The 54,178-nt window shown below is 61.2% G+C and carries 58 protein-coding genes and 2 tRNA genes; 37 read left to right on the forward strand and 23 right to left on the reverse strand.

Going from position 1 to position 54,178, the window contains the following annotated elements; translation table 11 throughout:
- The 9 genes from DUPY_RS26395 to DUPY_RS26435 form a co-directional block, all read left to right on the forward strand.
- On the forward strand, positions 1-1,850 hold a 1,850-nt coding region (locus tag DUPY_RS26395; protein ID WP_070252175.1), incomplete at its 5' end, for a pseudouridine synthase.
- A gap of 282 nt (positions 1,851-2,132) precedes the next feature.
- Positions 2,133-2,621 (forward strand): ribosome maturation factor RimP, encoded by a 489-nt coding sequence (rimP, locus tag DUPY_RS26400; RefSeq protein ID WP_019921609.1) that lies wholly within the window; start codon positions 2,133-2,135, stop codon positions 2,619-2,621.
- Positions 2,618-4,183, forward strand: a complete 1,566-nt coding sequence (gene nusA, locus DUPY_RS26405; protein WP_070252177.1) for a transcription termination factor NusA — start codon at positions 2,618-2,620, stop codon at positions 4,181-4,183. Before rimP ends, nusA begins: the two co-directional genes overlap by 4 nt.
- Positions 4,184-4,229: 46 nt before the next feature.
- A complete protein-coding gene (infB, locus tag DUPY_RS26410; protein ID WP_070252179.1) occupies positions 4,230-7,142 on the forward strand; it encodes a translation initiation factor IF-2 in 2,913 nt (970 codons plus the stop codon).
- Positions 7,143-7,225: 83 nt separating this feature from the next.
- Positions 7,226-7,630 (forward strand): 30S ribosome-binding factor RbfA, encoded by a 405-nt coding sequence (gene rbfA, locus DUPY_RS26415; RefSeq protein ID WP_070252181.1) that lies wholly within the window; start codon positions 7,226-7,228, stop codon positions 7,628-7,630.
- Positions 7,627-8,550 carry a tRNA pseudouridine(55) synthase TruB gene (gene truB, locus DUPY_RS26420; protein ID WP_070252183.1) on the forward strand — a complete coding sequence of 308 codons (924 nt, stop codon included), beginning with the start codon at positions 7,627-7,629 and terminating at the stop codon, positions 8,548-8,550. The genes rbfA and truB overlap by 4 nt, the downstream gene beginning before the upstream one ends.
- A gap of 131 nt (positions 8,551-8,681) precedes the next feature.
- Positions 8,682-10,514, forward strand: coding sequence for a translational GTPase TypA (typA, locus tag DUPY_RS26425; RefSeq protein WP_070252185.1), 1,833 nt, complete (start codon positions 8,682-8,684; stop codon positions 10,512-10,514).
- A 214-nt stretch (positions 10,515-10,728) separates the two neighbouring features.
- Positions 10,729-12,942, forward strand: a complete 2,214-nt coding sequence (locus tag DUPY_RS26430; RefSeq protein WP_084640909.1) for a DUF3141 domain-containing protein — start codon at positions 10,729-10,731, stop codon at positions 12,940-12,942.
- Between the two features lie 436 nt (positions 12,943-13,378).
- Positions 13,379-13,627, forward strand: a complete 249-nt coding sequence (locus DUPY_RS26435; RefSeq protein WP_141749693.1) for a hypothetical protein — start codon at positions 13,379-13,381, stop codon at positions 13,625-13,627.
- A gap of 21 nt (positions 13,628-13,648) precedes the next feature.
- On the opposite strand, the gene DUPY_RS26440 is transcribed toward DUPY_RS26435, so the two are convergent.
- Entirely contained in the window at positions 13,649-14,383 is a 735-nt protein-coding gene (locus DUPY_RS26440; RefSeq protein WP_070252191.1) for a hypothetical protein, read from the reverse strand.
- A gap of 13 nt (positions 14,384-14,396) precedes the next feature.
- Positions 14,397-15,341 (reverse strand): helix-turn-helix domain-containing protein, encoded by a 945-nt coding sequence (locus tag DUPY_RS26445; RefSeq protein WP_229255518.1) that lies wholly within the window; start codon positions 15,339-15,341, stop codon positions 14,397-14,399.
- On the opposite strand from DUPY_RS26445, the gene dusA reads away from it, so the two are divergent.
- The 5 genes from dusA to DUPY_RS26470 all read left to right on the forward strand — a co-directional run bounded on the left by dusA (position 15,340) and on the right by DUPY_RS26470 (position 19,949).
- Positions 15,340-16,371, forward strand: a complete 1,032-nt coding sequence (gene dusA / locus DUPY_RS26450) for a tRNA dihydrouridine(20/20a) synthase DusA (RefSeq protein WP_070252196.1) — start codon at positions 15,340-15,342, stop codon at positions 16,369-16,371. The two genes, DUPY_RS26445 and dusA, sit on opposite strands and share 2 nt — an antisense overlap.
- A gap of 407 nt (positions 16,372-16,778) precedes the next feature.
- Complete coding sequence (locus tag DUPY_RS26455; protein WP_208600108.1) at positions 16,779-18,539, forward strand: methyl-accepting chemotaxis protein; 1,761 nt, start codon at positions 16,779-16,781, stop codon at positions 18,537-18,539.
- A gap of 113 nt (positions 18,540-18,652) precedes the next feature.
- Positions 18,653-18,991: an energy transducer TonB gene (locus DUPY_RS26460; protein WP_070252201.1), complete on the forward strand. Its 339-nt coding sequence runs from the start codon at positions 18,653-18,655 to the stop codon at positions 18,989-18,991.
- Between the two features lie 39 nt (positions 18,992-19,030).
- Entirely contained in the window at positions 19,031-19,378 is a 348-nt protein-coding gene (locus DUPY_RS26465) for an energy transducer TonB (RefSeq protein ID WP_229255519.1), read from the forward strand.
- 157 nt (positions 19,379-19,535) lie between these two features.
- Positions 19,536-19,949, forward strand: coding sequence for a hypothetical protein (locus DUPY_RS26470; RefSeq protein ID WP_070252202.1), 414 nt, complete (start codon positions 19,536-19,538; stop codon positions 19,947-19,949).
- A gap of 95 nt (positions 19,950-20,044) precedes the next feature.
- On the opposite strand, the gene DUPY_RS29085 is transcribed toward DUPY_RS26470, so the two are convergent.
- Both DUPY_RS29085 and DUPY_RS26475 read right to left on the reverse strand, forming a co-directional pair.
- The gene (locus tag DUPY_RS29085) at positions 20,045-20,170 is read right to left on the reverse strand and encodes a hypothetical protein (protein WP_267875849.1); all 126 of its coding nucleotides are present in this window, start codon (positions 20,168-20,170) and stop codon (positions 20,045-20,047) included.
- A gap of 137 nt (positions 20,171-20,307) precedes the next feature.
- Positions 20,308-20,796, reverse strand: coding sequence for a hypothetical protein (locus DUPY_RS26475; protein ID WP_229255520.1), 489 nt, complete (start codon positions 20,794-20,796; stop codon positions 20,308-20,310).
- A gap of 197 nt (positions 20,797-20,993) precedes the next feature.
- Between DUPY_RS26475 and DUPY_RS26480 the strand changes: the two genes are divergently transcribed.
- On the forward strand, positions 20,994-22,721 hold the full coding sequence (locus DUPY_RS26480; RefSeq protein WP_070252204.1) for a methyl-accepting chemotaxis protein: 1,728 nt from the start codon (positions 20,994-20,996) through the stop codon (positions 22,719-22,721).
- 22 nt (positions 22,722-22,743) lie between these two features.
- On the opposite strand, the gene DUPY_RS26485 is transcribed toward DUPY_RS26480, so the two are convergent.
- Positions 22,744-23,322, reverse strand: a complete 579-nt coding sequence (locus tag DUPY_RS26485; protein WP_070252205.1) for a hypothetical protein — start codon at positions 23,320-23,322, stop codon at positions 22,744-22,746.
- A gap of 261 nt (positions 23,323-23,583) precedes the next feature.
- Between DUPY_RS26485 and DUPY_RS28160 the strand changes: the two genes are divergently transcribed.
- Together DUPY_RS28160 and DUPY_RS28705 are read left to right on the forward strand one after the other, a co-directional pair.
- Entirely contained in the window at positions 23,584-23,790 is a 207-nt protein-coding gene (locus tag DUPY_RS28160; protein ID WP_141749694.1) for a hypothetical protein, read from the forward strand.
- A gap of 72 nt (positions 23,791-23,862) precedes the next feature.
- The gene (locus DUPY_RS28705) at positions 23,863-24,897 is read left to right on the forward strand and encodes a hypothetical protein (protein WP_208600109.1); all 1,035 of its coding nucleotides are present in this window, start codon (positions 23,863-23,865) and stop codon (positions 24,895-24,897) included.
- Between the two features lie 141 nt (positions 24,898-25,038).
- Here the strand turns inward: DUPY_RS28705 and DUPY_RS26495 are convergent.
- The 4 genes from DUPY_RS26495 to DUPY_RS26510 all read right to left on the reverse strand — a co-directional run bounded on the left by DUPY_RS26495 (position 25,039) and on the right by DUPY_RS26510 (position 28,232).
- Positions 25,039-25,114: transfer RNA gene (locus DUPY_RS26495), tRNA-His, on the reverse strand.
- Between the two features lie 117 nt (positions 25,115-25,231).
- Positions 25,232-26,071, reverse strand: a complete 840-nt coding sequence (murI, locus tag DUPY_RS26500; RefSeq protein WP_070252207.1) for a glutamate racemase — start codon at positions 26,069-26,071, stop codon at positions 25,232-25,234.
- Positions 26,071-27,600, reverse strand: coding sequence for a fumarate hydratase (locus DUPY_RS26505; RefSeq protein ID WP_070252209.1), 1,530 nt, complete (start codon positions 27,598-27,600; stop codon positions 26,071-26,073). The genes murI and DUPY_RS26505 overlap by 1 nt, the downstream gene beginning before the upstream one ends.
- 35 nt (positions 27,601-27,635) lie before the next feature.
- Positions 27,636-28,232 carry a TIGR00645 family protein gene (locus DUPY_RS26510; RefSeq protein ID WP_070252211.1) on the reverse strand — a complete coding sequence of 199 codons (597 nt, stop codon included), beginning with the start codon at positions 28,230-28,232 and terminating at the stop codon, positions 27,636-27,638.
- A 206-nt stretch (positions 28,233-28,438) separates the two neighbouring features.
- Between DUPY_RS26510 and acs the strand changes: the two genes are divergently transcribed.
- Positions 28,439-30,427, forward strand: coding sequence for an acetate--CoA ligase (gene acs, locus DUPY_RS26515; RefSeq protein ID WP_070252213.1), 1,989 nt, complete (start codon positions 28,439-28,441; stop codon positions 30,425-30,427).
- A gap of 6 nt (positions 30,428-30,433) precedes the next feature.
- Here acs and DUPY_RS26520 read toward each other — a convergent pair whose 3' ends face one another.
- Positions 30,434-32,506: a hybrid sensor histidine kinase/response regulator gene (locus tag DUPY_RS26520; protein ID WP_070252215.1), complete on the reverse strand. Its 2,073-nt coding sequence runs from the start codon at positions 32,504-32,506 to the stop codon at positions 30,434-30,436.
- 304 nt (positions 32,507-32,810) lie between these two features.
- Here DUPY_RS26520 and DUPY_RS26525 point away from each other — a divergent pair.
- Positions 32,811-32,900 (forward strand) — tRNA-Ser (locus DUPY_RS26525).
- Positions 32,901-32,976: 76 nt separating this feature from the next.
- On the opposite strand, the gene DUPY_RS26530 is transcribed toward DUPY_RS26525, so the two are convergent.
- The 9 genes from DUPY_RS26530 to DUPY_RS26570 all read right to left on the reverse strand — a co-directional run bounded on the left by DUPY_RS26530 (position 32,977) and on the right by DUPY_RS26570 (position 37,424).
- Positions 32,977-33,201 carry a helix-turn-helix transcriptional regulator gene (locus DUPY_RS26530; RefSeq protein ID WP_070252217.1) on the reverse strand — a complete coding sequence of 75 codons (225 nt, stop codon included), beginning with the start codon at positions 33,199-33,201 and terminating at the stop codon, positions 32,977-32,979.
- 2 nt (positions 33,202-33,203) lie between these two features.
- Positions 33,204-33,527 (reverse strand): hypothetical protein, encoded by a 324-nt coding sequence (locus tag DUPY_RS26535; RefSeq protein ID WP_141749696.1) that lies wholly within the window; start codon positions 33,525-33,527, stop codon positions 33,204-33,206.
- Positions 33,524-33,841: a hypothetical protein gene (locus DUPY_RS26540; protein ID WP_070252220.1), complete on the reverse strand. Its 318-nt coding sequence runs from the start codon at positions 33,839-33,841 to the stop codon at positions 33,524-33,526. Before DUPY_RS26540 ends, DUPY_RS26535 begins: the two co-directional genes overlap by 4 nt.
- Positions 33,838-34,233: a hypothetical protein gene (locus DUPY_RS26545; protein WP_141749697.1), complete on the reverse strand. Its 396-nt coding sequence runs from the start codon at positions 34,231-34,233 to the stop codon at positions 33,838-33,840. The genes DUPY_RS26540 and DUPY_RS26545 overlap by 4 nt, the downstream gene beginning before the upstream one ends.
- On the reverse strand, positions 34,230-34,715 hold the full coding sequence (locus DUPY_RS26550) for a hypothetical protein (protein ID WP_141749698.1): 486 nt from the start codon (positions 34,713-34,715) through the stop codon (positions 34,230-34,232). The genes DUPY_RS26545 and DUPY_RS26550 overlap by 4 nt, the downstream gene beginning before the upstream one ends.
- The gene (locus DUPY_RS26555) at positions 34,712-35,050 is read right to left on the reverse strand and encodes a hypothetical protein (protein WP_141749699.1); all 339 of its coding nucleotides are present in this window, start codon (positions 35,048-35,050) and stop codon (positions 34,712-34,714) included. The genes DUPY_RS26550 and DUPY_RS26555 overlap by 4 nt, the downstream gene beginning before the upstream one ends.
- 132 nt (positions 35,051-35,182) lie before the next feature.
- The gene (locus DUPY_RS26560) at positions 35,183-36,067 is read right to left on the reverse strand and encodes an antA/AntB antirepressor family protein (RefSeq protein ID WP_208600110.1); all 885 of its coding nucleotides are present in this window, start codon (positions 36,065-36,067) and stop codon (positions 35,183-35,185) included.
- Positions 36,068-36,123: 56 nt separating this feature from the next.
- The gene (locus DUPY_RS26565; protein ID WP_070252229.1) at positions 36,124-36,585 is read right to left on the reverse strand and encodes a helix-turn-helix domain-containing protein; all 462 of its coding nucleotides are present in this window, start codon (positions 36,583-36,585) and stop codon (positions 36,124-36,126) included.
- 77 nt (positions 36,586-36,662) lie between these two features.
- Positions 36,663-37,424, reverse strand: a complete 762-nt coding sequence (locus DUPY_RS26570; protein ID WP_070252230.1) for a LexA family transcriptional regulator — start codon at positions 37,422-37,424, stop codon at positions 36,663-36,665.
- 83 nt (positions 37,425-37,507) lie between these two features.
- Here DUPY_RS26570 and DUPY_RS27430 point away from each other — a divergent pair, with 83 nt between their 5' ends.
- Both DUPY_RS27430 and DUPY_RS26575 read left to right on the forward strand, forming a co-directional pair.
- On the forward strand, positions 37,508-37,738 hold the full coding sequence (locus DUPY_RS27430) for a transcriptional regulator (protein WP_071651710.1): 231 nt from the start codon (positions 37,508-37,510) through the stop codon (positions 37,736-37,738).
- The gene (locus DUPY_RS26575) at positions 37,735-38,766 is read left to right on the forward strand and encodes a transcriptional regulator (protein ID WP_070252232.1); all 1,032 of its coding nucleotides are present in this window, start codon (positions 37,735-37,737) and stop codon (positions 38,764-38,766) included. The genes DUPY_RS27430 and DUPY_RS26575 overlap by 4 nt, the downstream gene beginning before the upstream one ends.
- On the opposite strand, the gene DUPY_RS26580 is transcribed toward DUPY_RS26575, so the two are convergent.
- Complete coding sequence (locus tag DUPY_RS26580) at positions 38,747-38,989, reverse strand: hypothetical protein (RefSeq protein ID WP_070252233.1); 243 nt, start codon at positions 38,987-38,989, stop codon at positions 38,747-38,749. The two genes, DUPY_RS26575 and DUPY_RS26580, sit on opposite strands and share 20 nt — an antisense overlap.
- A gap of 242 nt (positions 38,990-39,231) precedes the next feature.
- Between DUPY_RS26580 and DUPY_RS28170 the strand changes: the two genes are divergently transcribed.
- From DUPY_RS28170 to DUPY_RS28175, 5 genes are all read left to right on the forward strand, one after another.
- Positions 39,232-40,059, forward strand: a complete 828-nt coding sequence (locus DUPY_RS28170; RefSeq protein WP_141749700.1) for a phage replication initiator YdaU family protein — start codon at positions 39,232-39,234, stop codon at positions 40,057-40,059.
- Positions 40,043-40,840 carry an ATP-binding protein gene (locus DUPY_RS26595; RefSeq protein ID WP_070252238.1) on the forward strand — a complete coding sequence of 266 codons (798 nt, stop codon included), beginning with the start codon at positions 40,043-40,045 and terminating at the stop codon, positions 40,838-40,840. The genes DUPY_RS28170 and DUPY_RS26595 overlap by 17 nt, the downstream gene beginning before the upstream one ends.
- Positions 40,837-41,307, forward strand: a complete 471-nt coding sequence (locus DUPY_RS26600; protein ID WP_070252240.1) for a hypothetical protein — start codon at positions 40,837-40,839, stop codon at positions 41,305-41,307. Before DUPY_RS26595 ends, DUPY_RS26600 begins: the two co-directional genes overlap by 4 nt.
- Positions 41,308-41,346: 39 nt before the next feature.
- A complete protein-coding gene (locus DUPY_RS26605; protein WP_070252242.1) occupies positions 41,347-41,904 on the forward strand; it encodes a sigma-70 region 4 domain-containing protein in 558 nt (185 codons plus the stop codon).
- 62 nt (positions 41,905-41,966) lie between these two features.
- Complete coding sequence (locus tag DUPY_RS28175; protein ID WP_141749701.1) at positions 41,967-43,142, forward strand: HEPN domain-containing protein; 1,176 nt, start codon at positions 41,967-41,969, stop codon at positions 43,140-43,142.
- A 142-nt stretch (positions 43,143-43,284) separates the two neighbouring features.
- Here DUPY_RS28175 and DUPY_RS26610 read toward each other — a convergent pair whose 3' ends face one another.
- A complete protein-coding gene (locus DUPY_RS26610; RefSeq protein ID WP_070252244.1) occupies positions 43,285-43,704 on the reverse strand; it encodes a type II toxin-antitoxin system HicB family antitoxin in 420 nt (139 codons plus the stop codon).
- Between the two features lie 136 nt (positions 43,705-43,840).
- The gene (locus DUPY_RS27435; RefSeq protein ID WP_307188210.1) at positions 43,841-44,092 is read right to left on the reverse strand and encodes a type II toxin-antitoxin system HicA family toxin; all 252 of its coding nucleotides are present in this window, start codon (positions 44,090-44,092) and stop codon (positions 43,841-43,843) included.
- A 24-nt stretch (positions 44,093-44,116) separates the two neighbouring features.
- Between DUPY_RS27435 and DUPY_RS28555 the strand changes: the two genes are divergently transcribed.
- On the forward strand, positions 44,117-44,287 hold the full coding sequence (locus DUPY_RS28555; RefSeq protein WP_167359123.1) for a hypothetical protein: 171 nt from the start codon (positions 44,117-44,119) through the stop codon (positions 44,285-44,287).
- Here DUPY_RS28555 and DUPY_RS26615 read toward each other — a convergent pair.
- Positions 44,284-44,616 (reverse strand): hypothetical protein, encoded by a 333-nt coding sequence (locus DUPY_RS26615; RefSeq protein ID WP_070252246.1) that lies wholly within the window; start codon positions 44,614-44,616, stop codon positions 44,284-44,286. The genes DUPY_RS28555 and DUPY_RS26615 overlap by 4 nt on opposite strands.
- A 146-nt stretch (positions 44,617-44,762) precedes the next feature.
- On the opposite strand from DUPY_RS26615, the gene DUPY_RS26620 reads away from it, so the two are divergent.
- The 10 genes from DUPY_RS26620 to DUPY_RS26665 all read left to right on the forward strand — a co-directional run bounded on the left by DUPY_RS26620 (position 44,763) and on the right by DUPY_RS26665 (position 54,135).
- Positions 44,763-44,960: a hypothetical protein gene (locus DUPY_RS26620; RefSeq protein WP_070252248.1), complete on the forward strand. Its 198-nt coding sequence runs from the start codon at positions 44,763-44,765 to the stop codon at positions 44,958-44,960.
- Positions 44,961-45,013: 53 nt separating this feature from the next.
- On the forward strand, positions 45,014-45,235 hold the full coding sequence (locus tag DUPY_RS26625; protein ID WP_070252250.1) for a hypothetical protein: 222 nt from the start codon (positions 45,014-45,016) through the stop codon (positions 45,233-45,235).
- A 63-nt stretch (positions 45,236-45,298) separates the two neighbouring features.
- On the forward strand, positions 45,299-46,780 hold the full coding sequence (locus tag DUPY_RS26630) for a hypothetical protein (protein ID WP_070252252.1): 1,482 nt from the start codon (positions 45,299-45,301) through the stop codon (positions 46,778-46,780).
- Positions 46,780-48,024 carry a hypothetical protein gene (locus DUPY_RS26635; RefSeq protein ID WP_141749702.1) on the forward strand — a complete coding sequence of 415 codons (1,245 nt, stop codon included), beginning with the start codon at positions 46,780-46,782 and terminating at the stop codon, positions 48,022-48,024. Before DUPY_RS26630 ends, DUPY_RS26635 begins: the two co-directional genes overlap by 1 nt.
- A gap of 8 nt (positions 48,025-48,032) precedes the next feature.
- Positions 48,033-48,422, forward strand: coding sequence for an HNH endonuclease signature motif containing protein (locus tag DUPY_RS26640; protein WP_070252256.1), 390 nt, complete (start codon positions 48,033-48,035; stop codon positions 48,420-48,422).
- 122 nt (positions 48,423-48,544) lie between these two features.
- Positions 48,545-49,018: a terminase small subunit gene (locus DUPY_RS26645; protein WP_070252258.1), complete on the forward strand. Its 474-nt coding sequence runs from the start codon at positions 48,545-48,547 to the stop codon at positions 49,016-49,018.
- Entirely contained in the window at positions 49,015-50,703 is a 1,689-nt protein-coding gene (locus DUPY_RS26650) for a terminase large subunit (RefSeq protein WP_229255521.1), read from the forward strand. Before DUPY_RS26645 ends, DUPY_RS26650 begins: the two co-directional genes overlap by 4 nt.
- Positions 50,704-50,706: 3 nt before the next feature.
- Complete coding sequence (locus tag DUPY_RS26655; protein WP_070252260.1) at positions 50,707-52,020, forward strand: phage portal protein; 1,314 nt, start codon at positions 50,707-50,709, stop codon at positions 52,018-52,020.
- Positions 51,998-52,846 carry a head maturation protease, ClpP-related gene (locus tag DUPY_RS26660; protein WP_070252262.1) on the forward strand — a complete coding sequence of 283 codons (849 nt, stop codon included), beginning with the start codon at positions 51,998-52,000 and terminating at the stop codon, positions 52,844-52,846. The genes DUPY_RS26655 and DUPY_RS26660 overlap by 23 nt, the downstream gene beginning before the upstream one ends.
- Positions 52,846-54,135, forward strand: a complete 1,290-nt coding sequence (locus DUPY_RS26665) for a phage major capsid protein (RefSeq protein ID WP_070252264.1) — start codon at positions 52,846-52,848, stop codon at positions 54,133-54,135. The genes DUPY_RS26660 and DUPY_RS26665 overlap by 1 nt, the downstream gene beginning before the upstream one ends.
- Positions 54,136-54,178 lie beyond the last annotated feature (43 nt).

A 54,178-nucleotide genomic window follows, 5' to 3' on the forward strand; every position in this document is an offset into this window, starting at 1 on the left:
CGGTAGTTGCTGCCGCCGGCGATGCCGCGCCAGCCGAGGGCGTTCCGCGCATCGATCGTGGCCAGCGTCCGCGCGGCCCGCGCCAGATGCGCGAACAGCGCGCCGTGCGCGAAGCGCTGATGCCGAAGGTCGAGCCAGCGGTGGAAGCTGCCGCACCGGTCGAAGGCGCCGAGGGCGTTGCAGCCGTCGAAGGCGACGCACGCCAGCCGAACGAGCGTGGCCAGCGCAACGGCCGCCAGGCCGGCCAGCCACAAAATGGCCGTAACGGCAAGAACGCCAAAGGCAAGAACGGCAAAGGCCGTGGCCAGCCCGGCGACAAGCCGAGCGACGCCGACGCCGTGTTCTCGTTCGTTACGTCCGACGCTTTCGACAGCGAAGAAGGTGGCCGTGGCCGCCAGCCGCAAAAAGCTGCGCGCCGCGACCTGACCGCCGACGACGACGCACCGAAGCTGCACAAGGTGCTGGCCGAAGCCGGTCTCGGTTCGCGCCGCGACATGGAAGACCTGATCGTCGCCGGCCGCGTGTCGGTCAACGGCGAGCCAGCCCACATCGGCCAGCGTATCCTGCCGACCGACGCGGTCCGCATCAACGGCAAGCTGATCCAGCGCCGCGTGAGCAAGAAGCCGCCACGCGTGCTGGTGTACCACAAGCCGGCCGGCGAAATTGTCTCGACCGACGATCCGGAAGGCCGTCCATCGGTGTTCTCGCGCCTGCCGACCATGAAAGCCGGCAAGTGGCTGGCCGTCGGCCGCCTCGACTTCAACACCGAAGGCCTGCTGCTGTTCACCACCTCCGGTGACCTGGCCAACCGCCTGATGCACCCGCGCTACGGCATCGATCGTGAATACGCGGTGCGCACCCTGGGCGTGCTGGGAGAAGGCATGCGTCAAAAGCTGCTGGCTGGCGTCGAGCTCGAAGACGGCCTGGCGCAGTTCTCGAAAATTGCCGACGGCGGCGGCGAGGGCATCAACAAGTGGTACCGCGTGATCATTGGCGAAGGCCGTAACCGCGAAGTGCGCCGCATGTTCGAAGCGATCGGCCTGACCGTCTCGCGCCTGATCCGTACCCGCTACGGCGCGATGACCCTGCCGAGCAGCCTGAAACGTGGCCGCTGGGAAGAGCTGGAAGAAAACCAGGTGCGCGACATGCTGGCCGTGTACGGCGTCGAGAAAAAGGGCGGCGCCGATGGTGTTGCCGCTGCTTCCGCACCAGCGCGTACCAGCAAGGGTCCGCAGGCGGCCAAGCCGGCCCAGAACAAGGGTCCGGAAAAACGTCCGCAGCGTGGCCGTGCAGAATACGACGACCGCGATGACGACGACGAGGACGATATCGACGAACCGAACTTCAACCGTGCCGACGTCAGCAATGACAACGCGCTGCCATTCGCCAAGCCGCCACGCGGCCAGGGCCGTGGTCAGGGCGGCTTCGGTGGCGGCCAGGGTCGTCCAAACGGTGGCGGGCAAGGTCGGGCCGCAGGCGGCCAGGGCAGTGGTCAGGGTGGCCAGGGTGGACGTTCGGGTGGCGGCAATGGCCGTGCCGGTGGCGCCCAGGGTTCGAGCCGCCCGGGTGGTCGTCCGCAGGGTATTGGTGCGTATGCCGGCGGTCGTCCGCTCGGCGATGCCGCGCCGGCCCGCGCCGGTGGTCCGCGTCCGCAAGGGCAAGGCGGCCAGGGTGGTCAAGGCCAGGGTCGTGGTCAGCAGGCCAAGCCGGCCGGCAAGGGTCCGCGCCAGCCCGATCCGCTGCAAACCACGTTCGGTTTCGGTAACAGCAGCGGTGCGCCGCGTCGTGGCCAGCAGCAGCCGCGTGGCGGCGCCAGCGATCACGGCATGCCGCGTCGTCGCAAGGGTTAAACCCGCGTTCGCTGCGGGGTTGTTTTTACCCGCAAAAGCCCTATTTTGGCTGTTGTAGTGCCGCAGTAGGGCGGTTTTCCCGCGTGCGCTGATTGCAGCGCCGACCGAATAAGGTTATAATAACCAGCCTGGTAAAAGTTCTTGTCCGGATAAAACCGCAGGAAACCTTTGCTCTGGTTGGTATTACTGGAAGATGGGCACTTGCCCATTTTTTTTTTGTTGAACGGGTTTGTCACCACGCTTTCTGAAAGCGAGGAAACAGGCCTTAATCTGGAGAATTTCTTGCAGCTGCCGCAGTTAATTGAAACGACCGTCACCGGTCTGGGCTATGAGCTGGTTGATGTCGAACGGGCCGAGCGCGGAGTGCTGCGCGTGTTTATCGATTTCACCGCGGCCGACGCTGAAGAAAAAGGTCCGATTACCGTGGAAGATTGCGCCACGGTCAGTCACCAGCTGTCGCACGTGCTGACGGTCGAGAACGTGAGTTACGAACGTCTCGAGATTTCGTCGCCAGGGCTCGATCGCCCGGTGCGCAAGCTGGAAGACTTCGTGCGTTTTGCCGGTTGCGAAGCAATCGTCAAACTGCGCACCGCAATGCCGGGTACGAACAACCGTAAATCGTTCCAGGGTATCTTGCAAGAACCCCAGGGCGAGAATTTGTCGTTGGAATTTGAAAGCAATGATGGTCCGGCGCTGTTGGAGTTTACGCTCGCCGATATGGATAAGGCACGCTTGGTGCCGCAGGTGGTTTTTAAGGGACGCAAAGCATGAGTCGCGAAGTTTTGTTATTGGTAGACGCGCTGGCGCGTGAAAAGAACGTCGATAAGGATGTCGTTTTCGGCGCCCTCGAATTCGCATTGGCGCAAGCCACGAAGAAACGGTATGAGGGTGAAGTAGACATCCGCGTTTCGATCGACCGCGAGTCGGGCGAATTCGAATCGTTCCGCCGCTGGCACGTGGTACCCGATGAAGCCGGCCTGCAACTGCCGGACCAGGAAATCCTGCACTTCGAAGCCAAGGAACAAATCGCCGACATCGAAGTGGACGACCACATCGAAGAGCCGATCGAATCCGTGGAATTCGGCCGCCGCTTTGCGCAAGACACCAAGCAAGTCGTCTTGCAGCGCGTGCGTGACGCCGAGCGCGAACAGATCCTGGCCGACTTCCTCGAGCGTGGCGACTCGCTCGTGACCGGCACCATCAAGCGCATGGAACGCGGCGATGCAATCGTCGAGTCCGGCAAGATCGAAGCCCGCCTGCCGCGCGACCAGATGATCCCGAAGGAAAATCTGCGTATCGGCGACCGCGTACGTGCTTTCATCCTGCGCGTGGACCGCAATATGCGCGGCCCGCAAGTGATCCTGTCGCGTACCGCGCCTGACTTTATCGCCAAGCTGTTCGAGCTGGAAGTGCCGGAAATCGAACAAGGCATGCTGGAAATTAAATCGGCTGCCCGCGACGCCGGCGTACGCGCCAAGATCGCCGTGTACACCGCTGACAAGCGCATCGATCCGATCGGTACTTGCGTCGGCATGCGCGGTTCGCGCGTGCAGGCTGTTACCGGCGAGCTCGGCGGCGAGCGCGTGGACATCGTGCTGTGGTCCGAAGATCCGGCCCAGTTCGTCATCGGCGCACTGGCTCCTGCCAACGTCTCGTCGATCATGGTCGATGAAGAAAAACACGCCATGGACGTGGTCGTGGACGAGGAAAACCTCGCCATCGCCATCGGCCGCTCGGGCCAGAACGTACGCCTGGCGTCCGATCTGACCGGCTGGAAGATCAACATCATGACGGCCGAGGAATCGGCCGACAAGGCAGCCCAGGAAACCGCGGCAGTGCGTGCACTGTTCATGGAAAAACTGGACGTTGACCAGGAAGTCGCCGACATCCTGGTAGAAGAGGGCTTTGCCAGCCTGGAAGAAATCGCTTACGTGCCGATCTCCGAAATGCTGGAAATCGAATCGTTTGACGAAGATACCGTCAACGAACTGCGTACCCGTGCCCGTGACGCCCTGGTGACCGAAGCGATTGCTTCGGAAGAAGGCCTGGAAGGCATGGAAGAGGCACTGGTCGGTCTGGAAGGCATGGACCGCATCACCGCCGGTAAGCTGGGCCTGGCAGGTATCAAGACTGTTGAAGCATTTGCAGGCCTGGCCTACGACGAATTTGGCGCCATTCTGGCCTTCTCGTCTGACCGCGCCCGCGCGCTGATTTCGAATGAATTTGAAGATGTGACCGACGATGAGATGAAACTGGTCGATTCGAAGTACGACGACCGAGCGAAGGGCCTGCAAGCGAAGGCCTGGACCCTGGCAGAATCGGCAAAGGCTTAATTTGAGTATCTTTATCATCTCCGCGACACATAGAAAAGAGGACTGAATGGCGAGTAACAACGTAGCCCAATTTGCCACCGAACTGAAGATGCCTGCAGACTTGCTGCTGACGCAGCTGCGTTCTGCCGGCGTCGAAAAAAGTTCGACGTCAGATCCATTGTCGAAAGATGATAAGGATAAGCTGCTCGATCACCTGCGTCGCACCCACGGCGCTGCAGCCGACGTGGAAAAGAAGAAAATCACGCTGACGCGCAAGGAAACGACTGAAATCAAGCAGGCCGACGCCAATGGCAAGGCCCGCACGATCCAGGTCGCCGTCAAGAAAACGCGTACCTTCGTCCAGCGCGACGAACCGGTCACGACCGCTCCTGCCGCCCCCGTGGCGCCAGTGATCGATCCGGCTGAAGTCGCTCGTCGCGAAGAAGAAGTGCGCAAGCAAGCCGAACTGATTGCACGTCAGGAAGCCGACCTGCGCGAGAAGCAGGAGCATCTGGCCAAGCTCGACGCCGAGAAGGAAGCGCAAGCGAAAGCAACCGCCGACGCCGAAGCCCGCGCCAAGAAGGAAGCCGACGCCGAAGCCAGGCGCGATGCCGAGCAAGCTGCCGCCAAGGCTGCCGCTTCGGCCCTGAACGCCGCCAACAGCAACGCCAATGCCAGCGCTAGCGCAACCGATGCTGCTGCCAGCGCCGCTGCGGCCGCTGCCGCTGCTGCTGCCGACGCGCAAAAGAAAGCTGCTGCCGAAGAAGCCAAGAAGAAACTTGACGCTGCCGCCAAGGAAGCTGCTGAAAAAGCTGCTGCCACCGACCGCGCACGCAAGGCCGTGGCCGATGAAGTAGCACAGATCAAGGCCATGATGAACGCGCCGCGTCGCGCCATCAAGGCACCGGAACCAGTACCGGTCCCGGTCAAGCCAAAAGTTGCCGAAGGCACGCTGCACAAGCCAGCGACCACGGCCACGACCGCCAAGCCGGGCGACAAGCCAGGCGACAAGAAGCCAGCGGACAAGAAATCGATCAAGTCTGCCAACGTGGCCTCGACCTGGTCCGACGACAAGAAGCGCGGCGCTCCAGGCGGCGGCAAAGGCCGTGGCGCCCCATCGGGCCCATCGACCGGCCGCGACAGCTGGCGCGGTGGCAAGGGTGGCCGTCGTCATTCGCAATCGGATGACCGCGAAACCAACTTCCAGGCCCCGACCGAAGCCGTGGTCAAAGACGTGCACGTACCGGAAACCATCACCGTGGCCGAACTGGCCCACAAGATGTCGGTCAAGGCGTCCGAGGTCATCAAGCAACTGATGAAGCTGGGCCAAATGTGCACCATTAACCAGGTGCTGGACCAGGAAACCGCGATGATCGTCGTCGAAGAAATGGGCCACAAAGCCCACGCCGCCGAGGAAGACGATCCGGAAGCAATCCTGGCCGACCAGGGTGAGCACGCTCACTTCGAGTCCAAGCCACGCGCACCGGTGGTCACCGTCATGGGTCACGTCGACCACGGTAAAACCTCGCTGCTGGACTACATCCGTCGCGCCAAGGTGGCCTCGGGCGAAGCCGGCGGGATTACCCAGCACATCGGCGCTTACCACGTCGATACGCCACGCGGCATGATCACCTTCCTCGATACCCCGGGTCACGAAGCCTTTACGGCCATGCGTGCCCGCGGTGCGAAAGCCACCGACATCGTCATCCTGGTGGTGGCCGCGGACGACGGCGTGATGCCGCAAACCAAGGAAGCGATCGCTCACGCGAAAGCGGCTGGCGTACCACTGGTAGTGGCGATCAACAAGATCGACAAACCAGGTGGCAACGTTGACCGTGTGACGCAAGAGTTGGTTGCCGAGAGCGTGGTGCCGGAAGAATACGGTGGCGATTCGCCATTCGTGCCGGTATCGGCCAAGACGGGTGAAGGTATCGATGCGCTGCTCGAGCAAGTGCTGCTGCAGGCCGAGGTACTGGAACTGAAAGCACCGATCGATGCGCCGGCCCGTGGCCTGGTGGTCGAAGGCCGCCTCGACAAGGGCAAGGGCCCGGTTGCCACCATCCTGGTGCAGTCCGGTACCCTGCGTCGCGGCGATGTGATTTTGGCTGGTTCGTCGTTCGGCCGCGTGCGCGCCATGCTGGACGAAAACGGCAAGCCGATCACCGAAGCTGGTCCATCGATCCCGGTCGAAATCCAGGGCCTGACCGAAGTGCCGCAAGCCGGTGAAGAAGTCATGGTCATGGCCGACGAGCGCAAGGCGCGTGAAATTGGTCTGTTCCGTCAAGGTAAGTTCCGCGACGTGAAACTGGCCAAGCAGCAAGCCGCGAAGCTGGAAAACATGTTCGACCAGATGGCCGAAGGCGAAGTCAAAAACCTGCCGTTGATCATCAAGACCGACGTGCAAGGTTCGCAAGAAGCGCTGGTGTCGTCGTTGCAGAAACTGTCCACCTCCGAAGTGCGCGTACAAGTGGTCCACGCAGCCGTCGGCGGCATCACGGAATCGGACGTCAACCTGGCAGTGGCCTCGAAGGCCGTCATCATCGGCTTCAACGCCCGTGCCGACGCCCAGGCCCGCAAGCTGGCCGAGTCCAATGGTGTGGACATTCGCTACTACAACATCATTTACGACGCGATCGACGAGATCAAATCGGCGTTGTCGGGCATGCTGGCACCGGAAAAACGCGAAACCGTTACCGGCCAGGTCGAGATTCGCCAGGTTATCCTGGTCTCGAAAGTCGGCGCCGTTGCCGGTTGCCTGGTCACCGATGGTGTGGTCAAGCGTTCGTCGTCGGTGCGCCTGCTGCGCAACAACATCGTGGTGTGGACTGGCGAAATCGACTCGCTCAAGCGCTTCAAGGACGATGCGAAAGAAGTACGCGCCGGCCTGGAATGCGGCCTGTCGCTGAAGAACTACAACGACATCCAGGTGGGCGACTCCCTGGAAGTGTTCGAAGTGCAGGAAATCGCCCGTACCCTGTAATTCACAGGCGATCAATGTAGTAACAGGTGAAGTGGACGGGTGCTTTTGGGGCCCGTCCACTTTGCCGTTTATGGAATATCATCATGGCAAAACACAGTAAAACCATCCCGCAGCGCGGCTTGCGCGTGGCCGATCAAATCCAGAAAGACCTGTCGGAACTGATCGCATTCGAATTGAAAGATCCCCGCGTAGGCATGATCACGCTGGCCGAAGTGCAGATCACCCCCGATTACGCCCACGCCAAGATCTACTTCACCATGCTCAAGGACGATCCCGAGACCGTGAAGAACACCCTGGCCGGCCTGCAGGCGGCGTCTGGCTATCTGCGCAATATGCTGGGCAAGCGCCTGCACATCCACACCCTGCCGGCGCTGCACTTCGTGCACGACACGTCGGTGGCGCGCGGCATGGCCATGTCGGCACTGATCGACCAGGCCAACGCTACCCGCTCGCTCGATGACGGCGTGGAAGACGGCAAGGACGAATGAATCAGAACAAAGTCAAACGCGTACGCGACCTGGTCGACGGCGTGCTCTTGCTCGACAAGCCGGTCGGCTTTTCCAGCAACGATGCGCTGATCAAGGCCAAGCGCGTATTGAACGCCAAGAAGGCCGGCCACACCGGCACGCTCGATCCGTTCGCCACCGGCCTGCTGCCGCTGTGCTTCGGGGAAGCGACCAAGTTCTCCCAGGATTTACTGGAAGCCGATAAAACCTACGACACCGTGGTGCACCTGGGCCAGACCACCGACACCGGCGACACCGAAGGCGAAGTCATCGACACTCGCGACGTCAACGTCACGCTCGAACAGATCCACGCCGTATTGGAACAGTTCCGTGGGCCGATTGCGCAAGTGCCGCCGATGTACTCGGCCTTGAAGCGCGATGGCAAGCCGTTGTACGAATACGCCCGCGCCGGCATCACGCTCGAGCGCGAAGCACGCAACGTCACCATCCACAAGCTGGAACTGATCGCGTACGAGGCGCCGATGCTCAAGCTGTCGGTCACGTGCAGCAAGGGCACCTACATCCGCGTGCTGGGCCAGGATATCGGCGCAGCACTGGGCTGCGGCGCGCATTTAAATGCACTGCGCCGCACCCAGGTGGGGCCGTTGACCATGGAGAACATGATCACGCTCGACGCGCTGATCGCGCACCCCGAGCCGTTGAGCCTGCTGGCGCCGGTCGATGCGCTGCTGGCCAGCTTTCCGGCCATACAGCTGAACGCCGAACTGGCGAAACGGTTCCTCAACGGCCAGCGCCTGGCGCTGGGCAAGGAACCGGTCACGGTGCCCGCCGAAGAGGGCAGGGTCCGCGTGTACCTGGGCGACAAGTTGCTGGGCACGGCCATGCTTGGCGAATACAGCATCCTGGCGCCCGAGCGGTTGATTGCCTTCACACCTCAATGAGATACGTATAAGCAACTCATTGAAAATAAACAGATCCCGGCGATAGAGTTGCAACGCAACATGCTATACTAGCCGGCTTTCCGTACAGCTTTTTGTACGTACCCCGCAGTTTCTCCGCAAAATATACGACTATGTCCACTACTAAACGCGCAATTCGCAACATTGCAATCATCGCCCACGTTGACCACGGTAAAACCACCCTGGTTGACCAACTGCTCCGCCAGTCCGGCACCTTCCGCGAGAACCAAGCGGTCGATAACCGTGTCATGGACTCGAACGATCTCGAAAAAGAGCGCGGCATCACGATTCTGTCCAAGAATTGCGCAGTCGAGTACGAAGGCACCCACATCAACATCGTTGACACCCCAGGCCACGCCGACTTCGGCGGCGAAGTGGAACGTGTACTGTCGATGGTTGACTCGGTCCTGCTGCTGATCGATGCCCAGGAAGGCCCGATGCCACAGACCCGCTTCGTGACCCGCAAGGCACTGGCGCTGGGCCTGAAGCCTATCGTCGTCGTCAACAAGGTCGACCGTCCAGGTGCACGTCCTGAATGGGCGATCAACCAGACCTTCGAACTGTTCGACAAGCTCGGCGCAACCGACGAACAACTGGACTTCCCGATCGTTTACGCTTCCGGTCTGAACGGCTATGCCGGCCTGACCGAAGACGTACGCGACGGCGACATGAAGCCGCTGTTCGACGCCATCCTGCAACACGTACCAGTACGTGACGACAACCCGGACGGTCCGCTGCAGATGCAGATCACCTCGCTCGACTACTCGTCGTACGTGGGTAAAATCGGTATCGGCCGTATCAACCGTGGCCGCGTCAAGACCGGCCAGGACGTCATCGTCCTGAATGGCCCAGGCGCCACTCCGATCAAGGGTCGCATCAACCAGGTGCTGAACTTCAAGGGCCTCGAGCGCGTGCTGGTTGACGACGCTGTCGCCGGCGACATCGTGCTGATCAACGGTATCGAAGACATCGGCATCGGTTCGACCGTGTGCGCACCGGACACCCCGGAAGCGCTGCCGATGCTGACCGTCGACGAGCCTACCCTGACCATGAACTTCATGGTCAACAACTCGCCGCTGGCTGGCCGCGAAGGCAAGTTCGTGACCTCGCGTCAACTGCGCGACCGCCTGGACAAGGAACTGAAAGCCAACGTTGCACTGCGCGTGGCGCCAACCGACGACGACACCACGTTCGAAGTATCGGGCCGTGGCGAACTGCACCTGACCATCCTGATCGAAAACATGCGTCGCGAAGGTTTCGAGATGGCTGTATCGCGTCCACGCGTCGTGTTCAAAATGGTCGATGGCGTGCGCCACGAGCCGTTCGAACAACTGTCGGTTGACGTTGAAGAAGCCAACCAGGGCGGCGTGATGGAAGAACTGGGCCGTCGTCGTGGCGACCTGCAGAACATGGAATCGGACGGCAAAGGCCGAGTGCGCCTGGAATACCGTATTCCAGCACGTGGCCTGATCGGCTTCCAGGGCGAATTCATGACCCTGACCCGTGGTACCGGCCTGATGAGCCACGTGTTCGACGCTTACGCTCCGGTAGACAACACCAAGGGCGAGCTGGGCGGCCGTCGCAACGGCGTGCTGATTTCGCAGGATGACGGCGCTGCCGTTGCCTACGCCATCTGGAAACTGCAAGATCGCGGCCGCATGTTCGTGGTCCACAACGACCCGGTGTACGAAGGCATGATCATCGGTATCCACTCGCGCGACAACGACCTGGTGGTTAACCCGATCAAGGGCAAGCAGCTGACCAACGTGCGTTCGTCGGGTACCGACGAAGCCGTGCGCCTGGTGCCGCCGATCCAGATGTCGCTGGAATACGCAGTCGAATTCATCGACGACGACGAACTGGTGGAAATCACCCCGAAATCGATCCGCCTGCGCAAGCGCTTCCTGAAAGAGCACGAGCGTAAAAAGGCATCGCGCGAAGCGTAATCACGCGTCTGCCGGTAAAAAAGCCGCCTTCGGGCGGCTTTTTCTTTGACCGAAATCATCGTTTGATGAATCAAGGCTGGCTTTGGCGGCTTTTCCATGATCCGGATTCGTTTGCGTTTTTGACGGCACTGGAGTACTTTGGTGCATGGCAGCATGACCCAAAGCATGGAGGAATTCTGTGAGTGAAGAAAAGCATAACCCCTGGGCTGGTTTGATGAATTGGCCCGGCAGTCCGTTCAATGTCGCCCAACAAGGGCTCGATTACTGGGTGGACGCATGCCAGCGTTCGATCCTGTTCCTCGACGTGCTGCGCCAGCGCGGCACCGATACCAACGCCCGCGCTGCCAAGACGGCGCCGCACGTGTTGAGTTTCCCGTTCGAGATCATCATGGACGGCCGCACGCTCGAGCGCCCCGTCAACTACGGCCTGTGCTACATCGCACCGCCCGACGGCATCGAGCCCGACCCTACCAAGCGCCCGTTCATCGTGTTCGACCCGCGCGCCGGTCACGGTCCCGGCATCGGCGGCATGAAGCACGACAGCGAAATCGGCGTGGTGCTCAAAGCCGGCCACCCGTGCTATTTCGTTGGCTTTACGCCGGTGCCGGTGCCCGGCCAGACCATCGAAGACGTGTGCCGCGCCGAAGCGGCCTTCATCGCCCACGTGGCCGAGCGCCACCCGCAAGCGGACGGCAAGCCGGCCCTGATCGGCAACTGCCAGGCCGGCTGGCAAATCATGATGACCGCCGCCCTGAAGCCCGACCTGGTCGGCCCGCTGGTGCTGGCCGGGGCGCCGCTGTCGTACTGGGCAGGCGTGCGCGGCAAGAACCCGCTGCGCTACCTCGGCGGCGCGCTGGGCGGCACCTGGATGACCGCGCTCGCTGGCGACCTCGGCAACGGCATCTTCGATGGCGCCCAGCTGGTCGCCAACTTCGAGAAGATGAATCCGTCGAATACCTTGTGGAGCAAGAACTACAACGTCTATTCCAAGATCGACACCGAGGCGCCGCGCTTCCTGGAATTTGAAAAGTGGTGGGGCAACCCGGTGCTGCTCAACGCCGGCGAGATGCAGTACATCGCCGACTCGCTATTCGTCGGCAACCGCCTGAGCGAAGCGGCGCTGCTCGACAGCGACGGCCACCGCATCGACCTGCGCAACATCAAGTCGCCGATCGTGGTGTTCTGCTCGTGGGGCGACGACATCACGCCGCCGCAGCAGGCGCTGGGCTGGGTGCTCGACCTGTACGAGAATGACGAAGCGCTGGTCGCCGGCGGCCAGACCATCATTTATTCGATGCACCAGAGTATCGGCCACCTCGGCATCTTTGTTTCTGCTTCGGTAGCCAACAAGGAACACGAGGAATTCACGGCCGCGATGGACATGATCGACATCATGCCGCCGGGCCTGTACGAAGCGGTGTTCCTGGAAAAAGACGAGGAAATGCTGCAAGAGGAACTTGCAGCCGGCGACATGATGGGCGGCGACTTCGTGATGCGCTTCGAGCGCCGCACGCTCGACTCGCTGCGCGCCTTGGGCGGCAACGACGAAGAGGACGAGCGCCGCTTTGCCACCGTGGCGCGCGTGTCGGAAATCAACCAGGGCCTGTACCGCACCTTTGTCAGCCCGGTGGTCAAGAGCATGGTGACCGAGCAGAGCGCCAAACAGCTGCGCGAGTCGCATCCGATGCGCCTGCGCTACACGGCGTTCTCGAACAAGAACAAGCTGCTCGACGGCATCCCGGCCCTGGCCGAGAAGGTGAGGGCGCAACGCCGTCCGGTCGCCAAGGACAACATCTTCCTGCAGATGCAGGAAGCGATGTCCAAGCAGATCGTCGCGGGACTCGATATGTATCGCGACGCGCGCGACCAGGCCACCGAGAAATTCTTCCTCGACGTGTACGGCTCGCCCGTGCTGCAGGCGATGGTGGGCTTGCGTGCCGAGAACGGTGCCCTCCGCCGCATCGGCCGCGACCTGTCGCGCGAAGCAGCGCTCGACGCTTACCGTACTGCTGCCGCCGGCAAAACTGCCGAGGGCGGCACCACGGAGGCAATCATCCGTGGCCTGCTGTACATCTACCGCAGCCCGGAGATGAGCGCGGCCGACGAGCGCGCCTTCGCCACCATCCGCCAGTTGCGCTTGCGCACGTCCACCGATGAAGAGCTGAGCGTCACGCACTTCAAGACCATCGTGCGCGAGCAGTATCTGATGTTGCAGGTGGCTGAAGAAGCGGCGATGCGCGACTTGCCGCTGCTGCTGCCGGACGACCCGGAAGCGCGCGCGACCGCGCTGGGCATCGTGCGCCAGGTGGTGGGCGCCACCGGCACCGTCACCGGCGACGCCGCCCAGCGCCTCGAGCGCGTGGCGGCGATGTTCGGACCCAAGCTGGCGGTGGTGCGCAAGAAGAAGCAGGCCAGCGGCGCGGCATAACGCCGCCAGCCACCAGGCCAGCGGCGCCGCGTAGCGCCGCCAGCCACCAGGCCAGCGATGCCGCGTAGCGCCGCCAGCCACCGGGCCGGCGGCGCGGCATCGTACCGCCAGCCTACCAGGGCAGCGATACGGCATCGTGCCGTCAGCCCGCTGCCTGAAATCCGTCATCCCCGCGCAGGCGGGGATCCAATTTCGTAGCGCAGCCCGCGCACCCATCGCCAAGCCCCAGCAATTCGGCAACACCCGATCGCCGCCCCTGCGCGAGAGCCCACCAACGCCAGGCCGGCGATTGCCTGGCGATCCGAGAAGACCATCCCATCAGTGATGCCTATCCTGGTCCGCAGCCAGCGCGCTACCTGGTGGGGCTGGTGGGGCTTGTGACGCTGCCGTTCGTAGCCCATGGACCGGGCTAGCGGGACGCGCTATCATTGCAAATATGACTACACAACAGACTTCACCTAGCGCGCTGCAGACCGTGCTCGCATTGCTGGCCATGCTGATCGGGTCGGCGGTGCTGGCCATCGCCGTCGCCTACGTCGCACTCGAGAACATGCCGTGCCGCTGGTTCGGCTCCGCTTTCGAGGGCGGCTGCGGCTTTGGCGCCCTGGGCGCCAGCGCTGGCGTGGCGCTGATCGTCTTCGTCATCGCGTTTGGTTGTGCCGCCCGGCTGTATTTCAGGCGCTAGCCACCCGGACCTGCTGCGGATTCATCCGGCTGACGCCGGCGTGATCGACTTGGTGACCTTGCCGGCCTCGTCGAGCATCTGGATCTCGGCCTTGCCGTCCCCACCTACCTGCAACAACATGCGCACGCGGCCCTTGGCATCCTTGAGCTGCAGCGATGAGCCCTTCTCGGTCGTATTGCCGAGCCAGATGCGGTTGACGCTCAGCCTGCCTTCCTCGGCCAGCTTGTCCCAGTAGGCTTTGCGCCCGGCTTTGTCCAGCTTGCTTGATTCTTCGCGAAAGCGCGCATGGTCTTCCATCGGCGTCACCTTGAAGCTCGGCACGTCGTTGATGATGAGGGCGGTCCTGTGATTCTTCTCGCTGTCGGTGTTGATCAGTTGCAGCGCCTGGTCCTGGCGGAAGCGGTCGAACGTCAGCGACAGTCCCGAATCGATCTTGCCATTGGCATCGATACTGCCCCGTTGCAGGAAACCGCCGTTTTCCGTGCCTTCCTGGTCGACAAACAGCATGCCGGCAAACGTGCGGCGATCGGGGCGCTCGATTTCCTTGCCGTTCTGGAAGGTGCCGGGGAACTGGGCACGGTTGGAAATGATCAGGCGCTTCGTCCCATCGGGCTCGACGATATTGATGCGGCCGACCGTGATCTCGTCAAAATTCGCCTTCCTGTCGGGATCGTTCGCGCCAGTGAGGACGAAGACGGCGGCCAGCGCGCTGGCCATGGTGGTGGCGCCGGCAAAAAAAGTTTTGAGTTGCGACATGGTGTCTCCTGGTTTATTTATAGGAAGTACGAGTAATGCGACGGGCCGCTGCCCGTAGCCGCCATTCCACGACCAGCACCAGCGGTGCGCAGAAAGCGAGCAGGGCGCCCATGTATTGCAAGATCCGGTTTTGCTCCGACTGCACGTAGCGCTTGTCGGCCAGCTCGAACATGCGGCGCCCGCCGGGCACCTGTTCGAAATACACGCTGCCACGGTCGCGCCAGGACTCGACCGTCAGGCGCCGCTTTCGGGTGGATTCGAACTCGGCGGTCAAGCGCATCATCTCTTCCATGGTGATCAGCTTGGCCCCCATGCGATTGACCTGAATCTGGCTGTACTGGTCGAAAATATTCTCGCCCTCACCCGGGGCGATGACGCCCTTCGACACGTATTTGTACTGATTGTTGGGGAAAAAGATGCCATTGTTCGCCCCCAGCATCATTGCAAAACCGAGTGCTGCCGCTGCCGCCGCGCCAAAGATATAGCGCCGCGCATGGTGCACGCGCCGGGTTTTCACGCCTTCACGAAACTGACTCACTTCCGGAATATGGCGCAGCGTAACCTGGGTATGCTGGTCGAGGTCGGCCAGGAAGATGTCGGGCGCCATCCCCAGCGCCTTGATGATGTTTCCGAACATCTCAGCCGACGGCTGCGACTTGTCGTTTTCCAGCTTGGACAGGTAAGACTGCTCGATGCCGATCAACTCGGCAAACTGCGGTTGCGTAAGGTTCTTCTCTGTCCTGATCTGCTTGAGCCTGGTGCCGAAGTTCATGGTTGTCCCTGGTTGTTGTATGGAACGTATTCTTCGGGATTCATGCTGGAATGAGAAGGTGAATATGCGCGAATAGCGATGAATTTTGCTTTTTTTGGCAACTTTCGAGCAAGTGGCGCCGGGGCGGGCGCTTGGCTTTTGACGGTATAATGACGACCCCCACACCCCACCAGCAGTTGCCGCCATGACCATCTCCGCCCCACATACAGCCGACACCGCCGCCGACAGCGCACCTGTGCCGGGCCGCCGCCTGTCGGTGGCGCCGATGATGGACTGGACCGACCGCCATTGCCGCGTGTTCCATCGCCACATCAGCCAACACACCTGGCTGTACACCGAGATGGTTACCACCGGCGCGCTGGTCTATGGCGACGTTGAGCGCCACCTGCGCTTCAACGACGAGGAACACCCGGTTGCGCTGCAACTGGGCGGCAGCGATCCGGCCGACTTGGCCACCAGCGCCAGGCTGGGTGAAAAGTGGGGCTACGATGAAATCAACCTCAATTGCGGCTGCCCGTCCGAGCGGGTGCAGAAGGGCGCTTTCGGCGCCTGCCTGATGGCCGAGCCGCAACTGGTGGCCGATTGCGTGAAAGCCATGCGCGACGCGGTGGACATTGACGTCACCGTCAAGCACCGGATCGGCATCGACAAGACAGAAAGCTACGACTTCGTGCGTGATTTCGTCGGCACCGTGGCCGAAGCCGGTTGCACCACCTTCATCGTGCACGCGCGCAATGCCATATTAAAAGGGTTGTCGCCGAAGGAAAACCGCGAAATCCCGCCGCTCAAGTACGACTTCGCCTACCGCCTCAAGCGTGACTTTCCGCAGTTTGAAATCATCATCAACGGCGGCATCAAGACTGAGGCCGAGATCGACGAGCACTTGCGCCATGTCGATGGCGTGATGCTGGGCCGCGAGGCGTACCACAACCCGTTCCTGATGGCCACGTTCGACCAGCGCTATTACGGCGCTACCACCGAGCCGAAGTCCCGCGCCGAGGTGCTCGAAGCAATGATCCCCTACATCCAGGCGCAGCTGGCGCAGTACGGTCCGCTCGGCCTGAAGATGAATTCGATTACACGACACATGCTGGGCCTGATGCAAGGTCTGCCTGGCGCCAAATCGTTCCGCCAGACCTTGTCGGACTCGAAACAGCTGGCCGCTGGCGACGCCACCCTGGTGCGCCAGGCCGCAGCCCGCCTCGCTTACGCGTAAATCTCCCGCGCTTTTCCGCACCACCTCCGGCGCCTGCGGGCGCCGCGTTCCCCGCGATACTTTCATCCAACTATTGAAGTAACTAGCAAGCACAATTTTCAAGTGTTGGAATTTCCACTCAGAAATTATGTTTCCACGCGATCTAGATGTTTTTTCCTTGCCCTACGGAAAAATTTGCATCTATAATTTGCATTCTTACACACCTGTCCACCGTCTTTCGTGTGTGTAATGCGAGGCAGAAACGAGAACGCGACGCCGGTGGGGCGCCAAATTTTGCATTCGCAGTCATTGTTTGCTAATGTCATGTTTACTTGCTCAGTAGAAATTTTTGGGTGGTCGGTGTCCCTACCCTCGACAGGCCATCCAAGGCAAATTCTTATCAACAGTGTCACTTACGAAGAGACGAAATGAATTTAGCAAAAATGAAAGTTGGCATGCGCTTGGGCCTCGGATTTGCCCTGGTCCTGGTGTTCCTGATCGCGGTCACCACGGTCGGCATCTTCCGCATGGCACAGATCCAGGATCGCCTCGATCACGTCATCAGCGTCAACAACGTGGTCACCCGCCTGGTGACCGACATGCGCACCAACGTTGCCACCCGCGTCAGCACGCTGCGCATCCTGACCCTGTTGAGCGACCCGGACGACATGGCCAAGGATCTGAACAACGTCAAAGTCCTGGCTGGCGCCTACGCCGATGCACAAAACAAGCTGAGCGCCAAGTTCGCCGCCGAAGCACTGCCTGAAGAGAAGGCCCTGCTGGCCACCATCAAGGAACAGGAAGCGGTCGCCATGCCGGCCATCGCCAAGGCGACCGACCTGTGGGTCAGTGGTCAGGCTGAAGCCGCAACCCGCGTGCTGATCAAGGAAATCCGTCCGGCACAAGTCAAGTGGATGGCCGCGCTGGACCAGCTGGGCACCCTGGAAGACAAGCTCAACGCCGAGATGCAAGTGGAAGCCGCCAAGGGCTTCGCCAGCGGCCGTACCTTCATGATCATCATGGGCCTGCTGGCTGTGGTGATCTCGGTAGCCGCCGCCGTGGTGATTACCCGTGGCCTGCTGAAACAGCTGGGCGCCGAACCGGCGTACACCTCGGCCATTGCCAGCAGCATCGCCAACGGCGACCTGGCGGTGTCGATCAACACCAGCAGCACCGACAAGGACAGCCTGCTGTACGAAATGCGTGAAATGCGCGACAGCCTGGTCGATATCGTGGGCCAGGTTCGCTCCGGCACCGAAACCATCGGCACCGCCACCCGCGAAATCGCCGCCGGCAACACCGACCTGTCGGCCCGTACCGAAATGCAGGCGAGCTCGCTGGAAAAAACCGCGACCGCCATGGAAGAGCTGACCTCGACCGTGAAACAGAACGCCGACAACGCCCGTGAAGCCAACCAGCTGGCCTCGGCCGCTTCGGATGTGGCGATCAAGGGTGGCAAGGTAGTCTCGGAAGTGGTCAACACCATGAGCTCGATCGACGCATCGGCCAAGAAGATCGTCGACATTATCGGCGTGATCGATGGCATTGCTTTCCAGACCAACATCCTGGCGCTGAACGCTGCCGTGGAAGCAGCCCGTGCCGGCGAACAAGGCCGTGGCTTCGCGGTGGTGGCGTCCGAAGTGCGCAACCTGGCCCAGCGTTCCGCTGGCGCCGCCAAAGAAATCAAGATGCTCATCGATGACTCGGTGGAAAAAGTTGGCGCCGGCACCAAGCTGGTCGGCCAGGCCGGTGTGACCATGGACGAAGTGGTGTCCTCGGTGCGCCGCGTGACCGACATCATGAGCGAGATCGCCAACGCCAGCCAGGAGCAGAGCGCCGGCATCGAACAAGTCAACCTGTCGATCATCGAGATGGACAGCATGACCCAGCAAAACGCCGCGCTGGTGGAAGAATCCGCCGCCGCAGCAAAGAGCTTGCAAGACCAGGCCGACGAGTTGTCCCGCGTCGTCAGCATCTTCAAGCTGGTGGAAGGCGAGGAGCGCGCAACTGCTCCAGTGTATGTGCCAGCCCCGAAAGCTGTAGCGAAGGCAGCAGTCAAGCCGATCGCTGCGGCACCTCGCGCTCCGGTAAAGAAACTGGCCTCCAGGCCAGCGCCCGCACCGGCAGCCAAGCCGAAGAAAGTCGTCGCGACCAGTACCGCCAGCGCTGACGAGTGGGAAGAGTTTTAACGACTTCAAGTATTGCCCGGGCTGCTGTCACGTTGTTGCGTGATGGTGGAAACGCCAAGGCGGACCGGGAATCCGAACCTTTAACGATGTTAAGAATAATTGAGAGAAATTAAATGACCAAGTTTTCGACCGTAATCGCCGCCTTCCTGCTGTCCGCCACCTCCGCTGCCGCCTTCGCTGCAGAAGTACCGGCTTCCATCGACGCCAAGAACTGCAAGGCTGAATATCCAAAAGCGTCGCTGATCAACGAAGAGCAGGGCGATGTCAAGATGGCCTTCCTGGTCGGCACGGACGGTAACGTTGTTGATTCCAAACTGGAAAAATCGAGCGGCTTCAAGAACCTCGACAAGGCCGCCATGAAAGCACTGTCGGCCTGCAAGTTCAAGCCGGGCACGAAGGACGGCGCCGTGGCGCAGACCTGGGCCAAAGTGGACTATAGCTGGAAGCTGTAACACCTGAACCGCCACAATTTTATCCATAGGGGGAAAATCATGATGACGAACAAGCGTATGTTGGGTCTGGTTGCAGCGGTTCTCGTAGCGAGCGCACCAGCCGTGTTTGCCGCCGAAGTGCCAGCCAGCTTCGACTCCAAGAACTGCAAGGCCGAATATCCTAAAGCGTCGCTGATGAACGAAGAGCAGGGCACGACCTCGATGTCGTTCCTGGTCAAACCGGACGGTTCGGTGGCCGACTCCAAGGTCGACAAGACCAGCGGCTTCAAGAACCTGGACAAGGCCGCCATCAAGGCCCTGTCCGCCTGCAAGTTCAAACCAGGCACCAAGGACGGCGCGCCAGCCGAAACCTGGACCAAGGTCGATTACGCCTGGAAGCTCGATTGATTCTACCCACTCGATGGATAGTTGTTGCGTAGAAGAGGGAGCCGTTCGCGGCTCCCTTTTTCGTTGCAGGGCGCAGCTCCGTGTAACAAGCTGTAATGACACTGCTTTCGCGCTACACTTGCTTTTATAGTGTGATTCTGAACAAGGAGAATTGGCGATGAAATCGATCTTTGCAGTGGTCGGCGTGATGGCGGCGCTGACGGGATGCGCTACCCAGCAACCTTATTACACCAGCACCCGCGTGGTGCAAGACCCCTACCAGTGGCGCACGGTGTCGGTCACGCCGTCGGACCGCGCGCCGGGGCAGGCTTCCGGGCCGGTGTACACCACCGAAGAGCTGCCGCCGCAGTCGAGCTCGCGCGTGGTCTATACCGAGCAGCCGGTCACCACCACCACGTACATCACCCAGCCGTCCACGGTGATTTATCAGCCGGCGCCCGTGTATTACCAGCCGGCGCCGTCGTATTACTATCCACCGGTATCGATCGGCCTGAACTTCGGCTTCAACCGGTACTGGGGCGGCGGCGGCCGTGGTTACTACGGCGGCGGCCGCGGCGGCTGGCGCCGTTAGACGTTTCTCAGTCCCGTACTAAAAAATCCCGCAGTGCCATAACGGCGCTGCGGGATTTTTTTCTACGCGTGGGCAACGCGGTCACCCGGCAGCATTCAGCGCAGGTGGTAGACCGAAGCCGACTGGTTCATCAGCGTGTTTTCCGATACCAGCACAAACGTCGAGGCAACTGCCAGCGTGATAAGCAAGGTACCGACTGCGTGGGGGAAAAAGCGTGCCATGACCGGCTCCTGTTGAAAGTAGTTTCCGACAGGGTTGCCGGATGACTAAAGGATAAGCCAGACTCAGCGTAGGAGGGATCAGCCAAATGTCCGACGTTCTGTAGGACAACAGCTTGACCCTATCCGTCAGTCAACTTTTATCTGGTCTTCCAGATCGTGACGGGTGCGGCGGGCGCGGTGTCGAGCTTGTCGCACAGGGCAAGCCACTGGGTCAGCCGGTCCGGCTGCTTGAGCGTGATGCCCATGCCGTCGATGATGCCGACCTGTTCCATGTAGCGCGCATCGATCTTGGCCTTGGAGACGGTAGGCGCGGCCATGACCAGGCGCTCGTAGGCCTTGCGCGCCTTGTTCTCCCACTTGTGCAGGCCGGATTCGTCGAAGCGGTTGGCTTCGAAATACACGGTCAGCGAGCCGTCCGGGTTGCCGAAGCCGACAATGCCGGAACCGCTGCGGATGGCCGCGTTGGCCGACGGATCGAACAGTTCGGAGGGCACGAACACGCCGGCGCGACCGTCCGTATCGGGACGTCCTACAGGCGTATCTTTGCTGTAGGTGGAAACTTCAGTGATGGATTTTTCTTCGGACATGATGGGGGAGAGTGTGACGTCGCGTTCGTTGGGCGACACAGCTTCATTGTAGCGCTATTCTCGTTCCCCATGGAAATAGACTTGCAAGAAATATTGTAACGCTAACGATGCGGCGTGATTGCCACACTTGCGTGTCAATTTGCCATATATTTCCCTAAGGCTAGTAAAATCAGCAATGCAACCGATTGTCAGTGGCGATCCTCGCTCAGGATGCACTCATAGATTGAGGGAAAAACATGTCTTTTCACGAACTCAAGGTCAGCACGCGTCTGGCGACAGGTTTCGGCCTCTTATTGGTGGTCTCCATCATCATTGCGGCGCTGGGCATTACCAAGCTGGCCGCGCTGAACGAGTCGCTGGTCGTCACCGTTGACTTCAACGCGCAAGAATCGAATATGATCGCCATCGCCTCCGGCGAGGCGCAAAAAGCCTCTGCTGCGATGCGCAACCTGATCGTGCTCAGTGACGTGCCCAGGATGACGGCGCAGAAGCAGGCGCTCGATACCAGCCTGCGCAACTACGACAAGGTGATCGCCGACCTGGAAAAATTATTTGCCAGCGATCCCAATGCCAGCGCTGAAGAAAAAGCCTACCTGGTAAAAATAGAGGAAGTCAAAAAGTCCGCGCTGCCGGCGATTAACAAGGCTGCCGAGCTGGGGCTCAAGAACGATCCCGGCGCGCCCGACGTGCTGATGGGCGAGGCCGGGCCGGCGCTCGATAAATGGACCAATACACTGATCGAATTCCGCGATTACGAGATCAAAACCAGCAACGACACCGCGGCCCAGGCCCACGCCGATTACGAAAAGAGCCGGGCACTGATCCTCGCCGTGTCGCTGGTTGGCGTGTTACTGTCGATCGGCGCCAGTGTGATCATTACGCGCAGCATCCTGAAACAGCTCGGTGGCGAGCCAGCCTATGCCATGCAGGTCGCCGAGCAGATCGCCGGCGGCAAGCTCGATACCGATATCGTGCTGCAGCAGGGCGACAGCCGCAGCCTGATGTACTCGATGCGGCAGATGCGCGACCAGTTGGCCGATATCGTCGGCCGCGTGCGCGTAGGGACCGACACCATTGCCACCGCCTCGGCGCAAATCGCCGCAGGCAATCTCGACCTGTCTTCGCGCACGGAAGAGCAGGCCAGCTCACTGGAAGAAACCGCCGCGTCGATGGAAGAACTGACCGGCACCGTCAAGCAGAATGCCGACAATGCGCGCCAGGCCAACCAGTTGGCCGTGTCTGCCTCGGAAGTGGCGGTGCGCGGTGGCGCCGTGGTGTCGCAGGTGGTGGAGACCATGGCCTCGATTAACCAGTCGTCCAAAAAAATCGTGGACATCATCGGCGTCATCGACGGCATCGCGTTCCAGACCAATATCCTGGCCCTGAATGCCGCCGTCGAAGCGGCCAGGGCCGGCGAGCAGGGCCGTGGTTTTGCCGTCGTCGCCACCGAAGTGCGCAACCTGGCGCACCGATCCGCCGCCGCCGCCAAGGAAATCAAGATCCTGATCGACGACTCCGTCACCAAGGTCGATACCGGCGGCAAACTGGTGGACGACGCCGGCGTGACCATGGCCGACATCGTGCAATCGATTACCCGCGTGACCGACATCATGAGCGAAATCGCCTCGGCCAGCCTGGAGCAGACCACGGGCATCGAGCAAGTCAATTCGGCGATTGCGCAAATGGACGAGGTGACCCAGCAAAATGCTGCGCTGGTGGAACAGGCTGCGGCTGCCGCCAACTCGATGCAGGAGCAGGCCAGTATCCTGTCGCAGGTAGTCAGCGTGTTCAAGGTGGGGCAGCAGCAGGCCAGCCAGGCTGCACCGCGTCCCGCACAACACCCCGCAGCACGTCCGGCCACCCCGCCGCCTGCCACACGGCGCATTGCCATCGCCAAGCCGGCGCCTGCGCGCCCGGCGAAAGACGTCTCGAAAGCTGAAGCGGGGGAGTGGGAGCAGTTCTAGTCAGCGTGAGCCCCGGCGCTGTTTAGCGCGGGGCCATACGCCAGCCCTGGCTGCCCAGTACGAACCGCATATCGGCCTTGACGTCGCCCTGGCCTGGAACAGTGACCTTGGCGGCGCACAGCAGATTGCCGGTTTTGCGTTCGACCTTGCATTGATCGACACTCTTGACCACCATGCCGGGCAGCGCCTTCACTTGCGGATCGTTGGCCGCCGCAGGATCGGCAGCCACCTTCTCGGCCGCCAGGGCGGTCATGGCCGCCTTGACCTCATCGGTCGTGGGGCCGGGGAACTCGGCGTTCTTGCGCTCCACGCCTACCCACGTTGCGCCATCCTGGCGCAGCGGCAGGACCGTAAAGCCGTCGCGCATGCCGGCGCTCATCCCCACCAGGCATACGGTCTCTTCTTTCACTTCCGGTGATGGCCGGCAGCCGACCAGGCTGGTGATCCGGAACGCCATCGGCACCGGCGAAGCCGATTTGGCCACGCCGGCATCGACGGCAGACTGGATTTGCTCGATGGTGGGCGTGGTGGCCGCGTGGGCCGAGGACAAGGTCAGCAGTGTGGTAGTGACGAGGGCGAGGGTAGAGGTAATAATGCGCATGAAAATGTTGATTATTAATAAAGGACTGCCAGTCTAACACTTACCGCGCAGCAATGAGGCAATGTTGCTGTAGCGTGCGGGCCATGGATCGCTGACATGCTCGCCTCATGACGATCCAGTCCTCGACTGCGAGAACCCCACCTGGAACCGGAAAAAAAGCGTTGTCGTGCGTCACCAGCATCGCTTTGGCCACCACCGCGTGCGCGGCAATCCATACATATAGTTTCATGCAGCCCCAACAAAGGTTATAGAGGCCGCGCCGTGATTAACTTCAGCGAAAGGTTTGGGAGAATGCGCGTGCTCGGCGGAAATAATTTCCTGACCATTGATAACGACTGCCCGGACAAGTGGCGCGCAGACTGGCTGGGCGGCACCAGCTGGCGCTGCACCTACGTGGGCGGCGCATATACGGTCGATGGTTATCTTCCCGAGTGGCGCGGCAGCAGTTGCGACTATCAGCGGATTTAAGGCGCACGTCATCTGGGCGGCTGCCGGGCCGGCGGATTGCCCAGTTCAAAGTCACCATTTCACGGGAATGCCATGTCCACCAAACTATCTTTTTGCTTGACCCGCTGGTCCGCAGCAGCCGTCATCGGCGCTGCCGTTCTGATCGCGACCGGGTTCTTTGTTATGTCGGGCGGCGAGCAGCGGACCGACAAGGTCGATGCGCCCCATTTCGCCGGTTCCGGCGTACAGCCAGCGCCAGCGCAGGCTGCGCGCGGTGCGCAAGCGGCCGCAGGCGGTGCCGCGCACGGCGTCGCGGCCGTGGCGGCGGACGAGTCGGCCAGCGCTGCGGTCAAGCCGTTGACGGCCCGGCAGGCTGGCGACGGTCTTCGCGCCCTCGTCGACAAGATTCTCAAGCGCGAGGACCTGTCGGCGAAGGAAATCGAGGAATTCCAGACGAGTCTGCTGGAATCGATCGAGAACGACATCGGCGTTGTCAAAACCGTGCAGCAGTTCTATCACGACATGCCGGCCGAGCAGGGTATGGAGCGTGACATGTTGCGGTCGTTGCTGGTCGTAACGCCGGCCGGTCGCAGTATTGTCTTGCACGAGGCGAATGCGATCTGGCAAGGGCAGAGCGAGAACAAGTTTGCCGAGATGTACGAGACGTACTTCAACTTGCCCGGCCAGGCACCGCAGGACGTCATCGTCCGGGCGCTGGCCGATGTCAAGGCAGGGACCAAAATCGATGAGCGCACCGCTGTGGCGCGGCTCAATTTCATCGGCACACTGGCGGAACAGAAAAGTGGCGATGTCGCCAATCTGCGCAGCGATGCCGTCCAACTGTTGAACCAGACTGCGCAGAGCCAGGGCAGTGATCTGGTGCGCGCGCTGGCCGTCCAGAAGCTCTATCGCCTCAATTCTCCCGCCGAGGCTTCGAACATCGCCATTACGCAGTTGTCAAAAGGGGCATACGGTGACCTGGTTCGGGAAACCCTGAGCTCGGTAAATAGCGGCGACGTGGAACTCACGCCCAACTTGCGTGCGGCGTTGACCACTGCCGTCAAGCGCCCCGGCGCCTCGGCCGAAGAGAAGCAGCAGTTCAGCGAGGTCCTGGGACCGCATAGTTGATAGCGGTGATCGCAGCAGCGGATTTTGGCGGCTATCATTCGGGCTGGAGAGGGAGACGTGCGTCTTCGAGGAAAAACGTGATGACGAAAAAAAATGCCTGATTCCCTGGGGAATCAAGCATTTTTTCAATAACGAATTCTTTGGGGTGGCTGATGGGGCTCGAACCCACGACAACAGGAATCACAATCCTGGACTCTACCAACTGAGCTACAGCCACCACTGTCTTACTAACTACGCCTGCTTTGCGGTTTGCTGGGCAGGTGCCGCATTATACAAGCCACTTTGGAAACCTGCAAATCTAAATGCGAGGTTTTTTGGAAGATGACCGTTGTTTCTAGATGTCGGCCGCTGCAACTACCGGATCGAGGTCGAGCAGGGCGAGGAAGGCTGCCGACAAGGCGGCCGGCCTGGCGGTCGTGAAGCCGCGCAAGGTGGCGGGGGCATCCGGCGCTGCCGCCCGCAGCAGCGCGCCCGTATCCAGCAAGCGCCCCAGCTGGCGCGCCACGGCGTCGCCGGTGTCGATCAGCACCACGTCGGCGCGGTCGTGTGCGGCCAGCACCTGTTCGATACCGTCGCGCACGAACGGGTAGTGGGTGCAGCCGAGTACCAGCGTGTCGGCGCCCTGGGCCAGAAGCGGCGCCACGTACTGTTCCAGCATGGCGCCGATCTTCGGTGCTTGCAGGTCGCCCAGTTCGATCTGGTCGACCAGGCCCACGGCCGCCTGCAGCAGGAATTCGGCGTGGGTGGTGGCGCTGATCTGTTCGCGCAGTTGCAGGAATTTGTCGCCCTTGAGCGTGCGCGCCGTGGCCAGCACGCCCACTTTGCCGTTGCGGGTGGCGGCCGCTGCGGGTTTCAGGCCCGGCTCCACGCCCACCACGGGTAATTCCGGGTAGCGTGCGCGTACCGCCTTGATGGCGGCCACGGTGGCCGTGTTGCAGGCGACGACCAGCGCCTTGGCGCCGTGGTCCAGCAGGAAGGCTGTCACCGCCAATGCACGCTCGACCACGAACTCTTCGGTTTTTTCGCCGTACGGTGCGTGGCCGGAATCGGCAAAGTACAGCAGGTGTTCGTGCGGCAGCTGCGCGCGGATATGGCGCAGCACCGACAGGCCGCCCACACCCGAGTCGAACACGCCGATCGGGCACTCGGCTGGCTGTGGGCGCGGGACGTTCATCAGGCAGTGACGATGGCCACGTTCAGTTGCTCGATCTTGGCTTTCCATTCGGCCGGACCGGTGTTGTGCACCGAGGTGCCGGCCGAGTCGACTGCCACCGTGACCGGCATGTCTTCCACGTCGAACTCGTAGATCGCTTCCATGCCCATGTCGGCAAAGCCCAGCACCTTGGCGCCCTTGATCGCCTTGGAGACCAGGTAGGCCGACCCGCCAACCGCCATCAGGTACGCCGACTGGTGCTTCTTGATCGACTCGATCGCGATCGGGCCGCGCTCGGCCTTGCCGATCATGGCGATCAGGCCGGTTTTCTCGAGCATCATGTCGGTGAACTTGTCCATGCGGGTGGCAGTCGTTGGGCCGGCTGGGCCGACCACTTCGTCACGCACCGGATCGACCGGACCGACGTAGTAGATCACGCGGTTCTTGAAGTCCACCGGCAGTTCTTCGCCCTTGGCCAGCATGTCCTGGATGCGCTTGTGGGCAGCATCGCGGCCGGTCAGCATTTTGCCGTTGAGCAGCAGGGTCTGGCCCGGCTTCCACGAGGCGACTTCTTCTTTCGTCAGCGTGTTGAGGTCGACGCGTTTCGATTTTTCGGTGTCCGGCGCCCACGACACATCAGGCCAGGTGGACAGCGGTGGCGGCGTCATGTAGGCAGGGCCGGAGCCGTCGAGCACGAAGTGGCCGTGGCGGGTGGCCGCGCAGTTCGGGATCATGGCCACCGGTTTCGACGCCGCGTGGGTCGGGTGCATCATGATTTTGACGTCGAGCACGGTGGTCAGGCCGCCCAGGCCCTGGGCGCCGATGCCCAGCGCGTTGACCTTGTCGCACAGTTCGATACGCAGTTCTTCCAGCTTGTTCTGCGGGCCGCGCTGCTTCAGCTCGAACATGTCGATGTCTTCCATCAGCACTTCCTTGGCCATCAGCATGGCTTTCTCGGCGGTGCCGCCGATGCCGATGCCCAGCATGCCTGGCGGGCACCAGCCGGCGCCCATGGTCGGCACGGTTTTCAGTACCCAGTCCACCAGCGAATCGGACGGGTTCATCATGATCATCTTGGACTTGTTTTCCGAGCCGCCGCCCTTGGCTGCGACCTTGACGTCCACGGTGTTGCCTTCGACCAGTTCCATGTGGACCACGGCTGGCGTGTTGTCCTTGGTGTTCTTGCGGTCGAAGTGCGGGTCGGCCACGATCGATGCGCGCAGCTTGTTGTCGTCGAAGTTGTACGCGCGGCGCACGCCCTCGTTGACGGCGTCGGTGACGGTGCCGCTAAAGCCTTCGAAGCGCACACCCATGCCAATCTTCAGGAAGACGTTGACGATGCCGGTGTCCTGGCAGATCGGGCGCTTGCCTTCCGCGCACATGCGCGAGTTGGTCAGGATCTGCGCGATGGCGTCCTTGGCGGCCGGGCTCTGCTCGGAGTCATACGCGCGCGCCAGGTGCTCGATGTAATCGGCTGGATGGTAATAGCTGATGTACTGGAGGGCGGCGGCAACCGATTCGATCAGGTCTTCTTGCTTTATGATGGTCATGATGTTCTCGCGTGGTGGATGGGATGTTTTTTCAATCAGTGCGACTTGGAGTCGTGGTGCGTCATCGTGGTCAGGCGGTCGGTGTAGGCAATTGCCAGGGCCGAGAGCAGGAAAGCGATGTGGATCGTCGTTTGCGCGATGAGCACCTTGGCATCGTACGCATTGGCGTTGATAAAGGTTTTCAGCAGGTGGATCGACGAGATGCCGATAATCGCCATGGCCAGCTTGGTTTTCAGCACGGACGCATTCACGTGCGACAGCCACTCGGGCTGGTCCGGGTGGCCTTCGAGGTTCATGCGCGACACAAAGGTTTCATAGCCGCCGATGATCACCATCACCAGCAGGTTGGAGATCATGACCACGTCGATCAGGCCCAGCACCACCAGCATGATGGTGGTTTCGTTGAGGCGGGTAGGGGCGACGGCGTTAGGGACGGCCACGGCCTGGATGATGTGCTGCAGGGCGGCGTCGTTGCCCATGGCCGCGCCGATCAGGTCTTTCAGTTCGACCCAAAAGTGGAAAACGTACACGCACTGGGCCAGGATCAGACCCACGTACAGCGGCAATTGCAGCCAGCGCGACATGAAAATGAAGTGGGGTAGAGGACGCAGCTTGGGCTTGTGCTCGGACATGTGGGCGGGACTCCGGAAAATGGTGCAGACTATAAGATGGCGACATTCTACACGCGCAGCCCGGCTGTGGCACCGCTGCGTGAGGCGGTCATGCCATGGCAGAAATATTGATAGAATCATCTGAACTATGCAGTGTCGGCATGTAAGGGCGCAGTAAGCGATGGCGTTTATGTTTGTGGCAAACGAATACAACAACGGAGACTAGTATGAGCAGCACTACCACCCAGCAAGGCCCACAGGAAACCCGCGTCTTCAATCCGCCCGAGGCCTTCGTGTCCCAGGCCACCGTCTCGGGCATGGACGGCTACAACGCGCTGTGCGCGGAGGCCGAAGCCGACTACGAAGGCTTCTGGGCGCGCCTGGCCAACGAACACCTGGCCTGGCAAACGCCGTTCACCCGCACCCTGAACGAAGACGACGCGCCGTTCTACAAATGGTTCGAAGGCGGCAAGCTCAACGTCTCGTACAACTGCCTCGACCGCAACCTGACCAACGGCAACGCCGACAAGACCGCCATCATCTTCGAAGCGGACGACGGCAAGTCGGTCAATGTCAGCTATAAGGAACTGCACGAAAAAGTGTGCAAGTTCGCCAACGGCCTCAAGTCGCGCGGCATCAAAAAGGGCGACCGCGTCATCATCTACATGTCGATGTCGGTGGAAGGCGTGGCGGCCATGCAGGCGTGCGCCCGTATCGGCGCCACCCACTCGGTGGTGTTTGGCGGCTTCTCCGCCAAGTCGCTGCAGGAGCGCATCATCGACGCCGGCGCCGTGGCCGTCATCACCGCCGACGAACAACTGCGCGGCGGCAAGCAGCTGCCGTTGAAATCCATCGTCGACGAAGCGCTGGCGCTGGGCGGCTGCGACACCATCAAGGACGTGATCGTCTATAAGCGCACTGGCGGCAACGTTGCCTTCAACCAAGGCCGCGACCTGTGGTTGCACGACCTGGTGGCCGACCAGTCGGCCGACTGCGAGCCGGAATGGGTCGATGCCGAGCATCCGCTGTTCATCCTGTACACGTCCGGCTCCACCGGCACCCCGAAAGGCGTGCAGCATTCGAGCGGCGGCTACCTGCTGTGGGCCGCACTGACCATGAAATGGTCGTTCGACATCAAGCCCGCCGACGTGTACTGGTGCACCGCCGATATCGGCTGGGTAACCGGCCACAGCTATATCGCCTACGGTCCCACCGCCGTGGGCGCCACCCAGGTGATCTTCGAAGGCGTGCCCACCTACCCGAACGCCGGCCGCTTCTGGGACACCGTGGCCAAGCACAAGGTCAGCATCTTCTATACCGCGCCAACGGCGATCCGTTCGCTGATCAAGGCGTCGGACGTCGATCCGAAAGTGCATCCGAAAAACTACGACTTGTCGTCGCTGCGCCTGCTGGGCACGGTTGGCGAGCCGATCAATCCGGAAGCCTGGATGTGGTACTACACGCAAGTGGGCGGCGAGCGCTGCCCGATCGTGGACACCTTCTGGCAAACCGAGACCGGCGGCCACATGATCACCCCGCTGCCGGGCGCCACGCCGATGGTGCCGGGTTCGTGCACCTTGCCGCTGCCGGGCATCATGGCAGCCATCGTCGATGAAGCTGGCGCCGACGTGCCGAACGGGCAGGGCGGTATTCTGGTGGTCAAGCGTCCATGGCCGTCGATGATCCGCACCATCTGGAACAACCCGGACCGTTTTAAAACCAGCTACTTCCCGGACGAACTGGGCGGCAAGATGTACCTCGCTGGTGATGGCGCCATCCGCAACAAGGACACCGGCTACTTCACCATCACAGGCCGCATCGACGACGTGCTCAACGTTTCCGGTCACCGCATGGGCACGATGGAAATCGAATCGGCGCTGGTGGCCAATCCGCTGGTGGCCGAGGCTGCCGTGGTCGGCCGTCCCGACGACACCACCGGCGAATCGATCTGCGCGTTCGTGGTGCTCAAGCAGGCGCGCCCGACCGGCGACGACGCCAAGAAGCTGGCGCTGGAGCTGCGCAACTGGGTGGGCAAGGAGATCGGTCCGATCGCCAAGCCGAAGGAAATCCGCTTTGGCGACAACCTGCCGAAAACCCGCTCGGGCAAGATCATGCGCCGCCTGCTGCGCGTGCTGGCCAAGGGCGAAACCATTACCCAGGACGTCTCCACGCTGGAAAACCCGGCCATCCTGGAGCAACTGAAAGAAGCGTCGTAAAAAGCGTTATCGCTGCGGTGGCGCGTCCACCGCAGCGAGCATGTCCGCCACCCGCTCCGAGAGCACATCGATATCGAACGGCTTGGTCATCACGGCCATGCCTTCGGCCAATTTGCCGCTACCCAGCACGGCAGCTTCAGCATACCCGGTCAGGAACAGCACACGCAGGCGCGGCTTGAGCCGCATGCCCAGCTCGGCCATCTGGCGCCCGTTCATGCCGCCCGGCAGGCCGATATCGCTGACCAGCAGATCGACCGGCGCGCCCGACTCCAGCACTGCCAGGCCGGCGGAGCTGTCTCCCGCCTGTAATACAGTGCAGCCGAGGTCGCCCAGGATGTCGGCGATCAGCAGGCGCACGCTCGGCTCGTCATCGACCACCAGTACGGTAGCGCTGCGGATGTCGCGCGCAACGGTGCTGGTCTTCTGGCGGATGTCGACACCATCGGCCACGCCGTCGTGGCGTGGCAGGTAGAGGCACACGGTGGTGCCTGCGCCATGCTCGGAATAGATGCGCACGTGGCCGCCCGACTGCTTGGCAAAACCATACACCATCGACAAGCCGAGCCCGGTACCTTCGCCCGGTTGCTTGGTGGTGAAGAACGGCTCGAACACGCGCGCGATCAGTTCCGGCGCGATGCCGGTGCCGGTATCCTGCACGCTGAGCGACAGGTATTCGCCGGCCGGCAAATCATCGGCCTCGGCCCCGGCCACCTCGCCGTCGAGCCAGTGGTTGGCGGTCGTAATGCGGATCTGGCCGCCGCCGGGCATGGCGTCGCGCGCGTTGATGCACAGGTTGAGCAGCGAATTTTCCAGCTGCGACGCATCGACCAGCGCGGTCCACAAGTCGTCGGGACCATGCGCCTCCACCTGTACGGCCGGACCGACGGTGCGCCGCACCAGGTCTTCCATGCCGCGCACCAGGCGGTTGACGTCGGTGGGCTTGGGATCGAGCGTTTGCTGGCGCGAAAAGGCCAGCAGCCGGTGGGTGAGGGCGGCTGCGCGTTTGGCCGCATCGCTGCCCACCTCGACATAGCGCTTGATGTCGCCATAGCGACCCTGGCCGATGCGCTGGACGATCATGTCGAGGCTGCCCTGGATGCCGGCCAGCAGGTTGTTGAAATCATGGGCCAGCCCGCCGGTAAGCTGGCCGACCGCCTCCATCTTCTGCGCCTGGCGCAGCGCATCTTCGGCCGAGCGCAGCGCCTCTGCCTGTTCCTTTTCGGCGGTAACGTCGCGACCGACGGCGTAGATACTCTCGGCATCGGGCCGGATCGACCACGAGATCCAGCGATAAGTGCCATTCTTGTGGCGATAGCGGTTGTCGAAGCGCGTGAGCACGCGGCCTTCAGACAGCAGCCGCGCGGCATCGGCGGTGCGTTTGATATCGTCCGGGTGGAGATGGTCGAGCAGGTTGGTGCCGACCAGCTCGCTCTCACCAAGCCCCAGCACATCGAGCCACGCCGGATTGACGCTATTGATCAGGCCACGGAAACCGCAGCGCAGCATGATGTCCGCCGACAGCTCCCACAGCCGGTTGCGGTCGCGCGTGCGCTCATCGACGGTGCGCACCAGCGTGGCCTGGGCCGTGTGCGCCTCGCGGTCTTTGCGCACCTGCTCGGTAATTTCCTGGCCCTGGTTGAGCAGGCCGACCACCGAACCATCCTCGCCGACGATGGGCGTGGCGGAAAAGTTCCAGAAAGTTTTTTCAAGCTGGCCGTGGCGCAGCACCATCAGCTCGACATAGTTGTGCGAAAAGCCCAGGCCGGTGGCCATGGCCCGGTCAAAATCGGGCGCCACCTTGTCCCACGTACTGCCCCACACGCCGGCGATCGGCTGACCGAGGGCGCCCGGATGGCGATCGACCAGCGATTCGGCATAGGCATCGTTATAGAACATGCGCAACTCGGGCCCCCACAGCACCGCGCCCAGAATGGGCGAGTTGAGGCAGGCCGAGAGCGAAGAACGCAGCGATTGCGGCCACGTGCGGGGATCGCCCATCGCAGTACCGGCCCAGTCATGGGCACGCATCAAGGCGCCCATGTGGCCGCCGTTATCGAGGAAGGAAAGCGAACTCGTCATATCTGATCAGTGAAACCCGAGGTTCTCCGGCGCCAGCGACGGCGCGCGGTCACGTTGTAAGAAGTATTGGGTGCAGCGTGCTTGCGCGGTGGAACGCGGACAAGCGGTAAGCCAGGGCGGGATCAGGGACCAGGCAGAGGTCGGGGTCGCAGCCGCGCAATTTGGGCCGCAGGGCGGCATCGGGCAGAGACCGGGTAATTGTAGCTGATGAAATCACTAGCACTGAAGGAGTTGCCAAATAAAGTTGGTGCTGTGTGGATTGTTTGCTATAATTCGCGGCTTCTCCGAGAGGGGAAGAGTTGCAGGAGAGGTGGATGAGCGGTTGAAGTCGCACGCCTGGAAAGCGTGTATAGGGTCAAACCTATCGGGGGTTCGAATCCCCCTCTCTCCGCCAAAAATACTAAAAAGCCCTTGATTTCAAGGGCTTTTTTTCGTCTGGACTTATCCTACCCCCATCTCTACCCACACTGCTATTTCTGGTCTTTTTGCGCCGATTTGACTGCCGACTGAGCAATGCGCTCGGCCTGCCACTGCGCGATCGCTCCCGAATCCCATGCCACGGCCTGCGGGCCGATGCGGATCGCGGCCGGGAAAGTGCCCGCCTTGATCGCCTGGTAGATGGCGGTGCGGCGCAGGCCAACGGCTGCCATGACGGCCGGCAGACGGATAAAAGTTTTCATTTCGTTCATGTTCATGGTCAATTCCTCTCGGGTGTGGTTGGGGTGGTGCTGGCCAGCTGCTTTATTTCGACATCGATGACATCCGACCGGTTGAAGCGGTCGCGCTGCTTGGCGCACGCCTTGGCCAGCACCTTCTGCGCTGCGCGCTCCTTCCTTTTCAGGAGCGTGATCTGCGCCTTGACGTGCTCGTGCTCGCGGTAGGCTGGATTCCAATAGCTGTCGGAGCCCGGCCGCGCCTGAATTTCTTTCGCGAGCACGAGGCGCCTGGCATTGATGAGCATCCGGTGCGAGTACACCTCGTGCCACAGCATCGCTGCATGTTCAATTTCGCGGGTGCTCACGCGGCGCCTCGCTTGGTGCTGGCGCTGGCACGTGCCGCCTTCTCGCAGGCGCGCCGCAGCCGGCTGCGCAGGCTGTACACCTTTTTGCGCGCGTCGGTGAAGCTCTCGTATCTGGCCCGGGTGAATTGGTTCATGGCCAGGCGGTCGGGATCGTCGGAGGGTGCGTTGTGGGGCACGTCGCCGAATTGGCTTTCGAACTTGCGCACGCGGGCGATGTACGCGTCCTTCGCCATGGCGCACGCGCCCTCGGCGCGCCAGAGCTCGACGGCTAGGTCGCCGGCGGCCATGATGGCCAGCAGGTGGGCGGCGCTCACGCTTCACCTCCGGCGCGGCGCTGGCGCTGGCCGGCGCGCACGCCGGCGCGGTAGCCCTTGTCGTAGGCCTGGCGCGGGTCCACCACCAGCGCGTGCGGCGCTTTGACCAAATACCACGCGCGCCGGGCGCTGGCGGCCACCAGGTTGAGCGGTATAGGTAGGCACAGCGCGTCTCCGGTTTTCCAATTTACCGCGGCAACACCGAAGCCGGCCGGGATCAGCTGGCCCTCGGCCACAACGCGCACCAGCAGCGCCGCCTGCACGTCCGGACAGTGGTGCTCGCGGCAGCGCGGGCAGCACTCCCAGGTGCGCGCAATGGCGCCGGCGGTGAGCTGGTACTGGCGCGGTGCCGGCCGGTGGCCGATCAAGCTGCAGGTGAGGGCGGCCATCATGCTGCACCCCGGACCAGCTGCACGCCGAAGTGGGCGCCGACAACACCGATCAGACGCGCGCGGTGACCGTCAACGAAGTCGTCGAGGTGAAACAGGGCCAGTTCGACGGTGAGGCTGGCCGACCATGTACCGGTGGCGATGTTGACCACCACCGGCTCGTCGCCGCCCAGGCCAAGGTTGGTGCCGGTAAAGTGCAGCGCCGGTGCTGTGGCATTGCGCCCATCCAGCGGCAAACCGTCGGCGTAGGTGAGCGCGGCACCAGTGCCCCGGGGCCGGAGGCGGTCGCTATCGAGTATCGCCTTCACGCGCAGGCCGTCTTGCCACTCCGGGTACTTCTCCGGCTCGCGGCGGCTCACGTCGATGATCCGGTGCGCATCGTCGAGGGTGCACTTCGGATGCAGGATCTTTCCGGCATCGGTCGTGATGTTGTAGAGGGTTGCCCCTGCCGGCGCCACAGGCAGGGGGGAGGTGTGCGCGCTCACGCTGCACCGCCGATTATGCGAACGGTCTGCGTGCTGCGGCCCCAGCTGTAGTTGCGCATGTAGTCTTCGCCGAGATTGAAACCGGCTGTCTTGTTGACCGAGCGGGCGAACAAGACGCCTTCGATGAAGTGGTCGTGCCCGGTGCGGGCCGCTTCCGGCAGTGCCGCAGTGATGGCCTGGCCGTAGTTCGCCCACCAGGAGCGCAACCACATCATGTGCGAGCACAGGGACTCGACTTCGTAGCGGGCCATCTGCTCCGGGGTCACGCGGTCGCCGAAATCGCTGGCGTCGCGCGCCGCAGATTTGAGCGGCATCAATTCCATATCTATTGCCATTACTTCTACCTTGGTAGTATGATTATGATTCGCCATGGTCTTTCTCCAAAAAATTAGGGCGCACGGGTCCATCTGGTGTTCGAGCACCAGGTGGGCTTTTTCTTTTGTGGGTGCCGGCGGGCCGGCGCGGGGTTACGGTCGGTCGCGGGCCGGTGTCAGCTTGAAGCGGCCTTCGACGTATGGGTGCGTGGCGAAGCTCGGCGTTACCATCTGGCACTCGGCGGTGAACCGGCGAAGCACGGCGTTCACATCCTTGACCCAATAGACTGCGTAGCTGCCGCCCTCGGCATCTTCGTGATCGTTCTTCACCATGCAGGCCGGCTTGATCTGGAGTGGGCTTTGGCGAACCAGGTATTCCACAATCCGCTCTGGAAGGCCGAACATCTTCGCCGCGCGCGGGCGCATATGGGTGATTGATTCCGAACCGGCAGGGCGGGTGCGCACCACCATGGTGTCGGCCAACTCATCAACGCGCTGCTCGACCTGGGTGAGCGTTGCACCTTGCTGCGCCTGCACCTCGGCTTGGCCGGCCAGCGCCTGGGCGTGTTCGTCCTGCCGTGCTTTGATCGAGGCGTTGTCCACCATCAGTGCGATCAGCGCGCGCTGCTCCGGTGGCAGGCTGGCCAACTGATCAACCGCCGGCGCCAGCGCGCGCCGCTCGCACTCGATGAAATACTGACGCGCCTCCTTGCCTTTGGCGTTGCGCTCCACCATGGACAGCTCCTTCGCCATGTCCAGCGTGATCGTGTATTCCTTCGATGGACGGCCGCCAGCGGGGTTATTTCCCGAATCGGAAAAAACCTCATAGTCCTGCTGCAGAAAGAAGCCGTACTGCGCGATCCGCTCTGGCATCCATGCGGCGAAGAGCTTGCCGACGTTGAGGTAAGCGTGCAGTTCGCGTGCGCTGACGGACTGAATGAGCTTTCCGCCAATCATCGCAGTTCGAACCGGCACCAGGCGGGCAATGTCGGATGCTGGCTGTCGTGCCAACAGAGTGTGGGGTTCGTATGCGCTCATTTTGGTCCTCTGGGTAGTTGGATGGCTCGGATGCTGCTGGCGTTGATGATAGGAAATTAGGCTGGGCGTGGTTGCAAATTCTCGGCACCTGCAGCGACCAGGGCGGCGCGCCGCTCGTGAAACCGCGTCGCACCTTCGCCGGCCACGCCCAGCTCGTCGAGCTTGGCGGCCATGGCCAGCTTCTGGTCGGTGGTCATGACGCCGAGCATCGTGCAGATGATGACCTCGGCTGCCAGCAGCTCGTGCAGGATCGGGCTGGTCGGGCGCGCCGACGCAGGGGGCGTGCGAAGTTCGTTCGATTGGTCGGTGTTGGTGTTGGAATGAAGTGGGCCGATGGCCGCCGTGAGCGCCGCCATGCGACGAGCACGGGGACTGGCTGCGCCGCGCTCCCATTTTGCGATGGACTGCTGGGAGACGCCGACCTTTGCCGCTAAATCGTCCTGGCTGTAACCGCTGCGGATGCGGGCAAGGCGGAGCTGCTCGCCGGTGGTGGTGGTGCTGGTTGAAGTGGTGTTCATTCGGTTGCTCCATCGAGTTGATGAAGCAACTTTAAAGCATATCTTTTTAAATTACAAGCAATACTTGTAAGTGGAGGCTATCCTAGGGTTTTCATCTTCATTGACATTGATCGAATGACCCGCGCAAGTACACGAAATTTGCTGTCGTTCGCGTCGTCAATGAACCACGTCTCATAGAGAGGATTGTCTGACTTAATCGCAATTTTGTACCCCAAGTCTTGCAACCGCCGTATCTGACATTTACCTTCAAATTCAATGAGATAGATTCCGTCCTCCGCAACGTGCTTATCAGACCCTAACCATTCATCCAAAAATAGCAAATCACCATGTTGCAGGGTTGGCTCCATCGCGTCGTCGGCTACAAAGGTAAAGCCGACTTGACCGAAGTCCCGCACTCCCAGCATAGCGTAGGCCTCTGACTCCGGAAGTTTCATCGACGAGATTGGCATTGGCCCGTTCAGCGCCCACGCATCAAGCGTTACCAACGTGTCGAATCTCTTTTTCGGCTTTGAGGTAGTGATAGTTGTGGGGGAGGGGTGTGCTCGGTTGCGTCTAGCTATCTCGGCTTGTCGCGTGCTTTCGACGACCGGCTTGATGTTTGATAGCACCTCTGATAACCCCTCCAAATCCCCATCGTTTGCTGTGTACATCGTAAATTCAAGTGGCGACATCCCGAAGTATTTCGCTACCGAATTCAGCCGCGATCCGCGTGGGGTTGTGGTCCCAGCCAGCCACTGCTGGACAGCCTGCGGTGTCACCTCGCATGCGCGAGCGAGGTCAGACATATTGGTGCCGGGCTTGGAGGCCAAGAGTTGTGTGAGTGCGTTTTTGATATCCATGAGTCGAATGGTACAAGCATTGCTTTAAAAAGTCATTTAAAGTATGACTTGTAAGTATCCAATTTTGGCTTTAAACTTTGGGTATGGAAAATGCCATCGAAAAAGCCGCCCGTATAGCGGGCAACCGTACCGCACTCGCCAGATTAGTCGGGGTCACGCCGCAGGCGGTTCAGCAATGGGTACGCCGAGGAGAGGCACCCGCGAAGCGTTGCCTAGCTATTGAATCTGCCCTGAATTGCGGTGTCACACGTTTCGAACTTAGGCCTGATCTGTTTGGTCCGGATCCTGCCACCCCCACCAAGGAAACCCCATGACCCTTACTGAATACTTCGCTCTTGCCCATGGCAATCAAGTTGCGCTGGCGGCTGCCGTAGGCTCGCACCAGCCCACGGTTCGCCAGTGGGCGATGGGGGAGCGGCCGATCCCGGTGGTGCACGGCGCCGCCATCGAGCGCGCCACCGGCGGCGCCGTGACGCGGCAGGAGCTGTTCCCCGACACCTGGTCGGCGATCTGGCCTGAGCTGGCAGCACCCGTTCCACCACATGCTTGCACCGCTGGCACCCTCGCCACCCAGCTGGGAGCGCGCAAGCTGGCCAACCTGGTGGAGCGCGGCCATGAGGTGATCGGCCACATTCTGCACAAGGATGGCCAATATGCGCTGTTCGATGGTTCGTGCCGCTGGCTGACCAAGCCGCAGTATCAACGCTTGATGCACGAGCAGGATGGCTCACTGTTCGGCCCGGCCGCCGCGCCCGCCGACGACGGCGCCAAACTGCGCGCCGCCATCGCTAGTGCCCGCCACGTATTCGAAGGTGAACGCCTGGCCGAGGACGTGCTGCACTACCTCGAGCAGGTGCTGGCCGCCACCGCGCAGGTGCCCGCGCAAAAGGGAATCGAGCCGGGCGCCGAAAATGCAAGCATCTCGAAAGAAACCCATACCCCACTTGGCGCCGCGCCTACGCCGGTGGCGGGCAGCGAATGGCCGGCCTGGGCCCGCGAGCTCGACAAGGTAACCGCCGACGTGAAGCAGATCGCAGCCGAGACCATCAACGTGCTCGGCCAGTTGGCAAACATCCTGAGCACCGTCGGTGCCGACACATTCGACCAGGCCGCCGCCGCGATGGCCGCCGAGTCAGCCCAGAAGGTAGCCGACGCTGAGCGCAATGTTGCGCGCGCAGCGGCGCAGGTCGCACTCGATCCGCTGGTCGTGATTTCGCGCGAAGTGTTCAGCCTGTCGGGCAAGCTGCAGCAGCCTGCCGAGATTACGGTTCAGCTGCTAATGCTGGCTGAGCAGCGCCGCACTAACCGGCTATTGCAACCGACTAGAGCCGACTATCAATGATATCGGACTCTATGCGGGTGATCTCGGCAGCAACCTTTTTGAGAAAAGCGTAAGCCTTGGGTACAAACGAGGAAGTGGGGTGCTCGGCGATCCATTTCTCAAGTAACTCCTCTCGGTTCGGCTCGTGTTCAATCGTCTCCGCATATTTAGTTTTATCCATATTCTGTATTTTTCGACAAATTTTGGCTACCTCGGCGGCGAGCAAAAGTTCTTGATGGTTCATTGGGAATTTCCTTTCAAATTATCAAGTGGAATTGCTAATTTAACACGGAAGGAAGTTCCCACCCGAAATGCCGGCCACGCGCCGGCGACAGTTTCAAACAGGGCAGCAGCTGCGCAGCTGCGACCACGTGATTTCAGCCCACCGGTCACGCCCTGTCCCTATATTTGGCTGAATGCAAGGTTGAAAATGAAACAGTGGATCAGCAGGACCGCCAACGGCGCGGAAGAGATCAGGAGTCGCTGATGGCCCGCGCACGCAATATCAAACCGGGCTTCTACAAGAACTACAAGCTGGCCGACCTGGGGCCGCATGCGCAGCTTCTGTTCGCCGGGCTGTGGGGACTGGCTGATCGCGAGGGGCGCTTGGAAGACAAGCCGCGCCTGATCAAAGCCGAAATCTTTCCGTACTATGACTGCGACGTTAACGGTGTACTCACGGAACTTGAACGGGAGTGCTTCATATCGAGGTACGAAGTAGAAGGGCAGGCGGTTATCCAGGTGATGAACTTCCGAAAGCACCAGACCCCTCACAACACGGAAAAGGCCTCCACGCTTCCAGTCAAGCCGGCCGCAAACCCGCATGAATGCTCGACTTCTGATATTCACCGTGAATTAACGGCGGATACACAAAAGTCTAACGATGGAAAACCTCCTGATTCTCTGATTCACCGATTCACTGATTCACTGATTCCTGATTCACCGAAAAAACATAGCCCACCCGCTGACGCGGCCGAGCCGGCTGCGCCGAAGATTTCGCCCAAGGCCCGTTTGCTTGAGGCTGGGGTGACCGAGCAGACCGCTACCGATTGGCTCGCGCTCCGGAAGGCGAAGAAGGCACCAGTCACGCAGACCGTGGTCACGAAGATCTGGTTCGAGGCAGAGAAGGCTGGCCTGACGATGGAAGCGGCGCTGGCGCTGTGCTGCGCACGCGGCTGGCAAGGCTTCGAGGCGAAGTGGGTGCTGGCCCCATCGACCGGCTCACCGCGCGCTGGCCCGGCGCAACCATCGCGACACAGCAACTTTGAAAACCTCGATTACTCGGAAGGAATTGAAAATGGACGGATCACATAACTCGCTAGCGCCACGCCTGCCGCTGATCACGCAGTCGGAGAGGCAGGACACCTGCCCGGATCATGGCGAGTTCACCAGCGCCGGCTTCAAGATCGGTAGCACGATGCGATGGATTGGCTGTCCGGAGTGCTCCAGGCTTCACCAGGAAGCCGCCAAGGCTGCGGAAGCAGTCAAGGCAGCCGAGCATGCCCAGCGTGTGCTGGAGCAGCGCCTGGATCGTTCTGGCATCCCTCTGCGCTATCGGTCGAAGACCTTCCAGTCGTTCATTGCGGACACCGATGCGAAGGAGGTGGCGCTGGCCGAGGCCATGGAGTTCGCGTCGAACTTCGACGCCCACCTGCAGGCCGGTACCGTGATTGTGATGTCGGGCTTGCCGGGCACAGGCAAAAGCCATCTGGCCATCGCCATCGCGCAGACCATCATGGCTCAGCGCACGGCGTTGTACACGAGCGCCATCGACGCGGTGCGCATGATCCGCGACACCTGGCGCCGCGACTCGCCGCGCACCGAGACCGAAGTGCTCGACATGCTGGCCAGCGTCCATCTCCTGGTGCTCGACGAGGTGGGTGTCCAGTACGGAACCGACGCCGAGCAGGTCAGCTTGTTCGACATCATCGACAAGCGGTACCGCGACATGATGCCCACCATCCTGCTGACGAACCAGAACAAGGCCGGCATGAAGGCGTTCCTGGGCGACCGCAGTTTTGATCGGCTTCGCGAGGGCGGCAAGTGGATCACGTTCGACTGGGAATCCCACCGTGGCAAGGTGACAGCAGCATGAGCAAGGACGGAACGAGCATGCCGTGCCGCGTGCGCGCTGCCCTGGCCGCTGCACCTGGTCATCGACTTCAGGGCTACCGCCTGGCGGCGGCTGCCGGCATCACCGCGCGCGACTTCAACAAGCGCGCGGCCGAGATGGTGGCGCGCGGGTACATCAGCCGCGAGAAGGTCCGCGATGCTGGGCACGCGTACTACTGGTACAGCCTCGACGAGGCCCAGCTCCACCGCGCGCGCCTGGTGGCGGCGCTGGCCAGCGCCGAAGCGACGGCCACCGGCGCGCTGGTGGTCGAGGAGGTCGATCTACCCGGGCGCCTGAACTTCCTGCGCATGCTGCGCGAGCAGACTGTATTCGCCGGCCACCAGGTGCTGGCCGCGATCATCGACGACTACGAGCGTACTGCCCGGCTGCGGAGAGCAGCGGCGGCCGGCGCGCAAGAAGACCACGCTGCGGGTCGCACTCGCGCATAGAGCAACATCATCAACAATAAAATCGAACCTGGAATCCAAATGAGCGCCCGAGATAACTTCGAACTTCCCCTTTTTGCCAACCCACACGACGCGTTGACGTTCGCCTTCAACTACTCAAGCCAGCAGTACGCGCTGTCGCCCATGTCCAAGCTGATGAAAACCGGAATTGGCTCCGGCAAAGGTCTGGTGGCGCTCGACGGCGCCGCCCAGGCCGGCATCATCCGCGCGCGCGTCAGCCACCTGCCGGCGCTGCAGGCTGCGTGCATCGTTGCCCGGTACGCGCCGCGCTTCGAGGAATGCCCGTGCTGCCAGAGCCGCGACAAGATGAGCGACGACTACCGCGAGGCGGTAGCCACGCTCACTGAGTGGGCCATCGGCCACTGTGCCGGTATCACCCTGCGCAACATGCGCGCCGCCATCATCCGGTCGTTTTTCGAGCGCGGTGTGTCGATCGCCGATGCAGCCAAGCAGCTCAATGTGCCCAAGGCCACTGCTTACGATCAGAAGGCGCGCATCCATAAAGCGCTGAAAGATTTAGACGGTGTAGCGCAGCAGTCGGCGGGTACATTGTGTGAAAATTTAATTAACCAGGGGTAGTTTGCTCTCCAACCGACGTCTCGACAGGCTATGATTGCCTCATAAATCTTATGGGCATAGCTATGAATGAATCTCCAGTGAAGCGCCGATTCATGGCGGAAAAGTATAAAGCAGCGATCTACGAGCATTTCTGCGATCCAAAAAACTATTCGTTAAGTACTGGGCCGGTTTATGGGGAGGAATATAAAAAACTGTGCAATTTTTTAGTGGAAGGCTATGCGGACTTGATGACCGTCGATGACGCACGAGTCCTCCTCATTCAATCTGAGGCGAGTCTAACTGATCGTTTATTTGGCGGGGACCTAGAGGGTATGCCTCAGACGGAATATGCAAAAGTTGTGGCTCAAAGTGCCGCTGAGACATTTTCCAGTTATCCGAGGCGCTACAGCTGTGCCATGTCTATTCCACAATTTTTCTTCGGTGGCCTGGACGGGAGCGAAATAGAGATTGCGGAAGACCTTAGATTGATCTTGCCAAATATAGACAAGTGTGAAGCAATACTGATATATTATGGAGAGGGATTTTATATAAGGGGTAGCAAGTCTCCTTTTGCCACGAGGTTAGCAACCTTGGCCAAAATTTTCACCTTTATCGTGAGCAAGATCTCCACTCAACCTTTTGATAATTATGGGGCCGTCTCGAAATTTTCTGTGTTCTCTGAAACGGGAAAACTTATCGGAGACATTGAGCCGGTCGAAGGATTGTCGTATCTTCTTGGAGGGATTAGAGTTTCCAGATACTCTCTTGGTCAGGCGACGTTTTCAGAAGCGGTAGCACAAGATGCTGCGCCAGCCGAAATTAAAAAATACGTTCTTGCCGTTGCTCCGCTTATTAAAAGCCTCCGTACTCGGGAGTTTTCTAGGATAGCTACCGCAATTGAATGGTACGTAGATTCGATAGGTGTCTATAACCAAACTGTAGCCCTATTGGAAGTCTGCATTGGCCTCGAGGCGTTGTTAGGCGAGGAAGCAGATATGTCTGAGATGACAAAACGCCTGTGCGATAGATTAGCTTTCACGCTTGGAAAAACTCCCTCAGAACGTAAAAGATACCATAGCGACTATTTGGCTCTTCTACAACTTCGTGGCAAATTAGTTCATGCCAAAATATTCCGCTTGAAAAAAGATGATGAACTGGTACTGGAAAATGGGCGCAAGATGCTGAAAAAGATGATAGACCATGAGGTTGAGCATATTTGCCACGATTGGACTTGCATCGGACTAATCGGTCCGGTATAGTCTCAATCCATATACACGTCATCGCTGCGTCAACTGCACTTGACGAGCAAAGCCCGCCACCGCAAGGTCGCGGGCTTTTGTCATTTCTGACGTTGGAAGAGGCGGCGCGCGGACTCAGCGCCACCGGAGCGGCATGAATAACTCAGACGAGCGAAACGTTGAGTGTCTTGCCCAGCGCCTTCGCGGCCTGCTCGACGAATTCGATTTTCGACGAGTGACCAAGATCAAAAAGGCGATCCACCTGCGGCGTGTGCACATCGAGCATACGCGCCAGGTCGGCCTTGCGCATTTTGCGCGCGTGCATCTCGTTCCAGAGTAAGACCTTCGCGGTTTCAAGCGCAGGCAGGGCAACGACAGCATCGCCGGCATCGGCAGGTGATGGAAGCGGTACCGGGCGGCGCTCATCGAAATAGATCGACAGCGCAGTTTCCAGCGCGTCAACGGCCTGGGCCAAGGCGTCCTCTTTGTCGTCACCGACAGAGTTCGCTTCGGGGAAGTCGGGGAAGCCGACCAGGTATGTGCCATTTGAATCAGGCGTGAGAGTGATTGGGTAATTTAACATTTGAGCCTCTGTCTACGGACTAACGGTTTATCTGTCTAACGGTCTACGGTTTAACGGTTTAACGGTTTTGGAATTTCATTGGTGCTGGCGATCTACGATACTGCGAGCGGCGAAGAAAACCCCTTTCGGGGCTTTCTTACTTCAAACCTAGGTCTTTCTTAATCTTCTCTACCAGCCCCGTCCCTATCTCTTTCGCTCCATGGTCCGGGAAGACTGTTGATCTGCCATTAAGAAGTACCTTGTGGTGGCTTCCTTTGCCCGGGGTGATTTCAGCGCCCTGTTTGAGCAGCCACCTCCGGAACTCGTTGTATTTCATACATCCCCTTATGTGTGTCAGTGGTAAGATAATACAACAAATATGTTGTGTTATCAAGAGGTTTATCAACATATTTGTTGTGTTTGATAGTGCGCGATGACCGATACGCCCCGCCCGGCGAAAGAGACCGTTCGCGAGTACTTCGAGCGCCTCACGCACGCCCAGCTAGACCCGCCGCCAACGCCCGAAGAGATCCGCCGGCAGCTCGGCTGGCACATGCTGCCGGCGACGCGCCAGCCGGATGCAGTCGAAAACGAAGAGTCTTAATCATCATCCTTGTAGCCAAGCCTCACCGTGCGATGCTGATGAAATAACTGCTGGAGTCTGGCTACTAGGTGGCGGTGTCTCAACTGGTTGGTGAGGAACATATCGCCTGCGTCGCGCTCTTGGGGCTCTTGCTGCCCCACAGCAAGCATGAAATTGCTCTCAGATAAAGTGAGCCCAGTAAGGACTTCATCGCCATCGCTGTTTATTTGTAGCGAGCCTGTGGCTCGAAGAATTATTCGAGTTTTATGGTTGATGTTCAGCATCCCGCCTCCGTTGTACTCAAGGGGGATGATATTGCGCTTCCAGAATCGCTGCAGTTTGATTCCCATCAACAACTGCTCTGGTTGCGGCTTCGTTTATTTGCCGATGGCGCATCACTGCGATGGCCAGCAGCACCGTTTCCCTGTTGGACCCTTTGCCACCTGCCGTGACTTCCGCCGCACTATACGGCGGTGGCTCTTTTATTCGAGGCTTCATGAACCAGCGCCACTACCGCGATTTGATCCGGCGCGCGGTGCTGTCGAAAGACACCCACCAGTTGGGCCTGATCGTCGCGCAGCTCACGGATGCTGAGCGCGCCCGCGAGATATTGCGTGCGAAGGGCTACGGCGCCAGCGGCATGAATGCCAGCGCCACCGCTGCTCAGGTGCCATGCACACCACGGAAAAATTAGATAGTCTCCTGACATTGATATAGTGGCGCTACATTCACGATCAGGGGCATTTAATGAAGAGAAATTTCGTAGCAACGGTGATCGAGCCGGCCAACGACAAAGCGCCTTTGGGTGTCGGAGTTGGCGTTGAGCTTCAATTTAACGAAGAGATCGAGGGGTTTAGTCGTGACACGTTACTCATGTTTTTGGCTGACGACGCTACTATGGATGATGCTGAATCGCTCGCGAGGCTCTTGAATAGCTCCGTTGTAAAAGTAAAGGCGAGCAACCCTTAATCTGGTTGTTCTGCTCCATAGACTGGGTCGCCCGATGGCGGCCCTTTTTTATTTGAGGTATGCATGACCATTCGCCTGTTGAAGCCGTACGCCCAGCGCCCCGTTAACGCCATCACCACGTTCCCTGCGAGCGTCGAGGCTGGCCTGATCGCGGCTGGCAAGGCCACGGCCGACCTGACTGGCGGCGTGCAGTACTTCGCACCACGGCCGGGCCTGGTCTTGCAGGCGAAGCAGATCGCCGTCGGCACGGTGGCGCTGCAGGCGGAAGAGCAGACCACAGTCACTCTGCCCGAGGGCCAGGTGCTGCTGGTGACCGGCGCCGCCTCGACGGTGGGCTCGGTGTCGCGCGCTGGCAGCGCCGATACGTGGGCGGTGGCGGCCGGCGCCTTGGCGGCAATTGGCCCTTATGCCGGCCCGCAGCGCTTGTCGATCGCCTGCATCACCGGCGCCATCACTGCGTCTGTGCGCGAGGCGGTACTGGCCGCAACGGGCGCCGCCGTCGCAACCATCAGCGGTACCGGCATCGTAGGCCAGCCGCTGACCGCAACACTTCCGGCTGGCGTGGTCGGCACGCTGCAGTTCACGAAAGCGCTCAAGGCCGCCCCCTTCACCAAATCCAACATCTCCGGCGCGGTGGCCAATGCGGTCAACAGCTTGAGCTACACGGTCCAGTCGGGCGATGCGCTGTACAACATCGGCTGCGACGCATCGAGCACCGTCTCGTCGTCGAACGTGATCTCGGCGCAGGCTGGCGCCCAGACCGCACCTGGCCAGCCAGCCAAGCCGGTACTGACCGCAATGGCCGGCGCCGTGAGCGTGGCCTGGACGCCCGGCGCCGCCGGCAGCACCGCGACCACCAGCAACATCTGGACAGACATCAACGGCAACGTGACGCAGCTGACCATGAATCCGCAGACCATCACCGCCGCAGCCGGCACGCCGTACACCGGTACCGTGACCACGCTGAACGCGCAGGGCGCAGGTCCGGCATCGGTGCAGGCGGATGCGGTGACGCCAACAGCACCTGTCTCAGCAGACATGTCCTGGCTTTTCAAGAATGTTTTGTTCGGATCGTCCACGTTCGCGGCGCAGGTTGGGATGCATAACCCTGGGCGCCAAAGCATCCTGTTCCATAACGATACGCCTTACTGGGGCCAGTACATTTTGGCCTCGGCCCCAAACAATGATTACAACCAGCCGACCGGCACGTGGGTGGATGTTCCACCAAATGCGCAGGTACTGGTGACCGATTCCGGGAAACCGTACGTGCGCGGCAAGGCGTTTGCGATCACCGGCATCACCAGCGATGGCACGACTGCCACGGTTACGACCGCCGCAGCGCACAACCTGGCTACCGGCTCAAGCGTTCGGATCCAGGAGGTGACCCCATCGGGCTACAACGGCGCATTCCCGAATATCACTGTCACCGGCGCCAACACGTTCACGTATCCACTGGCGGCGAGCCTGGCCGCAGCTACCGCGCCGGGCACTTGGGCTGGTCGCCCACTCACCGGATTCACAGTACAAACGAAGGCGATCAAATAATGGCTTCTACCGTCCAAACCCTTGTCCCGCTCGATCAGCCAGTACTCTCGCTGCTGAACCCTGTGTTGTCAGCAGTTCCAGCGATCATGCCCCTGCTTATCACCCGCACGGGCAATCTGTGCATCGGTCGCCGTACCAGCGATAACGCGCTGGCGTACTCGGCCGATGAAATGGCTACCTGGACAATCCTTACCAACAAGCCGGCCGAGAAGCCGCTGGCCATCATCGAGACCCACGATGGTGAGTTATTGGTGCTGGCGAGCAGCTCAAGCAACGCAGGCGCTGCCGGTGTGAACATCGTTTATAAAACGACTGGCTGGGCGACCAATAAGCAGGGCGTGACATTCACCAGTAAGAAGTCGATTGGCGGGGTAGCCGCTGGCGTGAACAGTGGCTGGTCGTTCAACAACGGCAGTGTGATTCCGCCCAATGCCACGCTCCCCAGCGGCGCCATCGTCACCAACCAGTACGGCACGCAGACCCAATCGACGGGCGACAACACCACCCGCGCTGTGTATAGCTACGTTAGTTTTGACCACGGGGAGACGTGGGTGGACCTGCTCAGTCTGCTAAATGCCGGCACCACCAATCCGCTGGGCGTGCACTTCCATGGCTGCTACGCGTCGCCGCTCGATAATCGCGCCTATCTCTCGTTCGGAGACAATACCGGCACCGGTCCTGCATTGGCTGGCACCGGGAAAATTCAGGTCGCGTATGTCAACCTGGAAGATTTGACCTTCGGTTTCTTGCCGGCGCCAGCGCAGTACACCGTGTTCACCGGAGCGAACTCGTTGCAATTTACCGGCATCCGTGGTGCTGACGATGGCAGTTTGATCTTCACTCCTGACACCGCGCCGTTCGCCATTTTTGTGCTGGGCCGCACAGGTTACCGTCAGTTCAACAACATGCACTGGACTGTGCCGGTTGGCACAGCCGATGCGCGCACCATCGGCATCGGCATCACCCAGGTGAAAGCCGGCGACCCGGCCTTTACCAGTTTTCAGATGGATGCGACCACCAACGGTCTGGGCGCGGCGAACGCCGTGCCAGCGTTCTACGTCGCCGCCAATGGAACCGACTGGCAGCTGCTATGGAGCGATCCCACCAATACGCTCAGCGTGGGTGAGCAGGTCTACATGGGCACCGTCGGCATGTTCGCCAGCAAGAAATTTGTTGGCTTCTACACCAGCACCGAGTCCGGCCTCGGCACTCGTATGCTGACCGGTACCGTATCGGGTATCTAATCAATTCAATGAAGCTGACGACCCTCAAGCCGCAGATACAGCCGCTGCGCAGCACGCTTCCTGTTGTCCAGCCGATGTCATGGCGCTCGGACAAGCAGAGCAGCACCGCGCGCGGCTACGGCTACAAGTGGCAGCAGGCCCGTGCCGGCTACCTGGCGCACCACCCGCTGTGCGTGTACTGCGAACGTGAGGGGCGCGTGACCGCAGCCACCGTGGTCGATCACCGCGTCCCGCACCGTGGCGACATGAAGCTGTTCTGGGACAAGGCGAACTGGCAGTCGCTGTGCGCCGCCCACCACAGCCGCGACAAGCAGCGTGAAGAAGCTCGGATGGGCGACGTCATTGATGGCCATGGTCTGGTGCGTGAAGTGCCGGCCCGGCCAATGGTTGAGAAATGATGTATCAGCCGAAATGTTTCAAAAAAGCAATGCCGGGGGGGGGTAAAAGTTTGATGCCCCTCGCGACCTAGACCGCGTCCTCTCCCACGCGCAGAATTATTCCCTCACTGAGGATTTTGTTAATGGCTTTAACAGGCAAAAAGCGTGCGTTCGCCGATGCCGTTTTGGCCGGCCGCAGCAATAAGGATGCGGCGATCGTGGCCGGGTACAGCCCGGCGACGGCATCGGCCGCCGGCTCGCGTCTTGTTAAAGACCCAGCCGTGGCCGAGTACCTGAAGGCGGCACGCGCCAACATCGGCCCGGGTGTACCGGCGACCCTACCGCCAGCTGCGCCGCCGGCGCGCCCAACGTTCGATCTGAGCCGTGCGCTGCAGCATACGGACCCGAAAACGTTCCTGATGGCGGCGATGAACGATATCGAGCTGGGCGAGAAGCTGCGCATTGATGCCGCCAAGGCGCTGATGCCCTTCGTGCACAAGAAGCCCGGCGAGATCGGCAAAAAAGAGGAAAAACTTGACGCAGCGCAGAAGGCCGCCGGCGGTCGCTTCGGCGCGCCGCCACCGCCGCCACGCCTGGTGTCTGGTGGTGGTAAGTGACTTCCTATCCGGTGTGGACCACCGCATGCCACGACTGGGAAGCGCGCATTGTTGCAGGCCTGCCGCTGACGCCATGCCCGCCGCTCTATCCTGACCAGGCCGAGGCGGCGCTGGCGATTTTCAAAGAGCTGCGCATGGTCGACGCGCCCGGCAGCCCGCGCATGGGTGATGTGGTGCGCGAGTGGGTGCTGGACTTTGTAGCCGCCATCTTCGGCGCCTACAATGCCGAGACTGGGCGCCGGCTGATCAAGGAGTTCATGCTCCTGATCAGCAAAAAAAACGGCAAGTCGACCATCGCTGCCGGGATCATGCTGACGGCGCTGTTGCTGAACTGGCGCCTGGAAGGTGAATACATCGTCCTGGCGCCAACGAAGGAGATTGCGGACAACAGCTACAAGCCGATGGCGGCGATGATCAAGGCTGACGATGAGTTGGCCGCGATGCTGAAGGTGCAGGACCACATTCGCACCATCACGCACCTGACGACCAACGCCACGCTCAAGGTAGTGGCGGCCGACGGCGAGACGGTGTCGGGGAAAAAGGCCATCGGAGTTTTCATCGATGAGCTGTGGCTGTTCGGTAAAAACCCGCGCGCCGACGCCATGCTGCTGGAAGCGACGGGTGGCCTGGCCTCGCGGCCCGAGGGATTTGTGATTTTCGCGACCACGCAGTCGGACGATCCGCCGGCCGGCGCGTTTCTGTCGCGGCTGCTGTATGCACGCGGCGTGCGCGACGGGCGGATCCACGACCCGCAGCATTACCCGATCTTGTACGAATTTCCTGAACACATGCTCAAGGCCGGCGCGCATCGGGAGGTGGCGAACGCCTATGTAACGAACCCGAACATGGGTACATCGGTCGATGAGGAATTCATCGCGCGAGGCTTTCGCCAGGCGCAGGAAAAAGGCGAGGTCGAGTTCCGCGGCTTCCTGGCCAAGCACCTGAACGTGCAGATCGGCCTGGCGCTGATGTCGAACCGCTGGCCGGGCGCCGATTTTTGGGAGCAGCAGGGCCTGCGCCCGGCGCTGACCTTGGACGATCTGCTGGCGCACAGCGAAGTGGCCACCGTCGGCATCGACGGCGGCGGCCTGGACGACTTGCTGGGCCTGGCGGTGATCGGCCGCGAGCGCGAGACCCGCCGCTGGCTGCTGTGGACCAGGGCCTGGGCGCACCCCTCGGTGATGGAGCGGCGAAAAAGCGAGGCCGCCCGCTTCGAAGACTTCGCCAAACAGGGCGACCTGGTGCTGGTGAAGCGCATTGGCGAGGACGTGGAGCAGGTGGCTGCGGCCGTGCTGAAAGTGGAGCAATCCGGGCTGCTCGACAAGGTCGGCTGTGATTCGGCCGGCATCGGTGCCATTCTCGATGCGATGGTCGAGGCCGGCGTGCCGCAGGAAAAGATTGTCGCCATTTCGCAGGGCTGGCGCCTTGGGGGCGCCATCAAGACCACCGAGCGCAAGCTGGCCGAGGGTGTGATCGAGCACGGCGGCCAGCCGATGATGGCTTGGTGCGCGGGCAATGCCAAGGTCGAGCCGCGAGGCAACGCCATCTTGATCACAAAGCAGGCGTCCGGGTCCGCCAAGATCGACCCGCTGATGGCGGCCTTCGACGCTGTCTCTTTGATGGAACTGAATCCGCCGGCGCAAGGTGGGTCGGTGTACGAATCGCGCGGCATAAGGACTGTATAACCCATGAGATTTTTAGATTTCTTCCGGCCAGCAGCAGCGCCGGAGGCGCAGTCACGCCCAAGCGATGTGGTGGACGTGCCGGCGCCGGCCGCGGAGGCGCCCGCAGCTCCAAGTGTCCAGGCGTCGACCGGCCACCTGTTTGCCGGCCTTGACGATCCCGACCTGCTGGCCTTCATGCGCACCGGTAGCGGCACAGCCTCGGGCGCCTACGTCAACGCGTCGAAGGCGCTGCAGAATATGGCCCTGCTGCGCTGCGTGACGCTGATCTCGGAATCGATCGGCATGCTGCCGCTCAACCTGGTCGAGCGCGGCGACGAAAAACGCTATGCCACCGAGCATCCGCTGTACGACATCTTGAAGGCCAAGCCCAACGGCTGGCAGACGGCCTACGAATTCAAGGCGCTAATGCAGCTGCGCGTGATGATGCATGGCAATGCCTACGCCCGTGTGATCTGGTCGCGCGACCAGGTGCTGCGCCTGATCCCGATGTGCCCGAAGCGCGTAACGGCGGATCTGGACGACAGCTGGAACATGGTCTACAAGTTCACCCGCAAGGATGGCCACCAGATCACACTGCCGGCTGACGAAGTATTCCACCTGCGAGACCTCTCCGAAGACGGCGTGACAGGCCTGTCACGCGTGCGCCTGGCGCATGAAGCCATCGGCATCGCGCAGCAGGCCGAGAAGGCCGCCGCGCGGCTGTTCAAGAACGGCGTGATGGCCGGCGGCGCGCTGTCGGCTGCGGGCGCACTTACCGACAAGGCATTTGGACGATTGCAAGAATCGATCAACGACAAGACCGGCGCCGAGAATGCCGGCAAATGGATGATCCTGGAAGAGGGCCTGAAGGCCGAACAGTTTGCCAACACGGCCGCCGATTCCCAGCACCTGGAAAACCGCAATCACCAGATCGAGGAAATCGCGCGCGCCATGGGTGTGCCGCGCCCGCTGCTCATGATGGACGACACGTCCTGGGGTAGCGGCATCGAGCAGCTGGCCATCCTGTTTATCCAGTTCTCGCTGCAGCACTGGTTCACCATCTGGGAGCAAGGTATCGAGCGCACGCTGCTGTCGAAGGAGGATGGCAAGAAACTGCGCGCCAAGTTCAACGAGCGCGCGCTGCTGCGCGGCACCCTGAAGGACCAGGCCGAGTTCTTTACCAAGGCACTCGGCTCCGGCGGGCATGCGCCATGGATGACGCAAAACGAAGTGCGTGAGCTGCAAGACCTGGCCCGCTCAAATGACAAGGGCGCAGACGAATTGCGCGCGCCCACCAACCAAGCGAAGACACCCAATGACCCTGCTAAAACTGCCTGAAATCAACGCCGCCCAGGGCCTGGGCAACATCCAGTTCGACATGCGGCCTGACGCGCTCGAGCGATGGGAGCCGGGCATTCGTGCGGCTGCCGATGAAGACGGCCCCACGATTTCCATTTACGACCGCATCGGCGACTCATACGACGGCGAAGGTGTAACCACCAAGCGCATATCTGCCGCCCTGCGCAACATCGGCGCGCGTGACGTAACGGTCAACGTCAATTCGCCCGGCGGCGACTTCTTCCAGGGCGTGGCGATCTACAACCTTCTGCGCGAGCACAAGGCCAAGGTCACCGTCAAGGTCATGGGGATCGCTGCCTCGGCCGCGTCGGTGATCGCCATGGCCGGCGATGAGATCCTTATGGGCGATGGCGCCTTCCTGATGATCCACAACGCCTGGGCCATGGCGATCGGCAACCGCCACGACATGATCAAGGCTTCCGAGCAGTTGGCCCCGTTCGATGCTGCCATGGCATCGGTCTACGCCGCCCGGTCCGGACTCAGCGCTGCGGAGGCCGCCGCCATGATGGACAAAGAGAGCTGGCTCGGCGCGGCGCAAGCAGTCGAGCAAGGCTTCGCCAGCGGCATCTTGGCGCGCGAGCAGCTGGGCCGTGACCCAGAAGCCAGCGCTGACACGAAATATCTTGCGATGGTGGAGGCGGCCATGGCCAGGGCGGGACATTCCCGTTCGGTGCGCCGCGAAGCTATCAAGTCCCTGTTTTCTGGCACGCCGGGCGCTGCTGGGAAAGACGCCACGCCGAGCGCTGGCAAAAACGAAGTAGCAGCGTCACTGCAAATCCTGATCGACAATTTGAAAGGCAAGTAATGAAAAAAGTAATGATGACCAGCATCGCCACGGCGATGATCGCCAGCGCCATGGCGGCACATGCCGCCCAGGCCAACCAGCCCATCCCTCGCGGCATCGTCGCCGTGCGCGCCGACAGCGAAGTGACCACCATGATCACGGATCTGAACAAGGCAGTTCACGCGTTCCGCGAGGAGTACAACCAGCAACTGGCAGATATCAAAAAGGGCAATGCCGATGCCCTGCAGGCGTTGAAAGTCGACAATATCAACGCAGAAATCAGTAAGTTGCAGGCATCGGTGGACGCCGCGAATGAGCGCATGGTGGCAGCTGCCATGAACGGCGGCACCGGCGCCGGTTTGAAGGACAAGGAATATTCCGATTCCTTCAACGCCCACTTCCGCAAGGGCGAAGTGCAAGCTTCGCTCAACAAGGGCCAGGCGGCCGAGGGCGGCTACCTGGCCCCGGTCGAGTGGGACCGCTCTATCACAGATCGCCTGGTCGTCGTGTCCCCGATGCGCGCCCTCTGCGCTCAGCAGAACATCAGCACCAACGGCTTTAGCAAGCTGTTCGCCATTCGCGGCACCACTTCAGGCTGGGTAGGCGAAACCGCGCCGCGTCCGGAAACCGGGACGTCCACTTTCGGCAGCCTTACCTACAACACGGGCGAGCTGTACGCAAATCCTGCTGCAACCCAGCAGATGCTGGACGATTCGGCGGTAAATCTGGAAGCCTGGTTGGCGGGCGAAGTGGAAACCGAATTCTCGCTCCAGGAAGGCATCGCCTTCTTGTCGGGTAACGGTGCCAACAAGCCTAACGGCTTGCTGACGTATATCACAGGCGGTTCCAACGCTGCCGCTCACCCGTGGGGCGCCATCAAGACCGTGAACAGCGGCGCCGCTGCAGCGCTGACCCCGGAGGGGTTGATTGACCTGGTGCATGAGCTGCCGAACGAGTACACCGGCCAGGCGCGGCTGATCATGAACCGGAATACCCAAAAAGCGATCCGGAAAATGAAAGACGGCGAAGGTAACTTCCTGTGGCAGCCATCGTTCCAGGCCGGCGCACCCGCTACGCTGCTGGGTTACGGCATCACCGACGTGGCAGGCATGCCTGATATCGCCGCCAATTCGAAGCCGATCGTATTCGGCGACTTCAAGCGCGGCTATTTGATCGTGGACCGCGTTGGCGTGCGCGTGCTGCGCGATCCGTTCACCAACAAACCGTACGTCCACTTCTACACCACGAAGCGCGTGGGCGGCGGCCTGTTGAACCCGGATGTACTGAAGGCGCTTTCCGTCGGCGCGTAATCGTCGGCGCCACCATAAGCCCGGCCGCGTGCCGGGCGATTCA

This window comes from Duganella phyllosphaerae (assembly GCF_001758785.1).
Taxonomy (GTDB): Bacteria; Pseudomonadota; Gammaproteobacteria; order Burkholderiales; family Burkholderiaceae_D; genus Rugamonas; species Rugamonas phyllosphaerae.

What these genes read in the sequence shown, in the direction of transcription:
- acs (WP_070252213.1), top strand. Translation starts at nt 28,439, where the DNA reads ATGAGCAGCACTACCACCCAGCAAGGCCCACAGGAAACCCGCGTCTTC.
- DUPY_RS26505 (WP_070252209.1), bottom strand. Translation starts at nt 27,600, where the DNA reads ATGACCATCATAAAGCAAGAAGACCTGATCGAATCGGTTGCCGCCGCC.
- DUPY_RS26660 (WP_070252262.1), top strand. Translation starts at nt 51,998, where the DNA reads ATGACCCTGCTAAAACTGCCTGAAATCAACGCCGCCCAGGGCCTGGGC.
- DUPY_RS26560 (WP_208600110.1), bottom strand. Translation starts at nt 36,067, where the DNA reads ATGAGCGCATACGAACCCCACACTCTGTTGGCACGACAGCCAGCATCC.
- DUPY_RS26430 (WP_084640909.1), top strand. Translation starts at nt 10,729, where the DNA reads ATGAATTGGCCCGGCAGTCCGTTCAATGTCGCCCAACAAGGGCTCGAT.
- DUPY_RS26645 (WP_070252258.1), top strand. Translation starts at nt 48,545, where the DNA reads ATGGCTTTAACAGGCAAAAAGCGTGCGTTCGCCGATGCCGTTTTGGCC.
- DUPY_RS26520 (WP_070252215.1), bottom strand. Translation starts at nt 32,506, where the DNA reads ATGACGAGTTCGCTTTCCTTCCTCGATAACGGCGGCCACATGGGCGCC.
- DUPY_RS26470 (WP_070252202.1), top strand. Translation starts at nt 19,536, where the DNA reads ATGAAATCGATCTTTGCAGTGGTCGGCGTGATGGCGGCGCTGACGGGA.
- DUPY_RS26480 (WP_070252204.1), top strand. Translation starts at nt 20,994, where the DNA reads ATGTCTTTTCACGAACTCAAGGTCAGCACGCGTCTGGCGACAGGTTTC.
- DUPY_RS28705 (WP_208600109.1), top strand. Translation starts at nt 23,863, where the DNA reads ATGTCCACCAAACTATCTTTTTGCTTGACCCGCTGGTCCGCAGCAGCC.
- DUPY_RS26595 (WP_070252238.1), top strand. Translation starts at nt 40,043, where the DNA reads ATGGACGGATCACATAACTCGCTAGCGCCACGCCTGCCGCTGATCACG.
- DUPY_RS26575 (WP_070252232.1), top strand. Translation starts at nt 37,735, where the DNA reads ATGACCCTTACTGAATACTTCGCTCTTGCCCATGGCAATCAAGTTGCG.
- DUPY_RS26630 (WP_070252252.1), top strand. Translation starts at nt 45,299, where the DNA reads ATGACCATTCGCCTGTTGAAGCCGTACGCCCAGCGCCCCGTTAACGCC.
- DUPY_RS26510 (WP_070252211.1), bottom strand. Translation starts at nt 28,232, where the DNA reads ATGTCCGAGCACAAGCCCAAGCTGCGTCCTCTACCCCACTTCATTTTC.
- infB (WP_070252179.1), top strand. Translation starts at nt 4,230, where the DNA reads ATGGCGAGTAACAACGTAGCCCAATTTGCCACCGAACTGAAGATGCCT.
- nusA (WP_070252177.1), top strand. Translation starts at nt 2,618, where the DNA reads ATGAGTCGCGAAGTTTTGTTATTGGTAGACGCGCTGGCGCGTGAAAAG.
- DUPY_RS26485 (WP_070252205.1), bottom strand. Translation starts at nt 23,322, where the DNA reads ATGCGCATTATTACCTCTACCCTCGCCCTCGTCACTACCACACTGCTG.
- DUPY_RS29085 (WP_267875849.1), bottom strand. Translation starts at nt 20,170, where the DNA reads ATGGCACGCTTTTTCCCCCACGCAGTCGGTACCTTGCTTATCACGCTG.
- DUPY_RS26610 (WP_070252244.1), bottom strand. Translation starts at nt 43,704, where the DNA reads ATGTTAAATTACCCAATCACTCTCACGCCTGATTCAAATGGCACATAC.
- DUPY_RS26615 (WP_070252246.1), bottom strand. Translation starts at nt 44,616, where the DNA reads ATGGGAATCAAACTGCAGCGATTCTGGAAGCGCAATATCATCCCCCTT.
- DUPY_RS28555 (WP_167359123.1), top strand. Translation starts at nt 44,117, where the DNA reads ATGACCGATACGCCCCGCCCGGCGAAAGAGACCGTTCGCGAGTACTTC.
- DUPY_RS26565 (WP_070252229.1), bottom strand. Translation starts at nt 36,585, where the DNA reads ATGAACACCACTTCAACCAGCACCACCACCACCGGCGAGCAGCTCCGC.
- DUPY_RS26455 (WP_208600108.1), top strand. Translation starts at nt 16,779, where the DNA reads ATGAATTTAGCAAAAATGAAAGTTGGCATGCGCTTGGGCCTCGGATTT.
- DUPY_RS26530 (WP_070252217.1), bottom strand. Translation starts at nt 33,201, where the DNA reads ATGAACATGAACGAAATGAAAACTTTTATCCGTCTGCCGGCCGTCATG.
- DUPY_RS26440 (WP_070252191.1), bottom strand. Translation starts at nt 14,383, where the DNA reads ATGTCGCAACTCAAAACTTTTTTTGCCGGCGCCACCACCATGGCCAGC.
- DUPY_RS26460 (WP_070252201.1), top strand. Translation starts at nt 18,653, where the DNA reads ATGACCAAGTTTTCGACCGTAATCGCCGCCTTCCTGCTGTCCGCCACC.
- DUPY_RS26465 (WP_229255519.1), top strand. Translation starts at nt 19,031, where the DNA reads ATGATGACGAACAAGCGTATGTTGGGTCTGGTTGCAGCGGTTCTCGTA.
- truB (WP_070252183.1), top strand. Translation starts at nt 7,627, where the DNA reads ATGAATCAGAACAAAGTCAAACGCGTACGCGACCTGGTCGACGGCGTG.
- DUPY_RS26580 (WP_070252233.1), bottom strand. Translation starts at nt 38,989, where the DNA reads ATGAACCATCAAGAACTTTTGCTCGCCGCCGAGGTAGCCAAAATTTGT.
- DUPY_RS26665 (WP_070252264.1), top strand. Translation starts at nt 52,846, where the DNA reads ATGAAAAAAGTAATGATGACCAGCATCGCCACGGCGATGATCGCCAGC.
- DUPY_RS26600 (WP_070252240.1), top strand. Translation starts at nt 40,837, where the DNA reads ATGAGCAAGGACGGAACGAGCATGCCGTGCCGCGTGCGCGCTGCCCTG.
- DUPY_RS26635 (WP_141749702.1), top strand. Translation starts at nt 46,780, where the DNA reads ATGGCTTCTACCGTCCAAACCCTTGTCCCGCTCGATCAGCCAGTACTC.
- DUPY_RS26640 (WP_070252256.1), top strand. Translation starts at nt 48,033, where the DNA reads ATGAAGCTGACGACCCTCAAGCCGCAGATACAGCCGCTGCGCAGCACG.
- dusA (WP_070252196.1), top strand. Translation starts at nt 15,340, where the DNA reads ATGACCATCTCCGCCCCACATACAGCCGACACCGCCGCCGACAGCGCA.
- DUPY_RS28175 (WP_141749701.1), top strand. Translation starts at nt 41,967, where the DNA reads ATGAATGAATCTCCAGTGAAGCGCCGATTCATGGCGGAAAAGTATAAA.
- DUPY_RS26445 (WP_229255518.1), bottom strand. Translation starts at nt 15,341, where the DNA reads ATGGCGGCAACTGCTGGTGGGGTGTGGGGGTCGTCATTATACCGTCAA.
- DUPY_RS26655 (WP_070252260.1), top strand. Translation starts at nt 50,707, where the DNA reads ATGAGATTTTTAGATTTCTTCCGGCCAGCAGCAGCGCCGGAGGCGCAG.
- rbfA (WP_070252181.1), top strand. Translation starts at nt 7,226, where the DNA reads ATGGCAAAACACAGTAAAACCATCCCGCAGCGCGGCTTGCGCGTGGCC.
- DUPY_RS28170 (WP_141749700.1), top strand. Translation starts at nt 39,232, where the DNA reads ATGGCCCGCGCACGCAATATCAAACCGGGCTTCTACAAGAACTACAAG.
- DUPY_RS26570 (WP_070252230.1), bottom strand. Translation starts at nt 37,424, where the DNA reads ATGGATATCAAAAACGCACTCACACAACTCTTGGCCTCCAAGCCCGGC.
- DUPY_RS26555 (WP_141749699.1), bottom strand. Translation starts at nt 35,050, where the DNA reads ATGGCAATAGATATGGAATTGATGCCGCTCAAATCTGCGGCGCGCGAC.
- DUPY_RS27435 (WP_307188210.1), bottom strand. Translation starts at nt 44,092, where the DNA reads ATGTTGATAAACCTCTTGATAACACAACATATTTGTTGTATTATCTTA.
- DUPY_RS26435 (WP_141749693.1), top strand. Translation starts at nt 13,379, where the DNA reads ATGACTACACAACAGACTTCACCTAGCGCGCTGCAGACCGTGCTCGCA.
- typA (WP_070252185.1), top strand. Translation starts at nt 8,682, where the DNA reads ATGTCCACTACTAAACGCGCAATTCGCAACATTGCAATCATCGCCCAC.
- DUPY_RS27430 (WP_071651710.1), top strand. Translation starts at nt 37,508, where the DNA reads ATGGAAAATGCCATCGAAAAAGCCGCCCGTATAGCGGGCAACCGTACC.
- DUPY_RS26620 (WP_070252248.1), top strand. Translation starts at nt 44,763, where the DNA reads ATGAACCAGCGCCACTACCGCGATTTGATCCGGCGCGCGGTGCTGTCG.
- DUPY_RS26625 (WP_070252250.1), top strand. Translation starts at nt 45,014, where the DNA reads ATGAAGAGAAATTTCGTAGCAACGGTGATCGAGCCGGCCAACGACAAA.
- DUPY_RS26545 (WP_141749697.1), bottom strand. Translation starts at nt 34,233, where the DNA reads ATGATGGCCGCCCTCACCTGCAGCTTGATCGGCCACCGGCCGGCACCG.
- DUPY_RS26605 (WP_070252242.1), top strand. Translation starts at nt 41,347, where the DNA reads ATGAGCGCCCGAGATAACTTCGAACTTCCCCTTTTTGCCAACCCACAC.
- murI (WP_070252207.1), bottom strand. Translation starts at nt 26,071, where the DNA reads ATGAACGTCCCGCGCCCACAGCCAGCCGAGTGCCCGATCGGCGTGTTC.